General features: G+C 67.5%; 53 protein-coding genes, 1 pseudogene and 1 riboswitch (2 of these 55 running past the window's edge). Of the genes and pseudogenes, 46 read left to right on the forward strand and 8 right to left on the reverse strand.

The annotated features are described in order from the left end of the window. Together GQ674_RS01445 and GQ674_RS01450 are read left to right on the forward strand one after the other, a co-directional pair. A protein-coding gene (locus GQ674_RS01445) for a fimbria/pilus outer membrane usher protein (RefSeq protein WP_159499168.1) crosses the window boundary here: on the forward strand, nucleotides 1-2537 show its 3' portion. 28 nt of this gene lie to the left of the window's left edge; 2537 of the gene's 2565 nt are visible here — the last part of the coding sequence; the start codon falls outside the window, past its left edge; its stop codon occupies nucleotides 2535-2537. Further along, nucleotides 2528-3562, forward strand: coding sequence for a fimbrial protein (locus GQ674_RS01450; RefSeq protein WP_159495707.1), 1035 nt, complete (start codon nucleotides 2528-2530; stop codon nucleotides 3560-3562). The genes GQ674_RS01445 and GQ674_RS01450 overlap by 10 nt, the downstream gene beginning before the upstream one ends. Nucleotides 3563-3587: 25 nt before the next feature. Here the strand turns inward: GQ674_RS01450 and GQ674_RS01455 are convergent, their stop codons facing one another. Beyond that, entirely contained in the window at nucleotides 3588-4904 is a 1317-nt protein-coding gene (locus tag GQ674_RS01455; RefSeq protein WP_159495708.1) for an NCS2 family permease, read from the reverse strand. Between the two features lie 152 nt (nucleotides 4905-5056). Then, nucleotides 5057-6721, reverse strand: a complete 1665-nt coding sequence (gene ettA, locus GQ674_RS01460) for an energy-dependent translational throttle protein EttA (protein WP_128096664.1) — start codon at nucleotides 6719-6721, stop codon at nucleotides 5057-5059. A 236-nt stretch (nucleotides 6722-6957) separates the two neighbouring features. On the opposite strand from ettA, the gene GQ674_RS01465 reads away from it, so the two are divergent. The 6 genes from GQ674_RS01465 to ribD all read left to right on the forward strand — a co-directional run bounded on the left by GQ674_RS01465 (nucleotide 6958) and on the right by ribD (nucleotide 11655). After that, nucleotides 6958-7422 (forward strand): RcnB family protein, encoded by a 465-nt coding sequence (locus tag GQ674_RS01465; protein WP_159495709.1) that lies wholly within the window; start codon nucleotides 6958-6960, stop codon nucleotides 7420-7422. Between the two features lie 153 nt (nucleotides 7423-7575). Next, a complete protein-coding gene (glyA, locus tag GQ674_RS01470; protein WP_159495710.1) occupies nucleotides 7576-8829 on the forward strand; it encodes a serine hydroxymethyltransferase in 1254 nt (417 codons plus the stop codon). A 2-nt stretch (nucleotides 8830-8831) separates the two neighbouring features. Next, nucleotides 8832-9275, forward strand: coding sequence for a hypothetical protein (locus tag GQ674_RS01475; RefSeq protein ID WP_159495711.1), 444 nt, complete (start codon nucleotides 8832-8834; stop codon nucleotides 9273-9275). Between the two features lie 166 nt (nucleotides 9276-9441). Next, nucleotides 9442-9885 (forward strand): hypothetical protein, encoded by a 444-nt coding sequence (locus GQ674_RS01480; protein WP_159495712.1) that lies wholly within the window; start codon nucleotides 9442-9444, stop codon nucleotides 9883-9885. 89 nt (nucleotides 9886-9974) lie between these two features. Then, a complete protein-coding gene (gene nrdR, locus GQ674_RS01485; protein ID WP_159495713.1) occupies nucleotides 9975-10496 on the forward strand; it encodes a transcriptional regulator NrdR in 522 nt (173 codons plus the stop codon). 73 nt (nucleotides 10497-10569) lie between these two features. Further along, nucleotides 10570-11655, forward strand: coding sequence for a bifunctional diaminohydroxyphosphoribosylaminopyrimidine deaminase/5-amino-6-(5-phosphoribosylamino)uracil reductase RibD (gene ribD / locus GQ674_RS01490; RefSeq protein WP_159495714.1), 1086 nt, complete (start codon nucleotides 10570-10572; stop codon nucleotides 11653-11655). Nucleotides 11656-11682: 27 nt separating this feature from the next. On the opposite strand, the gene GQ674_RS01495 is transcribed toward ribD, so the two are convergent. Both GQ674_RS01495 and GQ674_RS01500 read right to left on the reverse strand, forming a co-directional pair. Continuing rightward, a complete protein-coding gene (locus GQ674_RS01495; RefSeq protein WP_159495715.1) occupies nucleotides 11683-12567 on the reverse strand; it encodes a hypothetical protein in 885 nt (294 codons plus the stop codon). A gap of 474 nt (nucleotides 12568-13041) precedes the next feature. Beyond that, a complete protein-coding gene (locus GQ674_RS01500; RefSeq protein WP_159495716.1) occupies nucleotides 13042-13680 on the reverse strand; it encodes an outer membrane beta-barrel protein in 639 nt (212 codons plus the stop codon). A gap of 160 nt (nucleotides 13681-13840) precedes the next feature. After that, a riboswitch (FMN riboswitch) is annotated at nucleotides 13841-13987 on the forward strand. Nucleotides 13988-14062: 75 nt separating this feature from the next. Between GQ674_RS01500 and GQ674_RS01505 the strand changes: the two genes are divergently transcribed. From GQ674_RS01505 to thiL, 5 genes are all read left to right on the forward strand, one after another. Continuing rightward, nucleotides 14063-14689 (forward strand): riboflavin synthase, encoded by a 627-nt coding sequence (locus GQ674_RS01505; RefSeq protein WP_159495717.1) that lies wholly within the window; start codon nucleotides 14063-14065, stop codon nucleotides 14687-14689. Beyond that, nucleotides 14686-15783: a 3,4-dihydroxy-2-butanone-4-phosphate synthase gene (gene ribB, locus GQ674_RS01510; RefSeq protein ID WP_159495718.1), complete on the forward strand. Its 1098-nt coding sequence runs from the start codon at nucleotides 14686-14688 to the stop codon at nucleotides 15781-15783. Before GQ674_RS01505 ends, ribB begins: the two co-directional genes overlap by 4 nt. Before the next feature lie 197 nt (nucleotides 15784-15980). Continuing rightward, a complete protein-coding gene (gene ribH / locus GQ674_RS01515; protein WP_038690522.1) occupies nucleotides 15981-16448 on the forward strand; it encodes a 6,7-dimethyl-8-ribityllumazine synthase in 468 nt (155 codons plus the stop codon). After that, the gene (gene nusB, locus GQ674_RS01520; RefSeq protein ID WP_038690521.1) at nucleotides 16445-16924 is read left to right on the forward strand and encodes a transcription antitermination factor NusB; all 480 of its coding nucleotides are present in this window, start codon (nucleotides 16445-16447) and stop codon (nucleotides 16922-16924) included. Before ribH ends, nusB begins: the two co-directional genes overlap by 4 nt. Nucleotides 16925-17125: 201 nt before the next feature. After that, a complete protein-coding gene (gene thiL / locus GQ674_RS01525) occupies nucleotides 17126-18091 on the forward strand; it encodes a thiamine-phosphate kinase (RefSeq protein ID WP_159495719.1) in 966 nt (321 codons plus the stop codon). Nucleotides 18092-18101: 10 nt separating this feature from the next. Here thiL and GQ674_RS01530 read toward each other — a convergent pair whose 3' ends face one another. Continuing rightward, complete coding sequence (locus GQ674_RS01530) at nucleotides 18102-21095, reverse strand: ATP-binding protein (RefSeq protein ID WP_159495720.1); 2994 nt, start codon at nucleotides 21093-21095, stop codon at nucleotides 18102-18104. A 237-nt stretch (nucleotides 21096-21332) separates the two neighbouring features. Here GQ674_RS01530 and GQ674_RS01535 point away from each other — a divergent pair, with 237 nt between their 5' ends. From GQ674_RS01535 to GQ674_RS01680, 30 genes and pseudogenes are all read left to right on the forward strand, one after another. After that, a complete protein-coding gene (locus GQ674_RS01535) occupies nucleotides 21333-22709 on the forward strand; it encodes a hypothetical protein (protein ID WP_159495721.1) in 1377 nt (458 codons plus the stop codon). A 200-nt stretch (nucleotides 22710-22909) separates the two neighbouring features. Next, complete coding sequence (locus GQ674_RS01540; protein WP_159495722.1) at nucleotides 22910-23221, forward strand: hypothetical protein; 312 nt, start codon at nucleotides 22910-22912, stop codon at nucleotides 23219-23221. Between the two features lie 77 nt (nucleotides 23222-23298). Then, nucleotides 23299-24048: a helix-turn-helix domain-containing protein gene (locus tag GQ674_RS01545; RefSeq protein ID WP_159495723.1), complete on the forward strand. Its 750-nt coding sequence runs from the start codon at nucleotides 23299-23301 to the stop codon at nucleotides 24046-24048. Next, the gene (gene sctC / locus GQ674_RS01550; protein WP_159495724.1) at nucleotides 24045-25733 is read left to right on the forward strand and encodes a type III secretion system outer membrane ring subunit SctC; all 1689 of its coding nucleotides are present in this window, start codon (nucleotides 24045-24047) and stop codon (nucleotides 25731-25733) included. The genes GQ674_RS01545 and sctC overlap by 4 nt, the downstream gene beginning before the upstream one ends. Then, nucleotides 25720-26838: a type III secretion system gatekeeper subunit SctW gene (sctW, locus tag GQ674_RS01555; protein ID WP_159495725.1), complete on the forward strand. Its 1119-nt coding sequence runs from the start codon at nucleotides 25720-25722 to the stop codon at nucleotides 26836-26838. Before sctC ends, sctW begins: the two co-directional genes overlap by 14 nt. Continuing rightward, the gene (locus GQ674_RS01560; RefSeq protein ID WP_159495726.1) at nucleotides 26838-28895 is read left to right on the forward strand and encodes an EscV/YscV/HrcV family type III secretion system export apparatus protein; all 2058 of its coding nucleotides are present in this window, start codon (nucleotides 26838-26840) and stop codon (nucleotides 28893-28895) included. The genes sctW and GQ674_RS01560 overlap by 1 nt, the downstream gene beginning before the upstream one ends. Next, nucleotides 28892-29275, forward strand: coding sequence for a hypothetical protein (locus tag GQ674_RS01565; RefSeq protein ID WP_159495727.1), 384 nt, complete (start codon nucleotides 28892-28894; stop codon nucleotides 29273-29275). Before GQ674_RS01560 ends, GQ674_RS01565 begins: the two co-directional genes overlap by 4 nt. Next, entirely contained in the window at nucleotides 29272-30564 is a 1293-nt protein-coding gene (locus GQ674_RS01570) for a FliI/YscN family ATPase (protein WP_159495728.1), read from the forward strand. The genes GQ674_RS01565 and GQ674_RS01570 overlap by 4 nt, the downstream gene beginning before the upstream one ends. Further along, the gene (locus tag GQ674_RS01575; protein ID WP_159495729.1) at nucleotides 30548-31015 is read left to right on the forward strand and encodes a hypothetical protein; all 468 of its coding nucleotides are present in this window, start codon (nucleotides 30548-30550) and stop codon (nucleotides 31013-31015) included. Before GQ674_RS01570 ends, GQ674_RS01575 begins: the two co-directional genes overlap by 17 nt. After that, nucleotides 30991-32469 carry a hypothetical protein gene (locus GQ674_RS01580; protein ID WP_159495730.1) on the forward strand — a complete coding sequence of 493 codons (1479 nt, stop codon included), beginning with the start codon at nucleotides 30991-30993 and terminating at the stop codon, nucleotides 32467-32469. The genes GQ674_RS01575 and GQ674_RS01580 overlap by 25 nt, the downstream gene beginning before the upstream one ends. Then, on the forward strand, nucleotides 32466-33392 hold the full coding sequence (sctQ, locus tag GQ674_RS01585) for a type III secretion system cytoplasmic ring protein SctQ (RefSeq protein WP_159495731.1): 927 nt from the start codon (nucleotides 32466-32468) through the stop codon (nucleotides 33390-33392). Before GQ674_RS01580 ends, sctQ begins: the two co-directional genes overlap by 4 nt. Beyond that, the gene (locus GQ674_RS01590; RefSeq protein ID WP_159495732.1) at nucleotides 33389-34069 is read left to right on the forward strand and encodes an EscR/YscR/HrcR family type III secretion system export apparatus protein; all 681 of its coding nucleotides are present in this window, start codon (nucleotides 33389-33391) and stop codon (nucleotides 34067-34069) included. The genes sctQ and GQ674_RS01590 overlap by 4 nt, the downstream gene beginning before the upstream one ends. After that, on the forward strand, nucleotides 34066-34323 hold the full coding sequence (sctS, locus tag GQ674_RS01595) for a type III secretion system export apparatus subunit SctS (RefSeq protein ID WP_159495733.1): 258 nt from the start codon (nucleotides 34066-34068) through the stop codon (nucleotides 34321-34323). Before GQ674_RS01590 ends, sctS begins: the two co-directional genes overlap by 4 nt. Before the next feature lies 1 nt (nucleotide 34324). Next, complete coding sequence (sctT, locus tag GQ674_RS01600; protein ID WP_159495734.1) at nucleotides 34325-35125, forward strand: type III secretion system export apparatus subunit SctT; 801 nt, start codon at nucleotides 34325-34327, stop codon at nucleotides 35123-35125. Next, entirely contained in the window at nucleotides 35122-36213 is a 1092-nt protein-coding gene (locus GQ674_RS01605) for an EscU/YscU/HrcU family type III secretion system export apparatus switch protein (protein WP_159495735.1), read from the forward strand. The genes sctT and GQ674_RS01605 overlap by 4 nt, the downstream gene beginning before the upstream one ends. 31 nt (nucleotides 36214-36244) lie before the next feature. Further along, the gene (locus tag GQ674_RS01610) at nucleotides 36245-36769 is read left to right on the forward strand and encodes a SycD/LcrH family type III secretion system chaperone (RefSeq protein ID WP_159495736.1); all 525 of its coding nucleotides are present in this window, start codon (nucleotides 36245-36247) and stop codon (nucleotides 36767-36769) included. 152 nt (nucleotides 36770-36921) lie between these two features. Next, nucleotides 36922-38592 (forward strand): type III secretion system translocon subunit SctE, encoded by a 1671-nt coding sequence (gene sctE, locus GQ674_RS01615; RefSeq protein ID WP_159495737.1) that lies wholly within the window; start codon nucleotides 36922-36924, stop codon nucleotides 38590-38592. A gap of 52 nt (nucleotides 38593-38644) precedes the next feature. Further along, nucleotides 38645-39979 carry a hypothetical protein gene (locus GQ674_RS01620; protein ID WP_159495738.1) on the forward strand — a complete coding sequence of 445 codons (1335 nt, stop codon included), beginning with the start codon at nucleotides 38645-38647 and terminating at the stop codon, nucleotides 39977-39979. Between the two features lie 67 nt (nucleotides 39980-40046). Next, nucleotides 40047-41525, forward strand: coding sequence for an IpaD/SipD/SspD family type III secretion system needle tip protein (locus GQ674_RS01625; protein ID WP_159495739.1), 1479 nt, complete (start codon nucleotides 40047-40049; stop codon nucleotides 41523-41525). Nucleotides 41526-41736: 211 nt separating this feature from the next. Then, nucleotides 41737-43647, forward strand: coding sequence for a hypothetical protein (locus GQ674_RS21485; RefSeq protein WP_236546166.1), 1911 nt, complete (start codon nucleotides 41737-41739; stop codon nucleotides 43645-43647). A gap of 283 nt (nucleotides 43648-43930) precedes the next feature. Beyond that, nucleotides 43931-44341 carry a hypothetical protein gene (locus tag GQ674_RS01635; RefSeq protein WP_159495740.1) on the forward strand — a complete coding sequence of 137 codons (411 nt, stop codon included), beginning with the start codon at nucleotides 43931-43933 and terminating at the stop codon, nucleotides 44339-44341. 132 nt (nucleotides 44342-44473) lie between these two features. Continuing rightward, nucleotides 44474-44722: a hypothetical protein gene (locus GQ674_RS01640; protein WP_159495741.1), complete on the forward strand. Its 249-nt coding sequence runs from the start codon at nucleotides 44474-44476 to the stop codon at nucleotides 44720-44722. A 224-nt stretch (nucleotides 44723-44946) separates the two neighbouring features. Beyond that, nucleotides 44947-45306 (forward strand): annotated as a pseudogene (locus tag GQ674_RS01645) (lytic transglycosylase domain-containing protein); the annotation flags it as partial. 51 nt (nucleotides 45307-45357) lie between these two features. Continuing rightward, nucleotides 45358-46575, forward strand: a complete 1218-nt coding sequence (locus GQ674_RS01650) for a PrgH/EprH family type III secretion apparatus protein (protein ID WP_159495743.1) — start codon at nucleotides 45358-45360, stop codon at nucleotides 46573-46575. A 21-nt stretch (nucleotides 46576-46596) separates the two neighbouring features. Beyond that, the gene (locus GQ674_RS01655) at nucleotides 46597-46920 is read left to right on the forward strand and encodes an EscF/YscF/HrpA family type III secretion system needle major subunit (RefSeq protein WP_201290206.1); all 324 of its coding nucleotides are present in this window, start codon (nucleotides 46597-46599) and stop codon (nucleotides 46918-46920) included. A gap of 52 nt (nucleotides 46921-46972) precedes the next feature. Continuing rightward, the gene (sctI, locus tag GQ674_RS01660) at nucleotides 46973-47260 is read left to right on the forward strand and encodes a type III secretion system inner rod subunit SctI (protein ID WP_159495744.1); all 288 of its coding nucleotides are present in this window, start codon (nucleotides 46973-46975) and stop codon (nucleotides 47258-47260) included. A 6-nt stretch (nucleotides 47261-47266) separates the two neighbouring features. Then, a complete protein-coding gene (gene sctJ, locus GQ674_RS01665; protein ID WP_159495745.1) occupies nucleotides 47267-48061 on the forward strand; it encodes a type III secretion inner membrane ring lipoprotein SctJ in 795 nt (264 codons plus the stop codon). Continuing rightward, nucleotides 48045-48605 (forward strand): hypothetical protein, encoded by a 561-nt coding sequence (locus tag GQ674_RS01670; protein WP_159495746.1) that lies wholly within the window; start codon nucleotides 48045-48047, stop codon nucleotides 48603-48605. Before sctJ ends, GQ674_RS01670 begins: the two co-directional genes overlap by 17 nt. Continuing rightward, nucleotides 48586-49284: a hypothetical protein gene (locus tag GQ674_RS01675; protein WP_159495747.1), complete on the forward strand. Its 699-nt coding sequence runs from the start codon at nucleotides 48586-48588 to the stop codon at nucleotides 49282-49284. Before GQ674_RS01670 ends, GQ674_RS01675 begins: the two co-directional genes overlap by 20 nt. Then, entirely contained in the window at nucleotides 49274-49549 is a 276-nt protein-coding gene (locus tag GQ674_RS01680; protein WP_159495748.1) for a hypothetical protein, read from the forward strand. The genes GQ674_RS01675 and GQ674_RS01680 overlap by 11 nt, the downstream gene beginning before the upstream one ends. A gap of 33 nt (nucleotides 49550-49582) precedes the next feature. Here GQ674_RS01680 and GQ674_RS01685 read toward each other — a convergent pair whose 3' ends face one another. Together GQ674_RS01685 and GQ674_RS01690 are read right to left on the reverse strand one after the other, a co-directional pair. Beyond that, a complete protein-coding gene (locus GQ674_RS01685; RefSeq protein ID WP_159495749.1) occupies nucleotides 49583-50317 on the reverse strand; it encodes a molecular chaperone in 735 nt (244 codons plus the stop codon). Nucleotides 50318-50378: 61 nt separating this feature from the next. Continuing rightward, entirely contained in the window at nucleotides 50379-50891 is a 513-nt protein-coding gene (locus GQ674_RS01690; RefSeq protein ID WP_159495750.1) for a fimbrial protein, read from the reverse strand. A gap of 204 nt (nucleotides 50892-51095) precedes the next feature. Here GQ674_RS01690 and GQ674_RS21560 point away from each other — a divergent pair, with 204 nt between their 5' ends. The 3 genes from GQ674_RS21560 (at nucleotide 51096) to GQ674_RS01705 (ending at nucleotide 55321) form a co-directional block, all read left to right on the forward strand. Then, nucleotides 51096-52091 carry a fimbrial protein gene (locus tag GQ674_RS21560; RefSeq protein WP_236546167.1) on the forward strand — a complete coding sequence of 332 codons (996 nt, stop codon included), beginning with the start codon at nucleotides 51096-51098 and terminating at the stop codon, nucleotides 52089-52091. Nucleotides 52092-52327: 236 nt separating this feature from the next. Then, a complete protein-coding gene (locus GQ674_RS01700) occupies nucleotides 52328-54778 on the forward strand; it encodes a fimbria/pilus outer membrane usher protein (protein WP_159499176.1) in 2451 nt (816 codons plus the stop codon). A gap of 39 nt (nucleotides 54779-54817) precedes the next feature. Then, nucleotides 54818-55321 carry a fimbrial protein gene (locus GQ674_RS01705; protein WP_236546168.1) on the forward strand — a complete coding sequence of 168 codons (504 nt, stop codon included), beginning with the start codon at nucleotides 54818-54820 and terminating at the stop codon, nucleotides 55319-55321. A gap of 269 nt (nucleotides 55322-55590) precedes the next feature. Here GQ674_RS01705 and GQ674_RS01710 read toward each other — a convergent pair whose 3' ends face one another. Next, a protein-coding gene (locus GQ674_RS01710) for an autotransporter outer membrane beta-barrel domain-containing protein (protein WP_159495751.1) crosses the window boundary here: on the reverse strand, nucleotides 55591-56209 show its 3' portion. 1781 nt of this gene lie beyond the right edge of the window; 619 of the gene's 2400 nt are visible here — the last part of the coding sequence; its start codon lies off the right edge, out of view — the gene reads right to left on this strand; its stop codon occupies nucleotides 55591-55593.

Below are 56209 nucleotides of genomic sequence, written 5' to 3' on the forward strand. Positions count from 1 at the left end.
TGGTCGCCGGCGTGGCCTGCCCAGGATGGGCGGCGGCCGCGTCTGACACGCCCGGCCAGCCCCCAGTGGCGGCGCAGCACGCCCCCGGGCAGGCGCAGGCGCCCGAGCAGGCGCAGTTCAATTCGAGCTTCCTGTCCGGGCAGGCCCGCCAGGTCGACCTGGGGGCGTTCACCAACGGCAACCCGATGGTGGCCGGGAGCTACCGCGTCGATGTGTACATCAACGGCGCCTGGCAGGGCCGGCGCGACCTGCAGTTCAAGGCCGGTGCCGACGGACGCGTGGATGCCTGCATGGACCTGCCCCTGCTCGAAGAGCTGGGCGTGGACAGTGCCGCGGTGATCGCCCAGCAACGCGCAGGCGCGGCAACCGACAGCGCCGCCTGCCTGCCCGTGCAGCAGCAGATGGCCGGTGCGTACGGCACCTTCGACAGTGGCAACCTGCGGTACGACCTGAGCATTCCGCAGGCGTTCCTGCGCCGCGAGGCGCGGGGCTACGTGAATCCGCAGCTGTGGGATCGCGGCATCACCGCCGGCTTTGTCGGCTACAGCTTCAACACCATCGACAGCGACAGCCGCGTCGAAGGCGGCACGCGCAACCGCAGTGCCTACCTGGGCCTCAACGCAGGCGTGAACGTGGGGGGCTGGCAGTTCCGCCACGATTCCAACCTGACCTGGAGCGAAGGCGACGGCCGCCACTGGCAGAGCATCGCCACCTACGCACAACGCGGCATTCCGCAGGTGCGCGGCCTGTTGACCCTGGGCGAGGCGTACACCAGCGGCGAACTGTTTGATTCCATCGGTTATCGCGGTGCCAGCCTGGCCAGCGACGACCGCATGCTGCCCGACTCGCTGCGCGGCTACGCGCCGGTGGTGCGCGGCATCGCCGAAACCAACGCGCGCGTCGAAGTGCGGCAGAACCAGCAGTTGATCTACTCGGCCTCCGTCGCGCCGGGCAGCTTCGTCATCGACGACCTTTACCCCACCGGCTACGGCGGCGACCTGGACGTGAGCGTGGTGGAGGCCGATGGTCGGCGCCGTGACTTCAAGGTGCCGTTCGGCTCGGTGCCGCAGATGCTGCGCCAGGGCGTATCGCGGTACGCGATCACCGCCGGCCAGGTACGCAACGACCTGCTGCGCGACGCGCCGTGGCTGCTGCAGGGCACCTACCAGCGCGGTATCGGCAACCAGCTCACCCTCTACGGCGGCAGTGCGCTGAGCGAGGGCTACCTGTCGATGCTGTATGGCATCGGCCTTTCCACGCCGGTGGGCGCGTTCGCCGCGGACGTCACCCACGCACGCACTGCTTTCGCGCATGCCGGCGACAGTACCGGCGCCAGTGTGCGGTTGAGCTACAGCAACATGATCGGCGAGACGGGGACCAACCTCACGCTGGCCGCCTACCGCTATTCCACCGAAGGCTTCTACAGCCTGCAGGACGCGCTGTATGCCCGCGATGCCGATGATCGCGGCGTCGATCCGACCACGCGCGGCCGCCAGCGCAGCCAGTTCCAGCTCACCCTGAACCAGCCGCTGGGGCGGCGCTGGGGCGCGCTGTATGTCACCGGTTCGGTGCGCGACTTCTACGACCGCCCGGGTACCGCCAAGCAGTACCAGGTGGGCTACAACAACGCCTGGCGCGCGATGAACTATGGTTTCTCCGCGCTGCGCACCGAAGAAGGCACGCTCGGCCGTGCCGATACCCAGTACCTGCTGTCGATGAGTGTTCCGCTTGGTCGTGGCACCCGCCCGATGTCGTTCAGTGCCGACCTCGGCGCGCGTGAGCACGGTGGCTACGACAACAGCCGCGTCGGGATCACCGGTGCCGTGGGCGCGGACAACAACATCAGCTACGGCGTGGCGCTGTCCGATACCCGCGACGGTGGCACCACCGCGTTGGGCAACGCCGAGTACCGCAGCCGTTACACCGCCCTGAACGCAACCTACGGGCATGCGCGCGATTTCCGCCAGGCCTCGTTCGGCGCCAACGGCAGCCTGGTCGTGCATGCCGGCGGTGTCACCCTCACCCCGCAGCGCGGCGACACCATGGTGCTGGTGGAAGCGCCCGGCGCGCGCGATGCACGCGTGGCCAATGCGCCCGGCCTGCGCATCGACGGACGCGGCTATGCCGTGGTGCCGTACGTATCGCCGTACCGGCTCAACACGGTCACCCTGGATCCGGAAGGCATGTCGCATGACGTCGAGCTGGAAAGCAGCAGCCAGTCGGTGGCCCCGTTCGCCGGTGCGATCAGTTACCTGCGCTTCGATACCCGCAAGGGCAGGGCGCTGCTGATCCAGGTGCGCAACGGCGATGGGCGCGTGCTGCCCTTCGGCGCGCAGGTCAAGGACGCGCAGGGCCAACCGGTGGGCATGGTCGGCCAGGGCGGCCGCCTGTACGTGCGCAGCGAGCTCGACCAGGGTCAGCTGCAGGTGGCTTGGGGCGCCGGCACGGGCCAGCAATGCACGCTCCACTACCAGGTGCCGGCCGACGCCGATGCCGCGACGACCGGATTCATTTCGCTGGAGGCCGCATGCCGATGATCGTTTCCCGTGGCCGCAGGGTGTTGCCTGCCGTCGTCGTGCTGGGTGGGCTGCTGGTGGCCCAGCAGGCCATCGCCTCGTGCAGCCTTTCGTCCGCCAGCTTCGTCGCCCAGGACGTGCAGATGGACATGGGGCAGATCGTGATCCTGCCCGGCACGCCGGTGGGGGGCGTGATCAAGCAGCTCAGCGTGCCGATCAACGGGCGCGACAGTGTCGCCCGCTGCGACCGGTTCGGCGGGCGCTCGGTCGGCGAGTACGTCAACGCGGCGCAGCGCCGCGCGGTGCCGGGCTTTGCCGATGTCTACGAAACCGGCGTGGCCGGCGTGGGCATCCGCCTGTACCGCGATTCCGGCACCATCCAGACCTACTACCCGCATTCGATCACCTTCGCCGGCAACGCCACCATCAGCCTGACCGGCGGCATGTTCCGCATCGAACTGATCAAGACCGCGGCGCAGACCGGTTCCGGCACGATCGCGCCGAACGGCCGCTTCAGCACGTATTACTTCGACGGCAACGGATCCGGCCGTCCCGTGCTGACCTCGACGTTCAAGGGGTCGGGCACCACCGTGGTCAGCCCCACCTGCGAAGTGCAGGCCGGCAGCCGCAACATTCCGGTCGACTTCGGCAGCGTGCCCAACACCGCCTTCACCGGGGTGGGCTCGCGGGCCGTCAACCGCGACTTCGAGATCCGCCTGGACTGCCAGGGCAGCAATCTGGCCCAGTACCAGAGCAAGGTGGGGATTCGCCTGGACGCCGACCCGGACAGTGCCAACCTGCCCGGCGTGCTCAAGCTCAGCGCGGTGGCCAACAGTGCCAGCCGGATCGGCATTGAAGTGGTGCGCCGCGATGGCAGCAGCGAGCGCGAGGTGCGCTTCGGCCAGAGCATCACCCTCGGGTCCACCACGCCCGGCAGCAGCACCTTGACCCTGCCCCTGCGCGCCCGCTACGTGCAGACGCTGGCCGGTACCGTGGGCGCAGGCGTGGCCAACGGGCAGGCCACCTTCACCCTCCAGTACGACTGACCCGGCCGCTGACGGCGCGGCGTGCTTACTCCAGCGCGTAGCGCAGCACGAACAGGCCGGCCACCAGCCACACCGCCGGGTGCACCTCGCGCCAGCGCCCGGTGCCGGCCTTGAGCACCGCATAGGCGATGAAGCCGAAGGCCAGGCCGTTGGCAATGGAATAGGTGAACGGCATCGCCAGCGCACACAACGCGGCCGGCACCGATTCGGTCAGGTCGCTCCAGTCCACGTCCACCAGCTCGCGCAGCATCAGCCCGGCCACGAACAGCAGGGCAGGGGCGGTGGCGTACCCGGGCACCATCGCCGCCAGCGGCGAGAACAGCAGCGCGGCCAGGAACAGGGCCGCCACCACCAGCGCGGTCAGGCCGGTGCGGCCACCGGCCTGCACACCAGACGCGCTTTCGGCAAACGCGGTGGTGCTGCTGGTGCCCAGCAACGAGCCGGCGACGATGGCGGTGCTGTCGGCCAGCAGCGCACGGCCGAAGCGCTTCTGCGCGCCGGGCAGTTCAAGCAGGCCCGCACGCCCCACTACGCCGTACAGCGTGCCGGTGGCATCGAACACTTCCACCAGCACGAACACCAGCACCACCTGCAGCAGCACCGCGATCGGCGCGCCGCCGTTGTGGTGCAGCAGCCCGGGCAGGTCCAGCTGCAGGAAGGTGGGGGCCAGGCTGGGCGGCAGCGAGATCAGGCCGTGGAACTGCACGTCACCAAGCAGCCATGCCGCCCCGGTCACCGCCAGGATGCCGATCAGGATCGCGCCGCGCACCTTGCGTGCTTCCAGGATCGCGATCAGCAGGAAGCCGGCCAGCGCCAGCAGCGGCGGTGCGGTATTGAGCGGGCCCAGCGCCACAAGGGTGTCGGTGTTGGCGATGATCACGCCGGATTTCTGCAGCGCGATGATGGCCAGGAACAGGCCGATACCGGCCACGATCGACGCGCGCAGCGACGGCGGAATGCCGGCCACCAGCCAGGCACGCACGCCGGTCAGCGACAGCGCCAGGAACACCAGCCCGGAAATGAACACCGCCGCCAGCGCCTGCTGCCAGGGCAGGCCGGCGGCGCCGACCACGGTGAAGGCGAAGAAGGCGTTCAGACCCATGCCCGGCGCCATGCCGACCGGGAAATTGGCCGCGAACGCCATCACCAGCGACCCCAGTGCCGCGGCGAGGCAGGTGGCCACGAACACCGCGCCCGGGTCCATGCCGGTAGTGGCCAGGATGTCGGGGTTGACGAAGACGATGTAGGACATCGTCAGGAAGGTGGTCAGCCCGGCCAGCAGTTCGGTGCGCACGGTGGTGCCGTGCTGCTGGAGCTGGAACAGGCGCTCGGGGAGGGACATGGTGGAATCTCGTGACGATGTGGTGCCGCGACCAACGGTCGTGGACCTACCGGAATGCAGAACGGCTGCGCGGTGCGCGCCTGTGTCATGACCAACGGTCATGACCTACCCAAATGCAAACGGCCGCGCAGAGCGCGGCCGTTTTTCCTTTCTTACTTCAGCGCCTTGAAGCGCAGGCGCTTCGGCGCGGCGTCGTCGCCCATGCGACGGCGCTTGTCTTCTTCGTACTCGCGGTAGTTGCCCTGGAAGAACTCCACATGCGAGTCGCCTTCGAACGCCAGGATGTGGGTCGCGATGCGATCCAGGAACCAGCGGTCATGCGAGATGACGAAGGTGTTGCCCGGGAACTCCAGCAGCGCATCTTCCAGCGCACGCAGGGTTTCGATGTCCAGATCGTTGGACGGTTCATCGAGCAGCAGCACGTTGCCACCCTGCAGCAGGGTCTTGGCCATGTGCAGGCGGCCACGCTCACCACCGGACAGCGACCCCACCAGCTTCTGCTGGTCCTGGCCCTTGAAGTTGAAGCGGCCGATGTAGGCGCGCGACTGGATCTCCACGCCGTTGATGTTGAGGATGTCCAGGCCGCCGGCGATTTCCTGGAAGACGTTGTGGTTGCCTTCCAGCGCGTCGCGGCTCTGGTCCACGTAGGACAGCTTGACCGTCGGGCCGACCACGATCTCGCCCGTATCGGGCTTTTCCTGGCCGGTGATCATCTTGAACAGGGTCGACTTACCGGCACCGTTGGGGCCGATGATGCCCACGATCGCGCCACCGGGCACCAGGAAGTTCAGGTCGTCGAACAGCAGGCGGTCGCCGAACTTCTTGGAGACGTTCTTGAACTCCATCACCGCATTGCCCAGGCGCTCGCCCGGCGGAATGAAGATTTCGTTGGTCTCGTTGCGCTTCTGGTAATCCACCGACTGCAGTTCTTCCAGGCGGGCCAGACGCGCCTTGCCCTTGGTACGGCCGCCCTTGGCGTTCTGCCGGGACCACTCCAGTTCCTTCTGGATCGCCTTCTGGCGGGACTTTTCCTGGTTGTCTTCCTGACGCAGGCGATCGTCCTTCTGGGTCAGCCAGTCGGTGTAGTTGCCCTTCCACGGAATGCCGCGGCCGCGATCCAGTTCCAGGATCCACTCGGCGGCGTTGTCCAGGAAGTAGCGGTCATGGGTAACGGCCACCACGGTCCCGGTGTAGCGCGCCAGGAACTGTTCCAGCCATTCCACGGACTCGGCGTCCAGGTGGTTGGTCGGTTCGTCGAGCAGCAGCATGTCCGGCTTCTGCAGCAGCAGGCGGCACAGCGCCACGCGGCGCTTTTCACCACCGGACAGGGTGCCCACAATGGCCTCCCACGGCGGCAGGCGCAGCGCATCGGCGGCCACGTCTAGCTGGTTTTCCAGGGTGTGCGCGTCGCCGGCGGCCAGGATCGCCTCCAGGCGCTCCTGTTCCTTGGCCAGCTTGTCGAAGTCGGCGCCTTCCTCGGCATAGGCCAGGTACACCGCGTCCAGCGCGGCCTGGGCCTGCAGCACTTCGCCCACGCCTTCCTCGACCGACTCGCGCACGGTCTTGGTCGGGTCCAGCTCCGGTTCCTGGGCCAGGTAGCCGACCTTGATGCCGGCCTGCGGGCGGGCTTCGCCCTCGAAGTCGGTATCCACGCCGGCCATGATCTTGAGCACCGTCGACTTGCCGGAGCCGTTCAGGCCCAGCAGGCCGATCTTGGCACCCGGGAAGAACGACAGCGAGATGTCCTTGATGATCTGCCGCTTGGGCGGGACCACCTTGCTGACGCGGTTCATGGTGTAGATGTATTGCGAGGACATGAGGTCTCCGAAGGCGCAACCCTGCGCCCGTTCCAGGCGGAACAGGAACAGATGAATAAAGGGGTACCCCCGATTATAGCCGGAAGCGATGACAGACGCCGGTCTGCCCACGGGCCGGGGCTTGCCGGGGCCTGAATGGGCCGTCAAAGCCGTTGAGATGGAAACCGTTTCCAGCCGGAAACCGTTCAGATGCCGTCCGCATGATGGAGCCATCAACCCACCAAGCGAGGCCAATCATGCGCATGAATCGATTTGTGGTCGGGGCCGTTGCCTCGCTGCTGGCCTTGGGCACGGTGGCACCGGCCTTCGCCGACAACGACCATCGCGGGCGTGGGCACGACCGCCATGACGACCGCCATGACCGTCGCCACGACCGGCATGATCGCCGCGACTGGCGCGACGACCGCCGCGAGGCCCGCCACGACCGTCGCTACTACGACAACCGCGGCTATTACCGCCCGGCACCGCCGCCGCGCGTGGTCTATCGCCCGGCCCCGGGCTACGGCTCCTACGGCTGGGCGCGCGGCCACCGTTACCGTGAGTATTACGGCGGCCCGGTGTACGTGGTCAACGATTACAGCCGCTACTCGGTGCGCCGCCCGCCGCGTGACCACCACTGGATCCGCGACGACCGCGGCAACCTGCTGCTGGTCGCCATCGCCACCGGCATCATTGCCGACTACGTGATCAACAACCGGTAAGCCCGGCGGCAGGCAGGCTGCCCGGCCTGGACGGCGCCCTTCGGGGCGCCGTTCTGCGTTCCGGGGGGCGCACGCCTGGATTGGTCACCCCGCGCCGCGGGGACTACAATCCAGAGCTCGCGCTGTACCCCCTCTGCCTGCCTGGAGTAACCGATGTTCCCGCGTGACGTCCGCATCGAAACCTACGATCCCGAACTGGCCAAGGCCATCGCCGCCGAAACCCAGCGCCAGGAAGACCACGTCGAGCTGATCGCCAGCGAGAACTACACCAGCCCGGCGGTGATGGAAGCCCAGGGCAGCCAGCTGACCAACAAGTACGCCGAAGGCTACCCGGGCAAGCGCTACTACGGTGGCTGCGAATACGTGGACATCGCCGAACAGCTGGCCATCGACCGCCTCAAGCAGCTGTTCGATGCCGACTACGCCAACGTGCAGCCGCACAGCGGTTCGCAGGCCAACCAGGCCGTGTACTTCGCGCTGCTGCAGCCGGGCGACACCATCCTGGGCATGAGCCTGGCCCATGGCGGCCACCTGACCCACGGCGCCAAGGTCAACGCATCGGGCAAGCTGTTCAATGCGGTGCAGTACGGCGTGGACGAAGCCGGCCTGATCGACTATGACGAAGTGGAACGCCTGGCCGTCGAGCACAAGCCGAAGATGGTCGTCGCCGGGTTCTCGGCGTATTCGCAGGTGGTGGACTGGGCGCGCTTCCGCGCCATCGCCGACAAGGTCGGTGCCTACCTGTTCGTGGACATGGCGCACGTGGCCGGCCTGGTCGCCGCCGGCGTCTACCCGAGCCCGCTGCCGCACGCCCACGTGGTCACCTCGACCACCCACAAGACCCTGCGCGGCCCGCGCGGCGGCATCATCATCGCCAAGGGCGCTGACGAAGACCTGGTCAAGAAGCTGCAGTCGATCGTGTTCCCGGGCATCCAGGGCGGTCCGCTGATGCACGTCATCGCCGGCAAGGCCGTGGCCTTCAAGGAAGCGCTGGAACCGGCCTTCAAGACCTACCAGCAGCAAGTGGTCAAGAACGCCCAGGCGATGGCCAACACGCTCATCGCGCGCGGCTACAAGATCGTCTCCGGCGGTACCCAGAACCACCTGATGCTGGTCGACATGATCGGCAAGGATGTGTCGGGCAAGGACGCCGAAGCCGCGCTCGGCAAGGCCCACATCACCGTCAACAAGAACTCGGTCCCCAACGACCCGCGTTCGCCGTTCGTGACCTCCGGCCTGCGCCTGGGTACCCCGGCCGTCACCACCCGTGGTTACCTGGAGCAGGACTGCGTGGACCTGGCCAACTGGATCGCCGACGTGCTCGACGCCCCGGCTGACGAGGCCGTGATCGCCCGCGTGCGCGAGGCGGTGAGCGCCCAGTGCGCGAAGTACCCGGTCTACGGCTGAGGATGGACGACCGCCGCCAGCGTCGTCGATACGCGCTGGTGGCGGGCGTGCTGGGCATTCCCGGTGCCGTCTGTGGCGGGGCCGGTGCAACGCTGATGCTCGGTGGGGCCTGGGAGGGCGCATTCTGGCCGGCGCTGGTGGGACTGATCTGCTGGCTGGCCCTGATCGCCTGGGTCGTGCTGAGCTGGCGCTACCTGCGGCACGGCCGCCAGGGTCTGCGCGCGGGTCGCTGGCCCGTCCTGGACCGGGTGCTGTGGGGGCTGCTGACCCTGGGCCTGGTGGCTGCCGGCTGCGTGCTGGCCGTGTCGGGCCTGATGATGCTCGGGGCCCTGATGCAGCTGCAGCTGTTCATGCTCGGCGGCGCGGCGATGCTGTTGTTGTTCGGCCCGGCGCTGCTGTGGCCGGGGTTCCTGCTGGTTTCCCACCGGCACGCCCCTTCGGAGTGACCGGGCCTGGCCGGCGCCGGGGTCTCTCCCTTGGTTCGGCCGGTTGTTCCTGGTTCCCCCGCGCAGCTGCTCCGGCGGCATGCGCGGCAAAGGCCTGTGCGTGGCAAGGTTGACCCCGGTCCACATGTCGCCGCGCAGGGTGATTGCTTCTCGCCTGGACACCTTCATGGACGACACCACGCAACGCCGTTTGTACTTCATCCAGGCCCTGGTGCTGGGCATCCCGGCCGTGGCCGCCGGCGGCACGCTGGCCGTGATCGCGGTGATGGTGTTCTTCTCGCGTAACAACTACGTGAGTGGACTGCAATCGGTCACGCTGCTGGCGTGGGGCCTGTCGGGCATCGTCGGTCTGCTGGCCTGGGCATGGCTGAGCATCGTCTACCTGCGCGGCGGGCGCGACGGCCTGCGCCGCACCGGCCCGCTGGGATGGATCGGCATGGCAGTCGGCAGCCTGGGGGCGCTGGTCGTGGTGGTCTTCGTGGCCCGGCTGGTCCTGCAAGGGGGCTGGGCGCCGCTGGGCTACCTGGCGGCCGGGCCGCTGCTGCTGATCCCGAGCGCCCAGTTAGTGTGGTTGCGGTGGGCGCGCGGTGCTGAGCACGGCGCCACGTAACGTTGCTATTTGTGTGGACAGGTCTTCTCAGGTACCGTTGCGACGCTGCCGTGACCACGGCATGACGTTTTCCTGATGCAAGGCGTTCCATGTACTGTCCGTTCTGCCAGCATGCCGATACCCGTGTGATCGACTCGCGCGTCTCTGAAGACGGGGCGACGATCCGGCGTCGGCGTGAGTGCGAGGCCTGCAACGAACGCTTCAGCACGTTGGAAACCATCGAGTTGAAACTGCCGGCGATCGTCAAGAGTGACGGCAGCCGCGAAGCCTTCGACGCGCGCAAGGTGCGCAGCGGCTTCGATCGCGCGCTGCAGAAGCGCCCGGTGCCCGAAGACGAGATCGAACTGGCGGTGCGTGCGGTGATGCAGCAGGCACGCGTCTGCGGCGAACGCGAAATCCCCTCCATCAAGATCGGCGAGTTCGTGATGAATGAACTGCGCAAGCTCGACCATGTGGGCTATGTGCGCTTCGCCTCGGTGTACCGCAGCTTCGGCGACGTGGCAGATTTCCGCGAGGAAATCGAAAAACTCGAACGCGACCTGCCGGCCAGCACCGAGCAACTGCAGCTGCTGGGCGGTGTGATTCCGCTGGACAAGAAAAAGAAGGGCTGATGCCGGCCGCCTCGCGGCGACCCCGGCTGGGCTACCATCGGCGCTGCACGCCTGCCGCCGACTGATCATTGCCATGACTGCTGAATTTTCCGCGCTCGACCACCTGCACATGGCCCAGGCGCTGCGCCTGGCCGAACGGGCGGCGTACACCGCGCGGCCCAATCCCATGGTGGGCTGTGTGATCGCCCACGGCAGCGAGGTGGTAGGGCAGGGTTGGCACCAGCGCACCGGTGGCCCGCACGCCGAAGTCTTTGCGCTGCGCGAGGCCGGCGACCGCGCGCGGGGTGCCACTGCCTACGTCACCCTGGAACCTTGCGCGCACCACGGTCGCACGCCGCCCTGCGCGTCGGCGCTGATCGAAGCAGGCATCACCCGCGTGGTGGCGGCGATGCGCGACCCGTTTCCGAAGGTCGATGGCGGTGGCTTCGTGCTGCTACGCGCAGCCGGTATCGAGGTTGCCGAAGGACTCATGGCCGCGCACGCGCGCGAACTCAACCGTGGGTTCCTGTCGCGCATCGAGCGCGGCCGACCGTGGCTGCGGGTCAAGCTGGCCGCCAGCCTGGATGGCCGCACTGCGATGGCCGACGGCACATCGAAGTGGATTACCGGTGCGGCTGCGCGCGAGGACGTGCAGCACTGGCGTGCGCGTGCGGGTGCGATCCTGACCGGTGCCGACACCGTGCTGACCGACGACCCGATGTTGACCGTGCGCCTGGCCGACACCGACGTGCTGCCGCCGCTGCGCGTGGTGCTTGATTCACGCCTGCGCTCGCTGGAATGCGCGCGCGTGCGCGAAGGCGGGGCGCCCACGCTGTACCTGCACGATGCCGCGGTGAGTGCGCCGGATGCAGCCGATGCGGCCTTTGCCAGCGTGGCCTGTCGCGAGGGCCGCCTGGACCTGGATGAGGTGCTGGCACTGCTCGCCGAACGCGGCGTCAACGAAGTGCACACCGAAGCCGGTGCAACGCTGGCCGGTGCGTTGCTGGCCGGCGGTTGGGTCGATGAGCTGCTGCTCTACCAGGCGCCCACGTTGCTGGGCGAACACGGGTTGCCGCTGCTGTCCGGGCTGGGTATCCATGCCATGGACCAGCAGCGTCGGATGCGCGTGGTGGACCAGCGCCAGGTGGGCGAGGACCTGCGGCTGCTGCTGCGGCCCTGATCCGGGGATCAGGGCCCGGCGTCCACCTCAACGGCAGGCGTCGGTCCACATCATTTCGGCGATCGGGCGCAGCGCCTTGCACTCCTGCACCATGGCCTCCACCGATTGGATCTGGGCCTTGTCCTTCAACTCTTCCGCCATCGCGTCCACGCCATTGAGCTGTTCCGGCGCGATCTTCGCCACGCACTGGCGGTGCTGCTGCAACAACAGATCGCAGCTGGCCACGCCGGTCACCGTCGGCGCGTCCTTCGCGGCGGCGTCCTGCTGCCACGCATCGAACGGCAGCAGCGCCTCCACCACCGGCGCCACCAGCGCGTCCAGGTTGCCGCTGTACCAATAGCCGTTGTCCTTGCCCGGGTACAGATCCACGCTGCCGCGTACCTCACGGCGCGGACCGGTGCTGAGTGCGGCGACGTAGGCGTCGGTGAAGCGCTTCAACCCGGCCGGGGTGTTGTCGGCCACGCTGGCGTCGAACAGCGGGCGCAGGCCATCCAGTGCGGTTACCTGGCAGGTGAAGTCGACCGCGGCGACCTTCGCACCGTCCACAGCGTCGTTGTCGCGCAGGGTACTGCCCTGCGCGCGGCACCGGGTCTTGCCCAGGTTGGCCGTCACCACGGCGGGCATCGCCTCGATACGCGCGTTATCGCTGCCTGCTGCCGCAAGCAGGCCCTGCAGTGGCGCGGCGAGCGCACCGGCGAAGGCGCCCTTGTTGAATTCAAGCGAGTCCTGGCCATCGAAGGCCGGGCGCAGCGCGTCGTTGAGCGTGCGCGCCGCCGCGGCGTCGTCTTCCAGCATCACCCGTGCGTACAGGTCGAAGGTCTGTTCCGGTGTCAGCGGCGTCGGTGCGGCGGCAGCGGCCAGCAGCGGCATGCACAGCAACAGCGAGGTGGCCAGTACGTGGGGGGTTTTCATGGTGGTCAGCGTCCAATGCAGGGCGCGGAAGCCTAGCGCATTTCACCCCTGCATCGATGGCGCGCCGAAGAAGAACAAGAGAGACTCTCCTCCCATCTGAGGGGCGGCGTCTTGTTGCGAGGGCCGTCGCAGAGTGAGCACGACCCTATGCCCGTGGCCGGGTGTGCATGCGCCGTTTGAGTCGGCTTGCGGTACAAGCGGGGCGAGGTGCATCTGACTTCCGTTGGTGGGTCGGGTGCTGGGGTCCCCTGCCCTTGGAGGCGAAATAAAGGAGGAGGGGGCGGCCGCAGGCCGACGCCGGGGGACATTCGCCGGAAAGGGCAGGGGACCCCAGCGCCCGACCCACCAACAGCCGCGTCTGAAAAGGGCCAAGCACGCTTCTGCTTGCCCCGCCTATGTGCGAAGAACCAAAAAAAACGGGCCCCTTTCGGGACCCGTTCGATCACAGCGCAGCGGCGAACCGCCGCAGCCCGATCAGAAACTCGCGCGGACGCCCACCGAATACTGGGTGACTTCGTCGTACGCCTGCACTTCGCCCACCAGACCCCAGGTCGGGGTGAAGTTGACCTGGCCACCGAGGGTGCCGGTCCAGGTGCCGTCCATGTCGCTGCCGTCGATGTAGCCGGCCTTCAACCAGGCTTCGGTACGCGGCGAGGGCTTGCCACGCACGCCCAGGGTGGCGCGGGCGGCGTTGGTGTGTTCCTTGAAGCGCTCGGTGTCGAAGCCGTCGGCTTCGTACTTGGCTTCATTGTTGATGCGCAGCCAGGCGATGTCGGTGGTGAAGTCGACGCGGTCGCTCATCGGCATGTGGTAGCCGATGCCCAGCTCCGGCTGCTTCAGCTCCTGCTTGACGCGCACGTCATAGGCGCCCAGATCGTAGGTGTTGGTCTTGGACACGGTGCTGTAGGCACCGAAGACGTGCACCTGTTCGGCAATGGCGAACGAACCACGGATGTAACCGCCGTCCAGCTTCGGCTTGGAGGGGGCGCCGTTGCGGTCCAGCTGCAGCTGGGTCCAGCCACCTTCCACGTAGGTGTAGCTCAGGCCTTCGGCCGCGACGGCGGAAAGCGGGGCGGCGGCCAGCAGGGCGGCGGCCAGGAGAATCTTGCGCATGCAGGTTCCTTGGTGGGTGTTGAGGTCCATTTCAGCCGGCCCTTCACTGGGCGGCAGGAGCGGCGATCACTGCCGCGCGAGCGGATTTTAACCAGAATTTCACAAAAAGCGAGCAGTCAGCTTGCCCTGTTACAATGGCCCGGCCGGTTCGCCGGTACACAAACGTCTTCAGGGCGGGGTGCGATTCCCCACCGGCGGTAGGTGCGCAAGCACGAGCCCGCGAGCGCTTCCGGCCCCCTGTCGGAAGGTCAGCAGATCCGGTCCGATGCCGGAGCCGACGGTATAGTCCGGATGAAAGAAGACGGTGCAACCGGGCCCTGGGCTCGGTGTGCGCCTATATGCCTTGCGGCGTTTTTCGCTCACTTTTCGCGGAGAACGTTCCTTGTTTACTGGAATCATCGAAGGCGTCGGCCGTCTGGCCGCACGCGACACCCTCGGCGGCGACGTACGCTTTACCTTCCACGTAGGCACCCTGCCGTTCGACAACGTGCAGATGGGCGAGAGCATCGCCATCAATGGTGTCTGTCTGACTGTCATCGCCCACGACGCCACGTCCTTCCAGGCCGACGCGTCCACCGAGACCCTGGGCCTGACCACGCTGGGCCAGCTGGCCGACGGCGCGGTGATCAACCTCGAACGCGCCATGCGCCCGACCGACCGGCTCGGCGGCCACCTGGTCAGCGGCCATGTCGACGGCCTGGGCCAGGTGCTGTCCATCCATGACGACGCCCGCGCCCAGCGCTGGCGCTTCGCCGCACCGGCTGCGCTGCTGCGCTACATCGCAAAGAAGGGTTCGATCTGCGTCGACGGCGTCAGCCTGACCGTCAACGAAGTGGACGAGCAGGGCTTCGAGGTCGCGCTGATCCCGCATACCGTGGCCAATACTGCCTTCGCCGCCACCGGCGTGGGCAGCGCGGTCAACCTGGAAATCGATCTGGTGGCCCGCTATGTGGAACGGTTGATCAGCGTGCCGGCCACCGGTGCGCATCCACAAGGAGATGCGGCATGAACTTCGCCCCCATTCCGGACATCCTGGAAGACATCCGCCTTGGCCGCATGGTGGTCATCGTCGATGACGAAGACCGCGAGAACGAAGGCGACCTGATCATGGCCGCCGAGCTGGTCAAGCCGTCGGACATCAACTTCATGGTCACCCACGGCCGTGGCCTGGTGTGCCTGCCGCTCACCCGCGAGCGCGCCGCCGACCTGGGCCTGGCACCAATGGTCCAGGCCAACACCGCGCAGTTCCAGACCAACTTCACGGTCAGCATCGAGGCGGCCGAGGGCGTCACCACCGGCATCTCGGCCTACGACCGCGCGCACACCATCCGCACGGCGGTGAAGCCGGATGCCAAGCCGGCCGACCTGCACCAGCCGGGCCACATCTTCCCGCTGATCGCCCAGCCGGGCGGCGTGCTCACCCGCGCCGGGCATACCGAAGCGGGCGTGGACCTGGCCATGCTGGCCGGGCTGGAGCCGGCCGGCGTGCTGGTGGAGATCCTCAACCCCGACGGCAGCATGGCGCGCCGCCCGGAGCTGGAGGTGTTCGCCCGTGAGCACGGCCTGAAGATGGGCTCGATCGCCGACCTGATCGCCTACCGCCTGGCCACCGAGAAGACGGTCGAGCGCGTGGACGAGCGTGAGATCGACACCGAGTTCGGCCCCTTCAAGCTGGTCACCTACCGCGACCGTATCGCCCACGACCTGCATTTCGCCCTGGTCCGCGGCACCCCGGACACCGAGCCCACCCTGGTCCGTGTGCAGGTGGAAAACCCGCTGGCCGACCTGCTGCACTGGCGCCGCGACGACTTCGGCGTGGCCTCCACCGACGCCCTGCGGGCCATCGCCGCCGCCGAGCGTGGCGTGATGGTGGTGTTGTCGGCCCCGCGCGACACCAACAGCCTGCTGGCCCGCCTGCGCCAGCAGCCGGCCCCGGTGACCCCGGGCAAGGACAAGGATGTGGGCCAGTGGCGCCGCAACGGCGCCGGTGCGCAGATCCTGTCCGACCTCGGCCTGGGCAAGCTGCGCGTGCTGGGCACCCCCCGCCGCCAGATTGGCCTGGCCGGGTACGGCCTGGAAGTAGTGGAAACGGTCACCCCCTGACCGCTCGGCCGTAGAGCCGGGCTCTGCCCGGCTGGCCCCATTCCGTAGAGCCGGGCTCTGCCCGGCTGCTTTCGGCGCACGGCCAGCAACGCAGCCGGGCAGAGCCCGGCGCTACGCGGCCATGGCCGCCGGCCCGTGTCCGGCGTAACCGGCCCGCCCGCGTTAAACTAGTCAACCTTTTGGACCCCACGCCGAACATGAGCCACTACGAAGGCGACCTCCGTACTCCGGAAAAGGCCCGTTTTGCCATCCTTGCCAGCCGCTGGAATGCCCGCATCACCGACGTCCTGGTCGCTGGCGCGCGGCAGAGCCTGGCCGGCAACGGCATCGACGAAGCTGCCATCGACGTGATCCGCGTGCCCGGCGCATGGGAACTGCCGCTGGTGGCCGCCCGCCTGGCCGCCGCGCATGAACATGCCGCGATCATCGCCCTGGGCTGTGTGATCCGCGGCGACACCCGCCACTACGAGCACGTGGCCGATGGCTGTGCCGAAGGCCTGATGCGCGTGCAGCTGGATTTCGGCGTGCCGGTGCTCAATGGCGTGCTCGCCGTGGAACGCGCCGAGGATGCCGAGGCCCGCGCCGGTGGCAGCCATGGCAACAAGGGTGAGGAAGCCGCACTGACGGCGTTGGAAATGGTCAATCTTCTGGAGCAGTTGCCGTGAACAAGTCGAACCCGGGCAAGCCCTCCGGTAAACCCGTCCGCCGTGATGGCATCGACCCCGTGCTGCGCTCGCGCGCGCGCCGTCGGGCCTTGCAGGCGATCTATGCGTGGCAGATTTCCGGTGGCAACGCGCAGACCGTGATTGCCCAGTTCGCGCACGAGCAGGCGCGTGAAATCGCCGACCTGGCCTATTTTGAAGCGCTGATCCACGGCGTGCTCGACAACCGCAAGGACCTGGACGAGGCGCTGACCCCGTACCTGGACCGCAGCATCGACGAAGTGGATGCCATCGAACGCGCCGCGCTGCGCGTGGCCGCCTTTGAAATGCGCTACCGCCTGGACGTGCCGTACCGCGTGGTGATCAACGAAGCCATCGAGTCGGCCAAGCGCTTCGGCTCCGAGCATGGCCACACCTACGTCAACGGCGTGCTGGATCGTGCCGCCGTGGAATGGCGTAAGGTCGAATCGGGTCACTGACCCGCTGCGTCCCGCATCGTTCATTGAACGACGCGGGAACCTGCTTCGGTAGAGTCGACTGTCAGTCGACTGCTTTTCGATCAGCAGTCGTGGTGCCGGAGGGGAGAGCAGTCGACTGACAGTCGACTCTACCCCTCAGCCGGTTCCACCTGGTCGGCATCCGCGCCCGCCGCCCATCCATGCAACCCGCGGGAGCACCCCATGTCCCTGGCCGAATTCACCCTCATCGACCGTATCCGCGCCCGCACCGTCGAGCGCGATGACATCGTGCTCGGCATCGGCGATGACGCTGCACTGCTGCAGCCGCGCCCGAACGAACAGCTTGTGGTCACCGCCGACACGCTCAACAGCGGCGTGCATTTCCCGGCCGAAACCCCGGCGTTCGACATCGGCTGGAAGACGCTGGCCGTCAACCTGTCCGACCTCGCCGCGATGGGCGCGCGCCCGGCGTGGTGCACGCTGGCGCTGTCACTGCCCGAGGCCAGCGAAGACTGGATCGAGGCCTTCGCCGATGGTTTCTTCGCACTGGCCGACCAGCACGACATCGCCCTTATTGGTGGCGACACTACGCGTGGCCCGCTGTCGCTGTCGGTCACCGCGATGGGGCAGGTGTCACGTGGCCAAGCGCTGCGTCGTGATCGCGCACAGATTGGCGATGACATCTGGGTCAGCGGCACCCTCGGCGATGCCGCCGGTGCGCTGCGGCTGTGGCAGCAGGGCGCGTTGAACGTCACCGCTGCCACGCTGCTGGCCGACTACGAAACCCTGCGCCTGCGCCTGCTGCGTCCCACCCCGCGCGTCACCCTCGGCCTGCGCCTGCGTGCATTCGCGCATGCGGCCGTGGATATCTCCGATGGGTTGCTGGCCGACCTTGGCCACATCGCGGCACGCAGCGGCGTGCGCGCCGAAGTCGATGCCGACGCGTTGCCGGTGTCGGCGGCGCTGCGCGACCTGCTGGGCCGCGATGCTGCCCGTGAGTGCGCGTTGCGCGGCGGCGACGATTACGAACTGTGCTTCACCGCCGCCGCCGACCAGCGCGATGCGCTGCACTTCGTTGCCGAATCGCTGGATCTGCCGATCACCCGCATCGGCCGCATCATGGAAGGGCAGGGCGTGCACACCGAAGGCCACGACGGCCCGAGCGGGTACGAGCACTTCGCCGGCTGAGCGCGCGGAGTCATGCCTGCTGCTGCGCGGCAACCTGGCGTTCGATGCTTGCCGCAATCAACGCGACAGCCTCAATGACTGTCGCCTTCGACATCGCATCTGTCTCACCCGTACTGCGCAGGGCCTGCTCGGCCTGTTGGCAGCTGCGCGCCGCCCGGGTTTCTCCCAGGAATGCCAACGCGCCGGCAAAGCTGTGCAGCAGATCGATCATGGCCGGTGCATCGCCGCTGTCCAGCGCTTGGGTCAGTGTCGTGTAATCACGATGCGCGGTCTCCAGGAACGCCTCGCGCATCTGCCGCTGAACCGCCTCGCTCACCACCGGAGGTAACGGTGGCCGGGCCGAGCGATCGAGGTCGAGTCCATGCAACGCGGCCTCCAGCGACGGCAGGTCGAGCGGCTTCAGCAGCAGCGTGGACATGCCCGCCTCGCGTACGCGCTGCCCGTCCTCGGGCATTGCATTGGCGGTGAGCGCCACGATGGGAATGGAAGGGTTGTCCGCACGCAGCTTCCGGGCAAGCCCGTATCCGTCCAGGCCCGGCATGTTCAGATCGGTCAATACGATGTCGAACCGACCCTCGCGCCAGCGCTGCCACGCCTCATCGCCGTCGGCCGCGAGGGTGACCTGCCAACCGAGTGCGTGCAGCTGCCCCAGCGTCACGTCACGGCTGATCACGCTGTCATCCACCAGCAATGCGTGACCGCGCGAGGCATGCATGTGCTCGACAGGCGCCGGCCGTGGCGGCGCGTCTGCCACGGTCGTGGTCCGGCGTGCCGGAATGTCCAGGTGGAAAATGCTGCCGGTCCCCGGCGTGCTGCGTACGCCGAGGGTCCCGCCCAGCAGTTCGGCAAAGCGCTGGCACAAGGCCAGCCCCAGGCCGCTGCCGCCGTGCTGCCGTGCCGAGCCGGCACCGACCTGCACGAACGGCTTGAACAGCTTGTCCTGCGCCTCGGCATCGATGCCCGGGCCCGTATCGCGCACCTCCACGTGCAGCCATTCCCTGCCATCAGGCCGCACCGAGGCATCAACGCTGACCGCCACCATTCCCGATGCCGTGAACTTCACCGCGTTGCCCACCAGGTTGTTGATCACCTGCGCCAAGCGGCCTGCGTCGGTCACGTAGGCCGGTCCCAGCGCCTCGCCCGTGTGCAGCTCCAGGCGCAGCCCCTTCGCGTTGGCCTGTGGTTCGAACAGTGTCGCCGTCTGCTGCAGCAGCGCACGCGGATCGAAAGGCGCCTGCTCCAGCGTCATCAGCCCCGCTTCGATGCGGGAGAGGTCCAGGGTGTCGTTCACCAGCCCCTGCAGCACATCGGCCGCGCTGCGCGCACGCGTGACATGCGTGTGCAATGCCGCCGGCATGGTCTGGTGCGCAAGCAGTTCAAGATGGCCGAGCACGCCGCTCAAGGGGGTGCGGATTTCATGGCTGATCATCGCCACGAAGGCGGTCTTGGCCTGGTCCGCAGCCTCGGCATCGTGCTGGGCCTGTTCGGCATGCCGCCGTGCATCCAGCAGCCGCTGCTGGGTTTCCTTCTGTGCGGTCACATCGGTCACCGCGCAGACCCAGATCGCCCGCCGCTGATAGCGCGAGGCGGCCACGATGGGCTGCAGGTAGCGCGCGGGACCCTGCTCGTCCGAGGAGGGTACCGCGAACAGCTGGCCGTGTACCTGGCCGTCAACGCGTTGCACCAGGCGGCCGACCAGCACGTCCATCAGGTTGCCGGCGGTGTCGCCAATCAGCTGCTCCAGTGCCTGGTTGTGCAGGATCACCTGCCCGCTCTGCTGGTCGAGCAGGCACAGGCCCACCGGCGACGTTTCGATCAGTGTGCGGCTCAGTGCTTCGCTTTCATGGACCCGTGCGGCTTCCTCCAGTGCCGGCCGCAGTACCCGCCGGTCCACCAGCAGCAACAGCGTCCACAGCGCGGCCAGCAACGCTGCCAGGGCCAGCCCACCGCCGAGCAGATAGATCCGCTGCGCCGCCCAGATGTCGCTCCAGCGGTAGAGCCGCAGCAGCGTCCAGTCGATGCCATGCAATGGCGTGGACACCACGAAGGCACGGCCGTCAGGCAGTGCCAGCATCGTAGGCCGGGGCGATGGCACGGCGCGCAGCGCAGGTCCGGAAATCGCAGCGTCCACCGCGCTGCGCAGAACATCGTTCTGCTGGCGGTCCAACACCACCCAAGTGCCCGGGCTGGCCTCCTCCAACCGCTCGCGCAGGCCTTGAAGAGGTTCAAACGTCAGCCGGTTGATGAAGGGGGTACCGTTGCTGCGCAGGCGCATCTGGGTCACCAGTGCATCCTCGCCGGTGAAAGGATTGCGGCCGAAGTAGGCGCGCAGCCGGCCGCTGGCCAGTTGAAGCTCGGAGTCCGCCCCCGCCGCCCGCCAGCCCGCATCGGCGGTCTGCGCCAGCGCGGCCAGCGCCTGTTCACGGGTCTGCACTTTCATGAGCTGTAGCAGCTGCGCTTCATCATGCAGCCCGGCAATCGCGAACAGGCGCCCTTCCGGTTCGAAAGCGAAGGAGATCAAGGAGGTGGGCGAATCCTGCGCCGCTACGGTTGCGGCCATGTACGCCGAATAGGTCTGCACCATGCCCAGGTACGCCGCCTCCGCCTGGTGCGGAAGACGACCCCGGCGCGGGGCCAGCGCCAGCCAGGGTACCGACAGCGCGCCAGGCGCCATGACGCCTGCGGCGCCCTCCTGTGCCGAAAAGCGCTCACTGATGGACATCCCGCCAGCCACCAGCGCGGGCTGCTGGGTCGCCCACAACGTGGCGTTCGTGTTCAAGCTGGCCACGTAGGCCCGCCTGCGCTCGCCGATGTAGCGATCCACCGTCTGCTGGCCGCGCCGCAGGGCCTCGCGCTCGTTGAGATGCACGGTTTCCAGCCGCAGCCACAGCGCCGCGCTGCCTGCAGCCAGAAGCAGCAGGGTCAGGATGGCGCCGCCACCGAACAGCAGTCGGCGCTGCAGTCGTTGCAGAGTTGCAAGCACGGAGCGCGAGGATGGCGCCATGGGGCGGCCTGCTGATCGATGCCAGGCCACAGAGTGCAGGGCGCAGCGCACACGTGCAAGCACCCGCCCACGCAGCCAGCCACCGACGGGTGTCTGCCTTGGCTCCCGCAGCGGTTGCGTGGGTTGCGCAGCAGCTGCTGCTGCATGCGTAGCGCGCTACCGTCTGCAACTAATTGCATGGTTTCCTTTGAACGAATTTTCTAGAGTGGGCGGCCCTTCTCACGCTGGAACGTGGTCATGTCTGGTCCTGGAACCGTTGGTGTCGCCGTGTCGCCTCAGATAGCGAGGTATCAGGCCGCCATCGAAAAGCGCAACGCCTTTGATCAGCGTGCCGGCGCGGCCGAGCAGGCATTCAGTACGTCGCTTCATCAGATCCGCAACACCTGCGACAGTTACATTGACAGAATCGACCGCTGCCCAGCAAAAGAGCGTGTCAGGGATCTCGGCCCCTATCTGAAGCAGGTCCGCAGCCTGAAACCCGGCGAGCTGCGCCTGACCCCGGACGGTCGCATCAAGCCGCTGAAGAGTACAAGCAGTGTCAAGAATTTCTTCGGTATCGGTCGCAGCGACCGCCAAGCGCAAAGCGAAGCGCTCAAAGAAATGTTTGGCATGAAGAGCGCGCAGCAGTCAGACCTGAAGACAGCACTGGTCAGTACCACGGCGCGGGACAGGTGGATGAGCGCGACGCAGCAACTCGTCGATGCGCAGCACGCGAACAAGGTAGCCGCGTCAGTTCTTGAACGGCATGGCATCGCCATTCCTTTCGAGCCATCCGAAGGCAGGCACGCCATCGTGACGATGAAGCGCGACGCGGGAACTGCGATCGACGACGCGAAGCAGACGCATCGCAGAGACACCGTGATCCAGCGTTCGGTGATCACCAAAGAAGTCCGTGAGGCGTACATGGCGTTGGGTCCGGAGGCACCGGCGGCCATCGAGGCGCTCAGGCCTCCCCGCGCCGACCTGCCGGATGCGAAGGAGCGTCAGGGCCTGTTGCTGTTCTGGCAAACCAGCGTCGGTGCAGCGTTCATCAATGGGCATGCCCGCCACCTGAGCGACACGCGGGTGGGTGCGCCCGGCGTATTGAGCAGGCGCGTCATCGCCGAGGCCAGGAACGCGCTGGGAAAGGCAAACAGCGACCGTGCTGTCGTCCTGGACGCGAAGGATAGAGGGCCCGCTTTCACGAAGGCCGTGGCGTATCTCCAGCGGCTGGGCAATGACTCCGGCAAGATCGTGGCCGGAATGAAGGCCGCGGTGACGGAGAGGCCGAAATGCAAGGTGCAGACGCTGTACCGGGGAACGCGCATGGAGCTGAGCGATGTCCAGGCGCTGAGGGAGCGCCTGTCGACGGGGCAGAGCTGGCCAGCACCCCAGTTCATGTCGTTTTCCACGTCGGAAAGCGAGGCGCGTACGTTCTATAAAAACAGCGACGAGGGTGTGCCGGTGCTGATCACCGCGGAATGGCCGGGCGCGAGAGACGTCAAGGGGCTCACGGAGCTGGAGTATCTCCTGGTTCCAGGCGCGAAGCTGAAAAAGCTCGGCGAGAGTTTTTTCACGTTCAAAAGCCGGGCATTCGGACGTGATGTGCACCATTTCCATCTAATTGGCGCATAGTCCGGAAAGTACCGCCGCAGGGCGCCCATCGTCGATGTACGTGCTTTTGCAGATTCCGCTCATGCGCGTGCAGCCACCTTGCTCTTGCGGCCGCAGGTGATACGGTGGTCGCACTCCCTCATGTGCTTGTCTCACCGTCGTGGTCGTGCATCGCCGGTGACCGGCAGGCGAGGGCCCATGGAAGATGAGGAGAGGCTTGGATGTCCCGTATCGATGCCGGGTTCCCGTTACCGTCGCGACCGCGGGCCGAGGATCGCGCCGCCGGTGTTACCGAGACCACCGGGGTCGCCGCCGGCATCGAGCAGCTGAGCAACGCCAAGAGCGGGTTGCAACCCGGCGCGCCTCGCAGGCGGGCGCGCGTCGTGCCCATGCCTCATCCCGGACCCGTACTCGCCGATGTGATCAGCGCGTCGCTGCTTGCCGTCGGCGTGGCCGTCACCACGTTGCCGCGGCAGGGGCGCACGGCCCGCCTACCGCGTAAACGTGCGCAGGATCCTGGCCCTGGCGACTGACAGTTCGTCGTGCCGCGCCGAAAAAATTGCAACTAGTTTCATAGTCACGGCGGCTTCACGCGATCACGCTATGTCGCATGAAACTGGAGCCCCTGTCCCCTCTCTCGGCACCGCCCGAACAGGTCGAACGCATCGCGCGTGACCACGGTGCGCTGCTGTGGACGGATGGGCGGGCGCCGGTGCTGCTGGCCGCGCGGCGCTGGGTGCTGCCACTGCCTGCCATCGACCTGCGTCCCGGCACCGCACTGCTGGCACTGACCGCAAACACAGCGCTGGATGCACGCAGCGCGGCGCTCGAACGCAGGCCTGTCCCCGACGTATTGCCACGGATGCTGGCCTTCCACGACCACGCACTGGGCATCCAGCGCCCGCAGCCGGAAGACCTTCGCCGGCCGGCCCTGTTGGTGGTGCCGCAGGTGTCGTGGGATGAACAGAGCTGCCGCAGCTGGCTCGTCCAGGCGCTCATCGCCGACCACGCCGACTTCAACCGGTGCACCTTGCTCTGGGCACGCAGCGAGAGCTATCAGGTCGTGCGCTTCGTGCTGTCCCATGCCGAGCTCTCCGTACAGGCGCTTGCCGCGCGCTACGGCTTGTCCTGCGCGCAGTTCCGTCGTCTCTGCCTGCGGGCGTTCGGTCGGCCGCTGAAGGAACAGTTGCGCCTGATCCGGGCCACGCGGGCGCTGCAGTTGCATGCCGATACCGGTATCAGCTTCACCCAGGTGGCCACTGAAACCGGCTTCTCCTCGCCTTCGCACTTTTGCTGCGAAATCAAATCGCTGCTGGGCAGGTCGCCGCGCGATATTTTTGGACGCTCCCGACGCTCGTGAAACGTATTCCTTTGATCCTGCTGGCCCTGGTGCTGGCGTCCGTTGCGCTGCCCTGGAGCGCTGTTGCCCAGCAGAGCGATGACACCCCACTTGAGGGCACCGCCATCACCCGGCGCGGCGCGCCTGCCGATGGCAGCCGTTTCGTTGCCCGTGGCGACGGCGTGTCGGCACTGCTCAATGCGCTGGCCGCGCAGATGGACCTGCCGGTCGTGGTCAGCAGCAAGGCGCAGAAGAAGCGGGTGGAGGGCACCTTTGGCCTGGGCGATCCGCGTGCGGTGCTCAACCAGCTCACCCGCGATCTGGGCCTGATCTGGTACAGCGACGCACAGACGCTGTATGTCTACGACGCCAGCGAAACCCGCAACGCGGTCGGTCATCTGCAGTACGCCTCGATTGCGGTCCTGAACGACTTCCTGCGACGCACCCGGCTGGCCGACCGCCGCTATCCGGTGCGCGGCAACGGTGCCGAAGGCACCTTCTATCTCACCGGGCCGCCGGTCTATGTGGAGATCGTGCTCAACGCGGCGCGCTACCTCGACGAGCTGTATCGCGACGCGGATGCCAAAGCCGAGCACGTGGAGGTGATCCCGCTGCACAACAGCTTCGTGGAAGGACGCCGCTATGGCATGCGCGACTGGCAGACCACGCTGCCCGGCATGGCCCGCATCCTGGCAACCATGCTGGGCGATGCGGGCGCATCCATCGTGGTGCGCCAGCCCGAGCCAGTGTCCGTGCACGGTGATGCCGGCGTGTCGGCGCCCACCGCGTTGCCGACGCGTTCGCCAGCCGCACAGCCGCCGGATCGCCCGAGCGGCTCGGCGGCGCCACAGACCATCGTTATCGCCTATCCGGAAACCAACAGCCTGCTGGTACGCGGCACCCTGTCCGGTATCCAGCAGGTCAAGCGGCTGGTAGCCGAACTGGACCTGCCGCGCCGCCAGGTTGAACTGTCGCTGTGGATCATCGACATCCAGAAGAAGGAGCTTGATGCACTGGGCGTCAACTGGAAGGGCGACGTGGGCGTGGCCGGCCGCCTGGGCATCAGCTTCAACCTCAATGGGGCCAGCAGCACCCTGGATGGCCAGCGCTTCCTGGCCTCGATCATGGCGCTCTCCGAACGGGGCAGCGCCAGTATCGTCTCGCGTCCGGTGCTGCTCACCCAGGAAAACGTGCTGGCCCACTTCGACAGCAACAGCACCTTCTACGCACGGCTGGAAGCCGAGCGCGCCGCATCGCTGGAAGCGGTCACCTACGGCACGCTGGTCAGCGTGCTGCCGCGCGTGTCCGAGGCCGGTGAAGTGGAAATGCAACTGAAGATCGAGGACGGCACCGACAGTGGCAGCAACGTCGAGGGCCTGCCGATCATCACCCGTACCTCCATCGATACGGTCGCGCGGGTGCCGCATGCGCTGAGCCTGCTGGTGGGGGGCTACACGCGCCAGGAATCCAGCCGGACACGGCAGGCCGTGCCGGGGTTGGGGCGCATTCCCTTCATCGGCGGGGCGTTCCGCAACCGCGATACCCGCGAGCAGGAACAGGTACGCGTCTTCCTCATCCAGCCCCGCGTGCTGACCGGCACCAGCACCGACGTGGATATCTACGCCCCCGCCCAGGGCAGCACGCTGGGCGATCAGTACCAGCAGCTGCGCGAGCGCATGACCGGGGATGCCGATGGCCGTCATTAACACCCACATCGCCCGCCCGCTGCCGGTCGTACCGCGTCCTGCGGCGCCGCCCAAGGGCGCTGATCCAGCCGCCGAGGAGCGCGAGGCCGACCGTTCGCGCGGCCCTGCGCTGCGCAAAAGCGGCCTGATGCAGATGCTGGACATGCACGACGACCTGGCTGGCCTGGTCTCCAGCATGCGCCGCACACGTTCGACCGACGCCGGCGTCGACGATATCCGCGGCCAGGCGTGGCTGGATCACGTGCTCGACGAGCAGGGGCCGCAGAAGCTCGACCAGATCCGCCAGCAGCTGCGCGAGGCCGGTACACCGGACCTGGCCACGCTACGCGCGCTGCTGGCCACCGCCTTTCCCGACCCCAGCGATCTGCTGGCCATCGTGCGCACGCTGTTGGCCGAGGCCGAGATGGAAGAGCTGCGCCGGACGCTGGCGGAACTGCACGCCGAACTATCCGGCGATGACGCCGCGCGCAGTACCCGTGGCGGGCTCAACGTCGCGCTCAAGGCACGGCTGCAGGCACCACGACTGCGCGCCACTGCCCGCCAGTTGCGCCGCTCCTACCAGGATTTCCTGGGCGGCGGCGACCCGATCGATACCTATGAACTGTGGATCGACCTCTACGGTTTCGAGCGCCGTGGCAGCGTGCTGGACTTCATCGAGCAGGCGCTGGCGGCGGACATGTACGCGCTCGATCCCAGCTGCTCGCGGCTGGAGTTCGGTCGCCTGCTGCAGGTCGTACGCCAGCTCACCACGCTGCGCTCGGCCGACCACCTGCTGCACCAGCATTGCTGGCATGCCGAGTTGATGGCCCGGCTGGGCGTGGGCCAGCGTCAGCTGCTGGGTGCACTGCTGCGCATGGTGCGCGTTGGCGGCGGCCTGGCCGAGCTGTTCCAGGGCCTGCTGGCCGGCGTTGCCTACGCCATGTCCGTGGAAGAAAAGGCGCGCCTGCTGCAGGGCATGCGCCGCTTCCTGAAGGCGCTGCCCCACGGGCTGTGGGCCGACATCGGCCTGCAGCTGCAGGCGCTGGATGAGGTGGAGGCACTGCTCGATCTGGCGCTTGCCCGCGAGCGCATGCAGCGTGGCCACATGCATCGGGTGGAGGCGTGATGAACGCACTGTCGCCGTCCTCCACCGGACTGGGCCAGGTGGCCCGCACCCTGCTGCGCCCGGAGCTGGCCCTGGTGGTGCTCATGGCCGTGGTCATCGGCATGCTGATCGTGCCGTTGCCTACCTTGCTGGTGGATCTGCTGATCGGCGTGAACCTGATGATCGCCATCGTGATCTTCCTCAGTTCGTTCTACGTCGAACGCATCCTCAACTTCTCCACGTTTCCCTCGGTGCTGCTGTTCACCACCATCATGCGGCTGGCGCTGTCGGTCAGTACCAGCCGCCTGATCCTGGTCGATGCGGACGCCGGCCACATCGTGTCGGCGTTCGGCGAGTTCGTGGTGGCCGACAACCTGGTGGTGGGGTTTGTCATCTTCGCCATCGTCACGGTCGTGCAGTTCATCGTCATCACCAAGGGGTCCGAGCGCATCGGCGAAGTCGTTGCCCGCTTCTCGCTCGATGGCATGCCCGGCAAGCAGATGGGCATCGATGCCGACCTGCGCGCGGAATCCATCACGGCCGATCAGGCGCAGAAGCGCCGCCGCGAGGTCGAGAAGGAGAGCCAGTTGTATGGCTCTTACGACGGCGCGATGAAGTTCGTCAAAGGCGATGCGATTGCCGGCATCGTCATCGTCTTCGTCAACCTGTTCGGCGGCATCGCCGTGGGCATGCTGCAGCATGGCATGGCGTTCTCCGAGGCGTTGCAGGTGTTCACCCTGCTGACCATCGGCGACGGCCTGGTCGCACAGATTCCCGCGCTGCTCATCTGCATCAGCGCAGGGTTCGTGGTGACCCGGGTCAGTGGCGACGACGGCAACCTGGGCGAAGGCATCATTCGCGAACTGTTCAGCAGTCAGAAGGTGCTGGTGATCTCCAGCGTGCTGGTGCTGCTGCTGGGCATGTTGCCGGGCTTTCCGCTGCTGGTGTTTGCGTTGATCGCCGCCGGCCTGCTCGGGCTGTCGCTGTGGCGCTCGCGCAGTGAATCGGTGGCAGCCAGCGATGGCAGCACACCGCAGGGTACTGCCTCGGCGGAGACCGGCAAGCAGGTGGACAGTGACGGCAAGCCGGTCAACGAGACCGTGCCGCTGCTGTTGCTGGTGCCGCCGGCACATCATCGGGCGTGGGTGGCGCAGGGTATCGAGGGCCAGCTGCGCGATCAGCTGCATCTGCGCGCCGGCATGCGCCTGCCGCACCTTGTAATGCGTGAGAGCGCCGACGCCACACACCAGGTCGTGGTGATGATCAACGAGATCGTCGCCACCCGCGATGACATCGTCCTGGATCACGTTCGCGTACTGGCCGACAGCGATGAGCTGGCCGTGCTGGACAAAGGCATCGCCCTGGGTGGCACCACCGGCCCCGCACGACGCTGGCTGCCCGGTGACATGCAGGGGCAACTGCAGGCCATGGGCCTGCGCAGCGAGTCCGACCGGCAGGTCCTGCAGGCGCTGGTGCATGAGGCATTGATGCGGAACATCAACGAGGTCTTCGGCATCCAGGAGACCAAGCAGCTGCTGGACGACACCGAAAAGCGCTTCCCGGAGCTTCTCAAAGAAGTGCATCGCCATGTCCCGGTGCAGCGCGTGGCTGAAGTGCTGCAACGCCTGCAGCGCGAGGGGGTGTCCATCCGCAACATGCGCATCATCCTGGAAGTGCTGGCCCAGTGGGGTCAGCGCGAGAAGGACGTGATCCTGCTGGTGGAACACGTGCGTGGCGGGCTGGCGCGCTACATCTCCAACCAGCATGCGCGCGATGGCCGCATCGGTGCGGTGCTGTTTGCGCCTGCCACCGAGGAAACCGTTCGCGCCGGCATTCGCCAGAGCCAGGGCGCGGCGTTCCTCAACCTGGAGCCGGCCACCGCCGACCAGTTGCTGGACCGCATCCACGTGACCTTCGACGCGCTCGCGGCTACCCGGCCGGACGTGGTGCTGCTGGTCGCCCCGGACGTGCGCCGCTTCGTCAAGCGCTTCATCGAGAACCGCCTGCCGACGCTGGTCGTGCTGTCGTTCTCCGAGATCTCCGATACCGTCAACCTTGATGTGGTGAAATCCCTGTGACCCTGAAAGAAACCCTGATTGCCGCGCTGGAAACCCTCGGCGCCGATGCTGCCCGCTTCCAGTTCGATGACCACTCGACCATCGCCATGGCGTTCAACGACGTGGGCGAGATCTTCCTGGACCCACAGCCCAATGAACGCGTCTGGCTCTGGGGCATGATGGAGCCGGCCAGTCCGGACGTGCGCCATGCGCTGGCCGCGCCGCTGCTGGAAGAGATCCTGCGGCCGGTGGAGCATTGGGAATCCGGTGCCCTGACCGTGTGCGACAACGGCCGCGTCGGTGGCTTGCTGCACCCGGACTGCGTGGCCGATCCGGAGCAGTTGGCCGCGGCGCTGCAGGACTTCCACCAGTGCCTGGCGCGCGTGCAGAGCATCAAGTGAGCGCGCGGCGGTCTCCCTGGCGCGTCGCCGCGCATCCCACGGCCATCGCCGGTTCAGTGCTGCGCGTGCCGTTGGCCGAGGTGGCCATCGGCGAACGCTGCAGCCTGCAGGCCAGTGCGGCCGACGACACCTGCATTGGCGAGGGCGTGGTGATCGCGCTTGACCATGGCATGGCGTCCATCGGTCTGCTGCAGGACAGTGCGGGTCTGTCGCTGCACTGCGTGGTTGCCGCCAGCGGTGCACCGCCCTCCATCGCGGCCTCCACCGCGCTGCTGGGCGCGGTCCTGGATGGCGCAGGCCGTGAGGTCGATCGCCTGGCGCCGGCTGTTGCCGGCCCCACCGTCACCCGGTCACTGGCCGGACACGGTACCGATTACCGTCGGCGGCGACCGGTCGACACCGTGCTGGCCACCGGCGTCCGCGCCATCGATGCGCTGCTGACCTGTGGTGAAGGCCAGCGGATCGGCATCTTCGCCGGCGCGGGCGCGGGCAAGACCACGCTGGCCGAGATGCTGCTGGACAATACCGACGTCGATATCGCCATCGTTGCCCTGGTAGGTGAGCGCGGCCGCGAAGTGGCCACGCTGGTGGACCGCTTGCGCGCGTCTCCGCGCGCCGGGCGATGCATCGTCGTGCAGGCCACATCCGACACCGCGCCGGCAGTTCGTTGCAATGCGGCACTGTTGGCCGCCACCCTGGCCGAGCATTTCCGCGATGAAGGCCGGCGCGTGCTGCTGGTCGTCGATTCGATCACCCGCTACGCCCGGGCGCTGCGCGAACTGGCGTTGGGGGCAGGCGAGCTGCCGGCCCGGCGCGGGTATCCGGCATCGGTGTTCGAGGCCTTGCCGCGCCTGCTGGAGCGTGCAGGGCAGGGCGAACACGGCAGCATCACCGCCTTCCACACCGTGCTGCTGGAGGACGAGCAGGACGCCGACCCGGTGGGCGAGGAAGTCAAATCGCTGCTCGACGGTCACCTGTACCTGTCCAGCCGGCTGGCCGGTCGCGGCCACTTTCCGGCGCTGGACGTGCTGCGCAGTGGCAGCCGGCTGTTTACCCAGCTGGCCGACCCGGCGCAGCAGTCCAATGCGGCACAGGTGCGCGCGTTGCTCGGCACGCTGGATGAGCTGCAGTTGATGCGCGAGCTGGGCGAATACAAGCCGGGGGTGAGCCCGCACTACGACAGGGCCGTGGCCATTGAACCGGCGCTCGATGCGTTCCTGCGGCAAGCGCCACAGGAGGTGAGTACGTTGCCCCGCACCCGGGAGGCACTGCATGCGCTCGTCCACTGACCGCAACGCATCCCGCCTGCTCGAACTGAAGGTCGCGCAGGTCCGCATGGCCCGCGCGGCCGCCATCGAGCAGGAGCGGCAGGGCGCGCACCGCCGCCGCCAGGCCGATGCCCTGCGCCGGCAGGCGCTTGAGACCGTGGAGCGGGCCATCCCGCTACCGGAGCAGGGCCTGACACGCACCACGCTGTACGACCGCCTGCGCACCCTGGCCGTCGCCCGCGCCCATGCCTTGGAACTGCAGCAGACCGCCGGCGAGCTGGAGGGCGAGGCGAGTGCCTACACCGAGCAGGCGCAGGACCTGACGCGTCAGGCGCGGGACCACCAGCGCAAGCAATCGAAACTCGAACACTGGCAGCAGCGCGAGCGTCAGGCCCAGGCCCGGCAACGCCAGCAACGCCAGTACCAGCACCAACTTGAGGATGTGTCATGTCGACCCCGACATCCGCAGTGACCGCGCCGGCCCCGGTGCCCGCGCTGTTCACTGGCGCAAAGACCAGTACGTCGCTGCGCGACCGCCTGGCGGCGCAGACGCTTGCAGATGGGCGCCGCCCCACCGACGCGGCACGCCCCTGCGCAGACGACGGTCGTCCCCCGCTCGCAGCGCCGCCGCACCTCGCCGACACCCCGGTGGCAGCGCACGCCGGCCTGCCAGACGAGCGCCCCGTCAACGCCGCGTCAGGCGATGAGAACGAGCATGAGGCAATTGCAGATGGGCAACGCCCCACCGATGCGGCACGCCCCTGTGCCGACGACGGTCGTCCCCCGCTCGCCGCGCCGCCGCACCTCGCCGACACCCCGATGGCAGCGCACGTCGGCCCGCCAGACGAGCGCCCCGTCAACGCCGCGTCAGGCGATGAGAACGAGCACGAGGCAATGGGCCAAGCGCTGTTCTGTGCACTTTCGGTTCTTCCGACCCCGACACCGCCGAGGCAGTCGGCACCGCTCGGGCGGGTCGGGCTGGTGAACGCTGCCACGGCATCTCCCGATCGGCCGCATCCGGTACCCAACGCTGTCCATGACACGGTCACCGAGCGTTCGCCCGTGCTGCAGGCGGCCATGCGCAGGCCGTCAAGGTCGACCGTGTCGTGGTTGCCATCGGTAGTGGCCGAGCCGATGGCGCACCGCGGCGGTGCCGATGCCGGCCTGCGCGGCAGCCACCGCGTCGTTGCCACCGTGTCGAGCATTCCGACGCCGCACGTGCATGGGGCCGAGGTGGCGCACGTGGCACCGATGAGCGCATTGCACGGCCAGGTTGCGTGTGCGATTGCCCGCGCCGAGCCAATGCCCGCTTCGGTGCCAGCGGCACCTGTCACAACAACCGCTGTGCCAGTGGCACCTGTCACAACGACGGCTGTGCCAGCGGCACTCGACACACCAACGCCTGTGCCAGCGGCACCCGCCACGGCAAAGCCCGCAGCGCAGGCCGCAACGCTTCCCCCTGGGCCCGCGCATCCGGGCGGACCCGCAGCGGCCGCCGGCCGACCGCCTGCGCCGCGTCGCTTCGAGCCCGCTGACGTGCAGCCGTATACGGCATCCCATCGGGCAGCGGCGTCCACGCGTACAACGGCCCCGGCAGCGACGGCGCAGCAGCACAACGAACAGACGACCGCACGGACCACCGAGCGCGCCTTGCCGGCCGCCGCGGTGGATACCAGCACGCGCATCACCGTGCCGTTCACCAGTTACGGTCCCGGTCACCAGGTGACCGCGCAATGGGGCGGCGGCACAGTGGGCCTGCGCCTGCACAGCAGCAGCGAACGCAGTCATCGCGCCGTGGTGGTCGCCGTCGAGCAGAGCGGCGTGCCGGGTCACGAGGGCCTGCAGGTGGAGGCTACCCGGAGCATGGACGATGACACTCCGTCGCCGCGGCGGCAGCACCTTCTGCCGCATGAGGAAGAGGCATGAGCAACCCGTTCCCCCTCTTGCGGCGGCTCTGCCCCGAGCGGCTGCGGGTGCAGCGGCAGTACCAGTGGCTGCGCCGCCAGCGCGTGGACGCGCGCCTGCAGCCCTTGCCGGGCCTGCCATGCCTGCGCTTCCAGCTGCAGGGCGCCAGTGGGTCGCTCGCCTGCCGGGTGCAGGCGCACGACTGGGCGGCCCATCACCTGCCGGGGTTGCAGGGGCTGGACTGGTCGCAGATGGACCATGCGCAGCTGTCCGGCCTGTGCGAGATGCCGACGCCGGTGCCGTGGGACATCCCCGCGCTGGAGTACCACGACGCTCGTTTTCTTGGGCTGGTCACGGCCCCTGACGATGCGCCGGCCCACCCGCAGGTGCAGAGCTGGCTGGGTCCGGCCTGGATCGAGCAGATCGATGGGCAGTGGCACGAGCACGGTGCGGCCATCGAAGTGACCGGCTTCGAACGCCTGCCCATCGCGCTGCGCATCGGCCGCATCCAGAGCAGCCCGCGACGGCTGCGACGCCTGCGCCAGGGCGACATTCTGCTGCTGCCCCACGCCCATCCCCAGGCATGGCGGGCCGACCGCTGCCTGTTCGACTTCCTCCTCCAATCGGACACCCTGCTTGTGACCACCCTGCATCCCACCGAGGCCGACCAGCCGCATCACGCCCATGAGACGGCCGAGTCGCTCCCGTATCCCCGCCTGGACCTGTCCAGCCTGCCGTTGACCCTGGAAGTGGTACTGGCCACGGTGCAGATGAGCCTGGCCGAACTGGCCGATCTGTGCGAAGGCACCACCCTGCCGTTGCCCGACCAGGCCCACTGCCAGGTGCGCATCGAACACAACGGCCACTGCGTGGCCCGCGGCGAACTGGTGCAGGTGGGGACTACCCTCGGTGTGCAGCTGGCGCAGACGCCGCAACTGAAATGAACGTGGTCACCGTCAACAACGACGTCTCGCTGATCGTCGTCCTCGCGCTGGCCTCGGTACTGCCGTTCCTGATCGCGGTGGGCACCTGCTACATCAAGTTCACCGTGGTGTTCACCCTCATCCGCAACGCGCTGGGCCTGCAGCAGGTGCCGTCCAACATGGTCATCAACGCCCTGGCGTTGATCCTGGCGTTCTACGTCATGCACCCGATCATCAACGGTATCTACAGCGCCTACCTCGAACTGCCCGAACCGTTGACCACCGTGCAGTCGGTGGTGGCTTTCCTGGACGCCAGCCTGGGCGACTACAAGGTGTACCTGGCCCGGCACGCCGATCCCGAGCTGCTGCGCTTCTTTGAACGCGCACAGGTCATCGACGGCGCCGACGTGCCGCCGCCGGGGGCGCTGGCCGAAGACCGGTCGCTGTTCGCGCTGCTGCCCGCCTACGCCCTGAGCGAGCTCAAGGACGCCTTCCTGATGGGCTTCTACCTGTACCTGCCATTCGTGGTGGTGGACCTGATCGTGTCGGCCATCCTGCTCGCACTGGGCATGATGATGATGAGCCCGGTGACCATCTCCGCGCCCATCAAGCTGATCCTGTTCGTGGTGATGGATGGCTGGGCGCTGCTGTCGCAGGGCCTGGTGATGCAGTACCTGGATGTGCCCGTACCGCTATGAACGAGATCATCAACATCGGCAACAAGACGCTCTGGCTGGTCCTGATGCTGTCGGCAGCGCCTGTGCTCGTGGCCACCCTGGTCGGCCTGCTGGTAGGTCTGTTCCAGACGGTCACCCAGCTGCAGGAGCAGACCCTGCCGTTCGGTGTGAAGATGCTGGCGGTGGTGCTGACCGTGCTCGCACTGATGGGCTGGTACGCGCAGACGTTGTTGAACTTCGCGCAACTGGTGCTGGCCAGCGCGCTGGCGGTCTGACATGTCAGTTACGCTGACACCGCTGGATGCCGCCCTCATCAACGCGCTTGGCGACCACGCAGTGCCGGCCGCGCTGGGCATCGCCCGCCTGTTGCCGTGCATTGCCTGGCTGCCCTATCTGGGGGCCGGTGCGCTGCCATCGCGCACCGTCCGGGTGCTGCTGGTGCTGGTGGTGCTGGTGGGCATGTGGCCGGTCACGGCCGACCTGCAACGACCGCAGGGACTGCCGGCGCTCGCGCTGGCGGCGATGACCGAGGCCATCATCGGCACCGTGCTGGGGTTGATGCTGGCGCTGCCTTACCACGCCTTCCACGCCGTCGGTTCGATCATCGACACCCAACGCGGCGCGGGTGTCGGCGCGCTGCTCGACCCGCTCACCGGCGTGGAGGCCACCGAAACGGCGAACCTGCTGCAGACGTTCAGCGCAGTGGTGTTCCTGGTGGCCGGTGGCCTGGTGCCATTGATGGAAGCCATCCACGGCAGCTACACGCTGGTGCCCATGGGCGGCGCGTTCCTGCCGGACCTGCCCAGCCTGCACGGCTTCATGGACATCGTGTTCTCCGCGGCCGCGCGCATGGCCGCACCGGTGCTGGTGCTGCTGTTCCTGGTGGAAGTGGTGCTGGGCGTGTTGTCGCGCTTTGCCCAGCAGCTCAACGCGTTCTCGGTGTCGCTCGCGCTGAAATCGTTTCTGGCGCTGCTGGCGATGCTGTTCTACTTCATGCAGGTGATGGCCGACCAGGTGCCGGCGCTGTGGCGCCTGCACCCCCCGCTGCGCGCGCTGCTGCCCGGGATGCCCGCATGAGCAGCGGTGCCAGCGAGAAAACCGAAAAACCCACACCCAAGCGCCTGCAGAAGGAAGCGCAGAAGGGCAAAAGCTACAACAGCCGCGACCTGCTCGCGGCGGCCGTGTTGTGGGCCGGCGGCCTGGCCATGGCCACCGTCACCGGCCTGCAGTCGGTACGTGCGCTGTACACCGACCTGGTGGGCGGCCAGTTCAGTGTTCCACCGGCAGCGGCGGCCGTGGCCGCGCTCAAGGCATTTGCGTGGTCGGTGGTGCCGGTCCTGGCCGCCACCGTGGTCGCCAGCGCGGTGGTCTCGCTGCTCATGAGCCGGGGCATCATCGCCAGCGAAGCCATCCGGCTCGATCTGAACCGGGTCAACCCGGTCAATGGCTTCAAGAACCTGTTCTCGTTGAAGGTGCTCAAGGACCTGGGCAGGGCGGTGCTCTACCTGCTGTGCGCCGGCCTGTTCTGCTGGCTGGCCTTCACCCTGTGGGCGCCGGACGTGTTCGGCATCGTCCACGCCACCGATGCCCAGTTGGCCGCTGCCTGGGGCAAGCTGGCCAGCGCGGTGGGGGCGGGCCTGCTGTTGGCCCTCGCGCCGGTGTACCTGCTGGTGGGCTGGCTGGACCATCTGCTGCACATCCGCGAATTGAAGATGGAAAAGCACGAGGTCAAGCGCGAGCGCAAGGACAACGAAATCAGCGAGCAGGTCAAGCACCGGCGCCGCGAAATCAGCGACGAACTGTCTGCGCAGGTGCAGGCGGATACGGCCGGTTCAACCGTGGTGCTGGCCAACCCTACCCATATCGCCATCGGCATCTTCCTGATGGATGACGACATGCCCATGCCGTTCGTGTCGGTGCGCGAGAAGGGGGCACGCGCCCGCAAGGTGATCGCCCTGGCCGAGCGCAGCGGCGTGCCGGTGGTGCGCGATATCCGCCTGGCCCGTGCCGTGTTCGCCAAGAGCCGCCGCTACCGCTTCGTGCATGACGATGACATCGACGGCGTGATGCAGGTCGTGCGCTGGCTGCGCGACGTCGAGCGCGCTGCCCAACCGGTGGATACCGATACCCGCGACGACGGTGATACGCCGCCGACGCTGCAGTGAACCCTTCTTTTCCCCGCCACAGGTGATCCCCATGAATGAAACCCCCACCGGCCAGAGCGCCGACCAGGACAGCGCCGAACAGACCCGGCTGATCCTCGATGGCCTGCGCAATGGCGCCACCCTCAAAGACCTCAAGGGCATCAGCGGCGACATGCTGGAAGGCGTCTACGCGCTGGCCTACGACTTCTTCCGCAACGGCCAGTTGGACGATGCCGAACACTTCTTCCGCTTCCTGTCGCTGTATGACTTCTACAACGCCGATTACGCGATGGGCCTGGCCGCGGTGCTGCAGATGAAAAAGCAGTACGACAAGGCCATCTCCCACTACGCCTTGGCGCAGATGCTCGATACCCGCTCGGACAAGCCGATGTTCCACATGGCCCAATGCCACCTGGCACTGGGCAAGCTGACGCTGGCGCAGGAGTGCTTTGAAGGGGTGGCCAAGCGTGCCGGCGGCAGTGAGCTGGGCGTGCGCGCGCAGGCCTATATCGACGCCATCGGCGCAGCAGATGACGACACGCCCGGCGACACCGACGTACCCCCGTCACAGGCGTGATGGTGCGGCAGCCGCGCCTCGGCCCGCGCCGGATGCGCAGAACTTGAAAGCGCCGCACCGGCGCGGCGGGGAAGATGGCGGCACAGGATGCGCTGCCCCGGCCAGTACGCCGGGCGGCGCGCTTCTTTCCCTCCGCAGACAGGCACGATGCCATGACGACCATTTCTCCCAGCCTACCGCTTGCGTTGCGCCCCGGCAGCCACGGCCAGGCCGCCCGCGCCGCCCAGGGTTTCGGCGCCGCCGACCTTGGCGCGATCGAACGGGTCCAGGCGCGGTTCGTGCAACTGGTGGACAAGCTGCAGGCGCAGGGCCACACCGGGCCCCGCGCCGCCACCACCCACAACAACGGCGCACCGGAACTGCGTGCGCCTGACCCGCAGCGGCTGGGCCGTGCCTTCGAGGCCGCCGGCCTGCCGAAGGCATCCGAGCGCCTGTCGCCGCAAGCGGCATTGCTGGCCCTGGTGGGCACCCTGGGCAAAATGCTCGGTGCCAGCTCGCTGGCCAATCTGGTGGCCGCCAGCAAGGCGCGCGCCGAGGCGCTGGTCAGCCGCAGTGCCCAGGCCCAACAACTGGCCGCCGCGCTGGATGCGGCCCTGGCTGCCGAAGCCGCCGCAGCGGATGTGGCTGATGCCGCCGGCGCCGACGCGGCGCAGGCCCAGGCCGCCGCCGAGGCCGCCCGGGCCGAGGTGGATCGGTTGCAGCAGGCGCTGGAAGGCCTGGATCCGGCCGACCCGGACTACGAAACCCTGCGTGCCGCACTGGAAACCGACCTGGCCGGTGCACGGCAGGCAGCCACCACCGCCGCGCAGGGCGCCGAGCAGGCGGGTGCCCGGCTTGCCGCGGCCAGCGAACAGTACCTGGCGGCCGTGGACGTCTCCAACAAGGTGCGTGCGCAGGTGGACGCGTTCAACCGCGAGGACCCCACCGGTCTGCGCCCGCCCGAGGTGGACCTGGGCAGCCGCAGTGCGCGCATGCAGGCGTTGATCGGCCTGCTCAGCCAGATCATGTCCGACGCATCGCTGGAGAAACTCAAGACCGACAGCGAAGCCACGATCAAACGGCTGGAAGCCTCGCAGAAGGAACAGCTGAAGCTCGCCGAGGAACAGGAGGCCGAACTGGAGCGTGCCCGCGAGGCCGAGAGCAAGTCCGGCTGCTTCGGCAAGGTGTTCGGCTGGGTCAGCAAGGCCCTGGCAGTGGTGGGCAGCATCGCTGCCATCGCCGTGGGCACGCTGACCGCCAATCCGCTGCTGGTGGTGGCCGGCACGGTCGGGTTGATCATGACCGTGGACAGCATCCAGGCCGAATTCACTGGATTCTCGGTGATGGGCAAGGTCACCGATGCCATCGGCAAGGCGGTCACCGAAGCACTGGTGGCCTTCGGCGTGGACCGCGCCATCGCCGAGCAGATCGGCGCCGTCGTCGCCGTCATCGTCATCATGGTGGCCATCATTGCCGCCACCATCGCAGCCGGCAACTTCAGCGGTGCGGCCACCGAAGCGGGCAAGATCGCCGCCCTGGTCAAGCAGGCCGTGGAAGTGGTGCAGACGCTGGCGCAGCTGGCCTCGGTCGCCTCGTCGGTGGCCACCGGCGTGGGCAACTTCATCGTTGCCGGCATCCAGGTCGACATTGCCAAGCTGCTTGAGCAGCTGGAGAAGTACCTGTTCGGCGACGACGTCATCCGCAGCCTGCTGCAGATGGTGCAGGACGCTGTCGCACAGCTCAGCCGCACCGGGCTGGACCTGATGACCCAGGCCAGCGACATCCTGGCCGAGGAAGCCTCTGCCTCCCGCGCCATCCTGGCCCATATCCGCACCTCGGCCTGAGCCGCTTACGCATTTCCTGGGGCGACGCGCTCCCTTCGCAAGGAACACTCTGATGACTATCTCAATCTTCACCTCCTCCCTTCCCGCACAGCTGCGCACCACCACCGACACGGCGCGTTCCCTGCAAGGGGCAAAAGCGATCGACGCCAGCGCGATGGACAAGATCGCCAGCGAGCTGCTGGCCCAGATGGCGGTTGCCGGTGCGGCACTCGGCGCCGTGCTTGGCACGCTGCGGCTTCCCACGCGCGAGGCCCTTTCCGCAGGCGAGGCGCGCAAAGTGATCGATGGCCTGCCTGCGGGCAGCCTGATCGGACCGATCAGCGCGCAGCGGCAGCAGTTGATGGAGCGTGCCGCCACGCTGACCGAAACCGGCGTGCGTCAGGCCATTGCCAACGGGGCCAACGAGTCACCGGAACGCCTGAAGGCCGGTACTGAACACGCCATGCTCAAGACGCTGGCCGAGGCAAAGAATGAAGCGGAAGCCAATGGCCATTTCCGCGCCGCATTCGAAAGCATCGCCAGCGGTACACACAGGATTGCCGTGCCCGATTCGGGCGCATTGGAAGCCCTGCGCGACAGTGGCCTGCTGGAGGACAGCGCTGTGCTCTCCTCCCAGCTGGACGCACTGATTGCCATGCACCCGGACGAACGCGTCGAGAAGAGTCGCACCGATGCCGTGTTCGCGATGATGGTGCTGCTGATGACCCTGCTCATGGCACTGTCGGAGACCGACCGCAAGCAGGGCGCGGCCTCGCTGATCAAGGCCGAGGCGTTCGTCAAGGCTGCCGGTGAACGACTGGTGGCCAGTGCAGAGGAGCACAAGAAGGGGGCGGCAATCGCGTTGGGCACCACGGTGGCCATCGCCGGCGCCGGCCTCGGCGTGATGGCGTATGGAACCTCCAAGAACGTCAAGAGCATTGATCGCAACGAGCTTAACGCGGTCGGCCACAGCCAGAAGGCCAACAAGCAGGCGCTCGATCTGGCCAGCGGTGAGGCCAAGGCTGGTGGCGGCGCCATGAGCGCCGGTCAGAAGGGTGTGCTGACTGGCGGTGGCAGCCGCACCGCCGCAGCCACCAACCATGCTCAGCACGCCCGGAACACCGCGCAGAACTCGATGCCGATCGCGGCGGGCCAGTCGACAACTCAAATGGGCAACGCCGCAGGCAATGTGGCCCAGGCCGATGGCGATGCCAAGGCGGCCGAGGAAAGCCGCATCAAGGAGAACCTCACCCAGGCTGCCGAAGTCAGCCGCAAAACGTCCGAGAATCAGCAGCAGGAGGCAGTCAAGGCGCGCGAATCCACCGACGAGGTCCGCCGCCAGCTGGCCGCGCTTGGCGATACCCAGGCCGCTACCCGCGACGCCATTACCCGCAACATCGGCGCCTGATCCCCTGCCTTTTCATTCCGTGCCGCCCGGCGTCCCCGCCGGCGGTACGCAAAGACCGTGAGTTCCCATGATCCTACCCACCGCGTTCACCCCCTTGCGCACGACAGGCCAGCCGCCGGCACCGTCGCCGGCTGCCAGCGCCGGCCTGCAGGAGCAGCGCATCGCGCGCCCGTCGCTCGACCGCGCCGGCTTGATCGAGACAGGTGCCCGGCTGCATGCCGAGCAGGGTCGGCGCGCTGGCCTGCGCCTGCAGTTGCAGCAGGCTGCGCAGCTACAGCGGCAGGTCCAGGCGCTGCTGGAGGAGGGCGAACACGTCGCGCCCCCCGCGCAGGCGCAGGACGGCGCTGCCTATGCGGAGGACACCAAGAACACGCGTGAGTGGCGCGCACGTGCGGCCATGGCATTGACCGCCAAGGCCCAAGCGGCCGGTCTGCTGACCGGCGCGCAGGCGTCCTCGTCAACCGACGACACCGGCGCCGTGCTGTCTGCCCTGCAGGCGAACCTGGCACAGGCCGAGCGCGGCCTGCGCCATGCCTGGGCGCAGAACGAGGCCACGGGCTTGTTTGTGCTGCCCGGCGAAGACGGCGACCTGGCCGTGCTGGATCGCTGCACCCTGCAGTGGGCCGACATGGCGCGTCGCGATACGCTCATTGCCGACATGCGGGTCGCGCTGGATTCCGTCCTTGGCGCACACGCCAACGTGGACCCAACCCAGGCCGCGCAGATCAGGCAGGCGATCGCCGACGCCGGGCGCAGCCAGCTGATGGTCAGCGTGCAGGCGCTGGCAGACGATCCGGGCATCGACGCCACGGTGAAGGCCAGCCTTGCCGTGCAGCTGCAGCCACTGTTCGCCCACCACGAGGCGGCGGCCGATGCGGCCGCGCAGGACCACGGCTCGCACTACGACTTCTTCGACGAGCTGTTCAAATTGCTGGAAGGGCTGCAGGGCGACTGGCTGGACCGCAACCAGGAGATTCTGGAAAGGTACATCGCCTTCTTCGAGAAGCTGACCGAAGTGATGGCGCTGTTTGCTTCCGCCTTCAACGGGTTCCAGAACGATGGCACCCAGAACATGAACTTCGACAGGCTTTGGGTTGCACTGGAGGACTTGAAGAACAGCGACGCCATGAACCTGGGGGGCAGCTTCGCCACCGAAGCAGAGGCGCAGGAGCATCTGAAAAAGCTGGGTCTGGAAGGCGTCACCGTGGTCCGCGACGGGAACGGCTACCAGCTGAGAATGGACACCTCCACGATCAGCAACCTGCAGGGAACGCTGTCGCTCAAGAATGGTCGCCCGCCGAATCCGCGGCCCGGTGAACCCGGCTATGACACGGGGGGGCGAAACGTATTCCTCACGCCGGCCAAAGTGAATGCCATCACGTCGGCCAAGGACGCCCTGATGGAGCGTTTCAATCACATCAGTAAGGTGATGACCGAAAACTATCAGCGCACGCTGCAGCTGTGGGATACCTTGGTGAAGACCCTCAGCGGCACCATCGATGCGATCACCGAAGCCGATCGCGTCTTCGTCAGCAACTTGACGTGATCACGATCTTGCCCTTCTTCGATCAGGAATGACCTCGATGCCTAACCCAAGCGTCAGTGCGACGTCCCACATGCTTCCGCCGCGTTCATACCAGCCGCCGGTGCAACGAGAATGCCTGCCCGTCGACAGTCTCAAAAATGGGTCGCTGCCAACGTCCACGCGCACCTCAGCCTCAACCTCCACCTCCGCGTCCCAGCAGTCACGCGGACCGATGGCGCAGTCTGCTGCCGGTAAACAGCTATCCATGATCGGCAATGCGGGCAGCAAGACCTTGGAGATGTGGGACACGTTCCACAGTACCAACGCGTCGGTGGCGGAAAACCTGGTGGTGCAGAACGCAGCATCTGGCAGAAGCTCCCCAATCGATGCCAGCCATATATTCGGCAAGGAGCGGATCAACGCCTCGCTCGACCATCGCGCGCTGGCCACCCAAAACGTGCTTGCCAACCTCAACGGTGTGCAGGTAAACGGTGCGATCGTCCAGGAGATCATCCATGGGGATCACGACGCCATGGGGCGCGAGGCGGTGGTCAGCGCCTGCGTGCAGTTGGCGGTCACCGACGTGGACCGGTTCGGTATCGAGCACGCCGGGCTGGCGCCCCTGCCGCATGTGCCGACAGCCGAGGTTGAGGCATTGACCAAGGCCCTCTCCACCTACATTGAGACCGTAGTCAAGGAGGGCGTGAGCAGGAAAGGCAACAACTGGACCGACTGCGCGCGCAACAGCCTGACCACGGACGCGCGCCGGGCCGCACTGGATGCGCTGCGCAACGCTGCTGGCAAGCTGTCAGCCGCGGTTGACCTGACCTCCACCACCCCGGCCAACAAGACCATGGGCCGTCTGGCGCAACTGATGATGCCCGGGCTGGATCATATTGCCTGCCAGAAGCAGGGCATCTGCCTGAGCGAGGCGGTGCAGCCTGGCGCGCTGGAAAACTTCATCAACGCCAAGGCCGGTGCTGCCTGGACCACGGTGATGAATCAATGGCAAGCGGCCGACACGGTCGGCCTGTTCACCTTCGCGGGCAAGCTGCTGCATCTGCTGGACGAGGCGGAGCGCGGCACGCCGGCAGCACCCACGCCGCGCACGCCTGCCGCAGACACGCCGCCGCCGGCACGGGATCGCCGCATGTCCGAGCCGATGGCAGGGCCGGTGTTCAACAACAGCAACCGCATGGGCGATATGCACACCACCGTGAACGCCCCCGACCTGAGCTGGATACCGGCGCTGATGCAGCCGATGCACGAGTTCAACAAGGAAGTGCTGCCCCAGGTGCTGCAGCTGTTGCGGGAGCAGGGTGTTGGCAGGCCGGGTCCAGATGGAAAGCCGGGCCCCGACGGCAATCAAGGTCCGGATGGCAATCGAGGGCCGGACGGCAATCAAGGTCCGGATGGCAATCGAGGTCCGGACGGCAATCAAGGTCCGGATGGCAATCGAGGTCCGGACGGCAATCAAGGTCCGGATGGCAATCGAGGTCCGGATGGTAATCGGGGTCCGGATGGTAATCAGGGTCCGGATGGTAATCGGGGTCCGGATGGTAATCAGGGTCCGGATGGTAATCGGGGTCCGGATGGTAATCAGGGTCCGGATGGTAACCAAGGCCCAGATGGAAGGCCGATCGTCCATGACGTGGTCAAAACAATCCGGATGCCGGAACCGATGAACCCACCCGTAGCCCGGGTCTTCATTCAGCCCACCAAGTCGGACAAGAAGTGGTTGCCCACCTTCCTGGGTGCGCCCAATCCGGGCTTGCGCCATGGCAACGTTTTCCAAGGTGGCTCGCAATACTTGATGAACTACACAGCATTGCGCCACAACAACCAGAGCAGGACGGTGCAGGTGGCAGTGAAGGGAGGAGCCGTACGTGAAGTGGATACGGTCCGAAGTGACCTGGATACCCCTGAGGTCGTTCCTGCGATATCGGCGGCGCGGATCCGCCAAGACGTGAATCACCGCGGCAAAGCCAGCGAAATTCTGCGCGTGACGGTGCAGCCGGAGACCGTGAAGCAGGCCGCCGAGGAGAGGGCGGCAGCGGCTCGGCAGCGGCGTGCAGCGACGCCGGATCCGGGCCTGCTTGACACCGATCAGCCATGGGTCTCAGCCCGCGGGACCACCGTCTGACGCTGGTATCCCATTTCAACACTCCGGTTTGCGCTTCGGCTACACGCTTCCAATAGGCTGCCCAGCCAAGGCTGGGCGCACGCCACCCATACGAACTCCCATCACCATGCCAGTCCCCACCTGCATCTGTACTTCCCTTGGCCTACCAGCAGTCAGCCGCTTCGTTGGCGCGGCCGCCAGAGCGTCCCACGCGCCGGACACCCGCGCCGGTATCGCGCTCACCGCCCTGCGCAACGCACCGGGCGAACACGTCAACGACCTCATCCGCCGAAGTGGTGAATTCGTGCGCCTGTCCGAGCTTCACCAGGCGTGTCGCCATCTGTCTGCATCGGCGGCGTTGCGGATGACCGAAACCGGTGAGATCCGCAAGGCCTCGCCCGGCGTCTTCAGCCGCATTGCGCACACCAAGCCGAAGACCCACTACGCGGCACAGGTCACGTTGCTCTCCGAAGAGGTCAACAGCATCACCAATGGCTCGCTCAGCGCCGTGCGCGGCTGCCACCTGGCCCAGTTTGCAGAGTCCGCTGCGCGCAGGCTGGAGTCGGTGACTCGCACTGCATTCCCCAGCTTCTATCAGGCGGTAGCCGCCAACACCCCGTCAGGCGCACCGGTGGCCGACGCCATCATCGATGTGCTCGTTGCGGTAAATGCCAACGCGCCTGATGGCCTCCATCGGATCGAAAAGATGATCTGATCCGCGCACACGGCACCTGTTTTACAAGTTGTTGCATGGTGGGTGCCGCGGCAATCACGCACCATGGCGCCCGGCCCGCCCGCCGCGTCATTGCAGGCGTCACGCGGGCCGGCCCATCGCCCCTGGATGTACATGACCGTCGTACCCCCCCTGTCGATTGCTACGCTTGTCGCTCACGCCAGTGGGCGCTGCCCACTGCACGTTGCCGCCGGTGACCGGCTGGTCGAAGACCTGCGCCTGGACTCGATGGACGTGGCCGGTCTCTTCATCGACATCGAGAATGTGCACGGCGTCATCCTGGCGCCGGAGGTGGTACGGTCCATCCGCACTGTCGCCGATCTGGACGCCGCCGTGATCGCACAGGGGCGCCGGCAGCCATGATCCGCGTCACCCTATGCGCGCTGCTGCTGGCATTTACCTCCCCGGCCAACGCGGCCATCCATGCCAGGCTTGGTGCGGATGGCCACGTCCACGTCAGTGAGACGCCTGCGCCGGGCACGCAGCCGTTCAATCCACTGCAACCGCGCCCATCGCGTCCCAGGGTGCAGACGCGCACGGCTGCGGCACCCACGCCACCGCGCGGCAGCGCATGGGCACACCCGCTGATTGATGCGGCCGGGCAACAGGCGGGGGTGGACGCGGCGCTGCTGCATGCCGTGGTACAGGTGGAATCGGCCTACAACCCGCGCGCAGTGTCACGCGCGGGCGCGGCTGGCCTGATGCAGTTGATGCCGGCCACCGCCAAACGCTTCGGTGTGCGTGATCGCTTCGATGCCGCGCAGAACCTCAGCGGCGGCGCAGCCTATCTGGCGTGGCTCATCAAACAGTTCGACGGTGACCTGGAGCTGGTGCTGGCCGCCTACAACGCCGGCGAAGGCGCGGTGCGCCGGCATGGCAACACCGTTCCCCCCTATGCCGAAACCCGTGCGTACGTACGCCGCGTGCTTGCGCTGTACGCGCGTTGAGCACGTGATGCCCTCCCTTTCTTCCCTTTTGATTCCTGGTCCAGCCTTGCCATGTCCTACCAGCTGAAGCTTCTCTCCGGCACGCTGAACGGCGTGGAATACACGTTGAACCGCGGCGACACCGTGTTCCATATCGGCGCCCGTCAGGATCTGCTGGATGGCCGCGCCGCACAGTTGCTGCAGGGGGCAGAGAATGCGTATTTCCTGCCCGAAGACCTGCCGCCCGCCGCCTTCCTGGTGCAGTGTCCGGCCACTGCCGACGCCACCACCGGGCTGCAGCTGGGCGAGCGCGAGGCCGCCGACCAGCCCTGGCAGTATCGGCCCCTGTCAGCGCAGACCGTGGTTCAGTGCTGCGGGGTGTACTTCGCGGTGCGCACCACGGCCGAGCCCTGGGTGCCGGAGGTGCTTGCCTTCGTGCCCCCGCACCAGGCCGTGGCCGCGCTGGTACCTGGCCGGCGCCCGGCCGCCGACGCCGCGCCGCCCCGCGCGCCTGGTCGCGGCGGCGTTCTTCGCTGGGCGGCGCTGGCGGTTGTAGTGGTGGCCGTGGCGTCGGCATGGTTCTACTGGCAGTACACGCCACAGGTCCGTGTGAATGGTCTGGCGACGGTGCTGCGCAACGCACCGGGCGACTACCAGATCGTGGCCGGCACCGACGGCAAGCTGTATGCCTTCACCGACGACCGCGACGGCGCGGCGTGGGGCGAGTGCGCCAGCCGTCGCCTGCAGCGCAGCGATGACATCTACCTGCTGCGCCGCCAGGAGGCCGAGCGGCTGGAGCAGGGCCTGCTGCAGGCCGGGCTGCCGGTGGTGATCGTCCGCCTGGAGCAGCCCGCCCAGCCACACATCGTGTTGCTGGGGCCGATCACTCCCGTGCAGCGTGAGCAGGCCCAAGCCTTCATCCGTGGCCATGCGGCCTATGCCAGCGGCCCGGTGCAGGTGAGCACCACCAGCGATGCCACGCTGGTGGCACTGGCCCAGGCGCAGTTGCGCGGTCTGGGCATCAGCAGCCGCGCCGAGCCCTATGGCACCCGGGTGAGCGTCATCAACGATGTCTTCCTCGACGACGCCAGCCTCAATGCCATGGCCGGCATGGCCGGGCACTTCCACCGTGAATGGGGCCAGCGCCGCATCACGGTCCACCTGCAACTGTGGGACGACCTGCTGCAGGGTCGCTCCTATCGCTATTCACCGGGCCAGCTGATGTCAGTGGGCGAAGGCCGGTGGACTTACGCACGTGCCACCCATGGCGCGGCCCCTGCAGCTCCCTGACTTTCCTGGAGACGTACTTCGATGAGCACCTTTGTAACCAACAACACCGGCTCCACCATCAACGCCCATGGCGATTTCGGCGATCCGGGCCTGCCCGGCGGCAGCGCCGCCAAATGGGGCGGCTGGATGAGCGAGCACGCCAAGGCGTTCGATACGGGTGTGAGCGACCTGAAGGCCAAGCTGGACGATGCCTTCTCCGAACTGAAGAAGGACCCGGGCAATCCCATCCTGCTGGGCGCCTATCAGAGCGCGCTGTCCGAATACAACATGTACCGCATGCTGCAGTCCAACTCGACCAAGAGCCTGACCGACCAGAGCAAGTCGGTCATCCGCAACCTGGCGTGAACCCCACCCGCCGTTGGCGCAGGGCCGCGGCGGGTCTTTCAAGGAAATCACCGTGATATCCATTACTACCATCGACACGGCTGTTTCCAGTGGCGCCGCCGACGGCGCGCTGGTGCCCCTGTCGGACCGTTTCAACGAGGCTTTTGCGCGTTACTACGTCCAGGCCGGTCATGAACGCGACGGCATCCTGGCCGCCGCCAACGACCCGATGGTGGCGGCCGATCCGCAGCAGCTGTACCAGTTGCAGCTTCGCCAGGAGGCCTACACCAAGCAGGTCACGCTCACCTCCGCCCTGGTCGGCCATGCCACCAAGGGCATCGAAACCCTGGTCAAGAGCTGACCGATGATGCCGCTTCGATCATCCCGGCCGCTGCTGCTGGCCATGTTGTGTCTGCTGCTGGTGGCCTGCACACGCACACCGCTGCTGCAGGGGCTCGATGAGCGCCAGGCCAACGAGGTGGTGGCCGTGCTGTTGCGCCATAACATCAGCGCGGACAAACATCTCAACGGCAAGGCCGGTTTCAGCGTGACTGTGGGCCAGGGCGATCTGGCCGAGGCGATCGACCTGGTGCAGGCGCACAACCTGCCTTCGGCGCCGCGCACGCAGATCGCCAGCCAGTTCCCGTCCGATGCGATGGTCAGCACGCCATTGGGCGAGCGGGCCCGGCTGCTGTCGGCCATCGAACAGCGCCTGGAGGAATCGCTGGCCACCCTCGACGGTGTGCACACCGCGCGCGTTCATGTGAGCTACGACGCCGGCCCGGTGGAGGGCAGCCTGCAGCAGCGCAAGCCGCCGGCCATGCACGTGGCGGCGCTGCTGGTGCACGTGCCGGGCGCCGACGAGCAGGCGCTGCTGCAATCGGTCAAGCGCTTCCTGCGCAACGCCTTCGTGGATGTGGCCTACGACAATGTGTCGGTGGTTCTTACCCCGGCACAGGCCACCCGCACGCTGGCGGTAACGCCTGCCGAACACTACGCCGGCCCATGGCGGTCGCTGCTGCTGCCGCTGGCGCTGCTTGCGCTGCTGGGCGGCGCGGTGTGGTTGCTCCGCCGCAGCGGACGCACCCTGTCGCAGGGGCTGGCTGCCCTGCGCGGTCGCCTGCGCCCTCGCGAGCGAGCTGCCGATGCCCGCACGTCCTGACCTGCTGCGGGTGCTGCATGACCCGCTGCAGTACTACGCCCCCTGGCACCAGGCCGGTGCGAAGCTGCAGCCGGCGCAGCGCAGCGCTCTCAACGCCGTGCTGATACAGCGCTTCGCGCTGCCGGCCTACCAGCGGCCGCCCCCCCACCAGCAGTTGCTGACCGAGCGCCTGGTCGCGGGCTGGTCGCGGCTGCCCGGTGCGGCCTACCTGGTGGCCTGTGCCAAGCATCGCCATCGGCTGATGGGCAGCCGCGCGTTCGTCGGGTTGCCGCGGCCGGTGCACGCCTTTCTCCGGTTGCCTTTCGCCACCTGTGGCCCGACCGCGGTCGACGTGGAGGATGCCGACAGCCTGCGCGCCTGGGGCGCGGCCTACCTGCTGGCAGGGCTGCAGGAGCAGATGCCGCCTTGGCTGCGGGCGCGCGCCCAGCTGTGCCTGGCCGGCCCGGCACAGCCGGCGCCAGCGCGTGGCAGCGCCGAGTTTGCCGGGCCTTTCGACATCACCTGTTTCTGGAGTGCGTGGAACCATGCTGCGAACGTATCCTGAGGACCTGCTCGACTACGCCGTGGACGGTGTTGTGCAGGCGGTCAGCGTCGGCCAGGCGGCCGATCATCGTCGATTGCTGGCCGCCGCACGCGCGCGCGCGCAGCAGGACCGGAAGCACGTGCAGGCACAGGCGCAGGCACTGCGCGCAGACGCCCTGGCGGCCGGCTACCAGCAGGGCATGCTGCAGGCGATCACCCAGCTGCTGCCGCTGATCGAGGCGCTGCAGTGCGAGCAGCAGCGCCTGATCGACGCCGTGCGCCAGCAGCTGCACGCGCGGCTGCAGGCCATGACGGTGGATCCGGACGTGCTGGTACCGCAGTGGTCTGCCGCCTGCGAACGCTGGGTGGCGGGTATCGCCAACGCGGCGGTGCTGCACGTGCCCGAGGACCAGCCCGCGTTGCTGCAGGCCCTGACCACGGCGCTGGCCGAGACCCACGTCACCGTGCAACCCGCGCCGCGACAGACCCCGGCCCTGCATGTGGGCGAGCTGGTCTACAGCCTGGACATGCAGACCCCGTTGAAGGACACCGTGGAACAGACGCTGCAGCGCCAGTTGCCGCACCTGCAGCCACGCCTTGCCGCCCTGGCCAACGCGTACTGCGATGCGCTGCAGGCCAGCCTGGCCCATACCCACCATCGTCGCCGCTTTGCGGCATTGGACACCCCGCATGACCATTGATCCAACCCCACGCGCAGACAGTCTGCTACCCGCAGTGCCCGCCGTCGGCACCGTGGTCCCCCTGCACCAGCGCATGCAGGAACAGGCGCAGCACGCTGAAGAGAGTGAACCGGTGCCCTTGCCCGAGCCGGGTCCGGAGCCGCACCCCATGCCCGTTCCCGTGGAAGACCCGGTGCGCGTGTGGGCGCAGCGGATCTTCATGGAAACGATGCTCTATGGAGAAGAAGAAGAGAACGGCATTCCGCCGTTGTCGATCGAACTCTGAGGCGCGTGCGGGCCGTCCGATGACGGCCCGGGCTCAGGGGGTAACCGCGGCCTGCTGCTCGCGCGGTGTGCCGTAGTCATCCAGCCACTGGAACGTCACCTGCGTGGGCGTCGTGGCACCGGCCGGCAGGGGCAGCGCCACCTGCGCACCTGGCGCGATCATGTCCACGTCCAGCGTGCGGCCATCGGCCAGGGTCAGCGTGCTCAGGGTTACGTGGTAAGCGCTGGGATTGCGCACCTGCAGCGCACCGCCGGTGGCTGTCCACTGCAACGCCGCTGCCGCATCGCGCGCGGCACCGGGCAGCCCGGCGGGGCGATAGAACAGCTTGATGCGCGTGCGCACCGCAAACTGCAGCAGGTTCTTGCCGGCCGCATCACTGGGCTTGGGCGGAATATCCAACAGGTTGAAATAGAACAGCGACTCGCGGTCGCCCGGCAGCGGCGCCTCGGACGGGCGCGGTGCGTAGGTGATGCGATACGCCTGGCCCTGCTTGGGTTGCAACAGACGCGGCTCGGCCGGGGTCAGCCGGAATGGCACCACCACATGCTCGGGGCGGGCGCGGCTGTCGCCATCGTCGATCCACACCTGGGTCATGGCCACCGCGTCGCCACTGTTGGTGGCTTTCACCGTGGTGTCGCGGCCTTGGCTGGCGTCGTGGATCACGCGCGTGCCCTGGAGGGTGACGGCCGCCGAAGCGGGTGCGGCGCACAGCGTCGCGGCCAGCGCGAGCGCCAACGGCGACGCCCATGTCGATGCACGGGAAGTCATGGAACACCTCTGGAAGAATAGGTGGGCCGCGGCAGTGCGCCGCGGCCTGCGCGGAAGGTACTTACTTGTAGAGCACCACGAAATCGCCGGATGCATTGGCGGTGCCGGCCTGGGCGTTCTTGCCCGGCGAGGCGTACCACGCGCTGTAGTCCAGCTGGCCGCTGCCGCCGGCAGCGATGGTCACCCACACGGTGGGATCTTCACCGATCTTCTGCTGGTTACCGGCGGCGTCGTACAGGGCCACGCCCACGTTGCTGGCGGTGGAGGTGGCAGTCAGCGCCAAGTTGCCGGTGCTGCCATCGGGGGTGCCGCCGAAGCGCACCCCCACGTCCTGCGCCGAGCCCGAACCGGTGCAGTCCAGTGCGATGGCGAAGTTCTTCTGGCCGGCGCGCACGTCGGCATTGACCGAGGCCAGGTCGACCTTGCCCATCGGCACGGTGATGGCACCGCCGGTGGACTGCACGGCGCAGGTGGAGTTGAGCAGCTCACCGGTGATTTCCAGCTTTTCGGCAAACGCCGACGGGGCGGCAGCGGTGAGCAGGGCGAGGGACAGCAGGCGGATCTTGGTGGTCATGGTGGGTTCCCGGAAGTTGTGACAGGACAGTGCCCGGCGCAATCGGCACGGACAGTGGCGCCAGTTTGCGGAGGCGATAACGTAGGGGGAATGCAATAACTTGCAAATCAGGCAGGTCTTGTCGTGTTTGCAACTAGTTGCATGGGAGAAGCCGGGCGCGCTGCGTAGACTGCGCACCCGTGACCTGCTTATGGAGGAATCGCCATGCGATGCCTGATCCCCCCGCGCCGACGTGTCGCCATCGTCCTCAGCGCCGTCGCTGCGGTGGCGCTGGGCGTGGGCAGCGCCAACGCGTGCACACGCCTTGACTTGACTGACAAGGATGACGAAATCGTCAGGAACATGCCCAACCTGGACCGGCCCGACACGCACTACGCAGGCACGGGCGGGACACGGCCGGACACCTACGAATGCCCGCCCGGGCAGACGGCCTTCCTGATCAACATGCACCTTGCCGGGCTCACCTACGAGCGTGATATCGCCTACGCGGGCATGATGGTTCCGGCCTACAGCTTGGGGCCGCGTTCGCCGTTGGTGATTTTCCTGCATGGCGTGCGACAGACAGGAGCAGGTGTCGATGTGTCCGTCATTCCCATCCGCAACGGTCAGCTGAACCGCAACCCTGGCGTGGTCCTGGCGTCAACGTCGGGGATGGAGCACTACGTGCAGATGCGGGTGTTCTTCCGCGGTGGGGCGATGGAAAGCGTGCCACGCACCTTTCTGGGCACCGTGGAACTCTGGCCGGAGGGCAGTGCCGCCAATCCGTTCCGCCACTCCTTCACGCTGGAGTTGACCATTCCCCCGGTCACCTGCACCCTCGCCAATGCCACCCACACGCTCGACGATGTAGTGGCCAATGACCTGGCCGTGGCCGACAGCACCGCCAAGCCGTCCACCTTCGATGTGGCCATGAACTGCTCGATGGCCAATGTGGATGTCACCCTTACCCTGACCGACGCCAACCAGCCGGGCAATACCGGCAGCGATCTGGCACCCGGCGCGGGTTCCACCGCTGGCGGCGTGCAGGTGCAGCTACTGCGTGGCGGCCTGCCGCTGCAGCTGGGCCAGGCGTGGTCGTACGGGTTTTCCGCCAAGGGCCAGCAGGCCATTCCGTTCCAGGCGCGCTACCACCGCACGGCCGGCCCGCTGGTAACTGGCGTGATCACCGGCGAAGCGGTGCTCGTCGCCGACTACAGATAACCGCCCTGCATGGGCGGCGCGTTGCTGAAGCGCAACTAACCCGCAATGCAGACATCGCAGTGCTGCACTGCAATCTGCAAGTTATTGCATGGGGTGTAGTTCCATTCGTTCCTACCATGCTCACCCCTCTCCTATCAATCGTCCCCCCCACGGCGATTGCACGCATCGTGTCCCCCACTTCAGCCCACGCCAACGTCGCAACGTCCGCGCTCTCCCGAGGCATCACCACCGCGTTGATGCTCTCCCTCGGCGCATTCGCCCGCGCGGCGCCCACGCCAGCGGTCGAGTTCAGTGAAGGTTTCCTGATCGGCGGTGACGCCATCGACATGCGCCGCTACGCCAACGGCAACCCGCTGCCGCCAGGCGACTACGCGGTGGACGTGAAGGTCAACGGGGTATACCAGTCCAGCCGCGATATCCGCTTCCGGGCCTCGGCAGACCCGCATATCGCCACCCCGTGTCTGCCCGCCGAGCTGATCGGCACGCTGCCGTTGAAGGCGGCGCTGATGGAGGCCGTGGAGGCGGAGGGCGCAGCCTGCGTGGACCTGCCCGCGATGATCGAGGGCGCCACGGTCACCTTCGACAGCGGCGCGCTGGAGCTGGACATCGGCCTGCCGCAGGCGGCCTTGGCCAGCGTGGCGCGCGGCTACGTGGCACCGGCACAACGCGACGATGGCATCACCGCCGCCTTCATCGACTACAGCGCCAACCACCAGCGCGGCCAAGGCCGCGACAGCAGCTACCTGGGGCTGCGTACCGGCATCAACATCGGCCCGTGGCGCTTGCGGCACCGCGCCTCGTTCACCAGCGGCAGCCAGGGCACCCATCACGAAGTGATCAGCAGCCACGTGCAGCGCGACATTGCCGCGTGGAACAGCCAGCTGCTGCTGGGCCAGGGCAACACCGGCGGCGAGCTGTTCGAGAGCGTGGCCTTTACCGGCGTGCGACTGGCCAGCGACGAGCGCATGCTACCCGACTCGCTGCGCGGCTATGCGCCGGTGGTGCGTGGCATCGCCGAGGGTAATGCGGTGGTCGCGATCCGCCAGAACGGCAACCTCATCCACGAGAGCAACGTGGCGCCTGGGCCGTTCGCGATCGAGGACCTGTACCCGACCAACTTCGGCGGCGACCTGGACGTGACCGTCACCGAGCCCGATGGCCGCGTGCAGCGCTTCACCGTGAACTTCTCGGCGGTGCCGCAGGCGCTGCGCGCCGGGGCCTCGCGGTTTGCGTTCACCGCCGGCGCGGTGCGCGACAGCAGCGGCCGGCTCGACCCGGTGCGCTTCGGCGAGGCCACCTATGTGCGCGGCCTGAGCAACCGGCTCACCGTGCTGGGCGGCGCCCAGCTGGGGCAGGACTACCAGGCCGTGCTGGCCGGTGCGGCGATCAACACCGCCGTAGGCGCATTCGGCGCAGACATCACCCATTCGCAGGCGCGCCTGCAGGATCGCGACCGTGTCACCGGCAACAGCTTGCGGCTCAACTACCAGCGCTACGTGGCCAGCACCGGCACCAATGTCGGCCTGGCCGCCTACCGCTACAGCACGCGCGGCTACCTCAGCCTGGGCGATGTGGCGCGCGCCCGCAGCGACGGCTGGGGCTACACGCACCGCGCCCGCCAGCGCTACCAGCTCAACTTCTCCCAGCGCGTGGGCGAACGCAGCAATCTGTACCTCAGCGGCGGCCACGTGGCCTACTGGGACAGCACGCGCGGCCAGAACGATGTGCAGGTGGGGTTCCAGAGCAGCTTCCGGCGCGCCAACTACGGGCTGTCCGCGCTGCGCTACCGCACCGGCGATGGCCGCCAGGACACCCGCTACGCCTTCACCCTGAGCGTGCCGCTGGGGCGCAGCAGCAATGCACCGCGCGCCAGCACCCAGCTCAGCCAGAGCCACCGCGGGCAACAGCTGCAGGCCGGCCTGAGCGGCAGCGTGGGCGAGCAGCGTGCGCTGAGCTACAGCCTGTCGGCCAGCCAGGGCGACGACGGTGCGCGCAGCAGTAACGCCTATGCGGCCTGGCAGGGCAGCCAGCTCAACGCCAACCTGGGCTACAGCCGCGCGGGCAACTACCGCAGCGTCACCGCTGGTGCCTCGGGCAGCGTGGTGCTGCATGGCGGCGGCATCAACTTCGGTCCGCCGGTGGGCGAGGGCTTCGCGCTGGTACAGGCGCCCGGCGCACAGGGCGCGCGCGTAGGCAGTGGCGCGGCCATCAAGGTGGCCGGCAACGGCTACGCGCTGCTGCCGCATATCAGCCCCTACCGCTGGAACAGCATCGACCTGGACCCCAGCGGCCTGCCGCTGGAGGTGGAGCTGCTGCGCACCTCGCAGCGTGTGGCGCCCACCGCCGGTGGCATCGTGCGTGTGCCGTTCGAGGTGCGCCGCGAGCGCACCCTGTTCATCGATGCCACCGACGCACTCGGCCAGCCGCTGCCGTTTGCCGCGGTGGTGCAGACCGAGGACGGCACACCCGCCGGCGCGGTCGGGCAGGGCGGTGTCATCCAGCTGCGCGGCGCGCAGGACAGTGGCAGTTTGATCGTCGACCCCGATGGCAAGCGACGCTGCCGCATCGATTACCGCATGCCCGATGCGCCTGACGCCTACGGGCTGTCGTGGAGCCAGGCCGTGTGCGTGCCGCAGCCGCTGCCGCCGGTAATCGCGCCGATGCCAACGGGCAATCGCGCCCCCTGATTGTGTTTTCCCGTTCGATTCCCCCTCAAGGAGTTCCCCATGTCGCGATCCTTTCTGCTGCTGGCCGCAACCGCCACGATGTGCCTGGCCGTATCCACGGCCTCGGCCGCTACCCTGACCATCTCCGGGCGCGTGCTGCCGGGCACCTGCACCCTCACTGCGCCAGTCATCGCGCTGGACCCGGTCAAGGCCGATGAGATGGCCCAGGGCGACAACAAGCTCAAGGCCGGCACGTTGAACTTCACCGGTTGCGTGGGCGTCACCAAGGCCACCCTGTCCTTTGCCGGTACCGCCGCCGACGGCGATGCCGAGCGCTGGAAGAACACCGCCACCGCCGACGCCGCCGTGGGGGTGTCGGTGGCCTTGCTGAAAGGCGCCACCGGCACCGACTACATCAAGAACGGGGATGCCGATATCGAGGTGGTGGTCAGCGGTGCGACCGCTAGCTACCCGCTGCGCGCGGGCTACTACCTGCCGGCGGTGGCCGGGGTGAACGCCGGTGCGGTGCAGACGGAAATCGTGGTGACGGCAGATTACGAGTGACGAAAGATGCGCCTCCGTCGATCAGGTACGCGCCCCTTGCAGCGCGCACGCGGTGGAAGGCCGTGCGCCTGCGCATCGGCATGGGTAGGTGCGCAGGTGGGGATGCGCGTGCGCGTGCGTTGGTGAGCGACCGTAGCGCCGCGTCCAGCTCGACGAGCTGTTCGCGGCGCGAGTGCGGCCACGCGCCAAAACGATAGAGCCAGGCATGGCCTGGCTCTATCCGAGTAGAAGGACGGCGCCGAACAACGTCGGCGCCGCTTCATGCACAATCACCAGCGGTAGGACAGGCTCACGTTCGCAGTGGCCTCGCGATACCCATGGTCAGCGCGCATCACACCCAGCCCACCCCAGGCACTCAGCCCCGAGCGGTAATCGATGCGTGCACCGGCATTAAGCTCATAGCGGTTCTTCGGCACGCTGGCCTTCATCACGTCTTCGTCGAAGGCCAGTCCGTTGCTGGCGCCATCGCGATACCAGTTGGCCACCAGATACGGGCTGACCGAGGCACCGACCGTGCTGTTGCCTTCGCCCTGCAGACGCAGGCCCGCGCGACCGGACAGACCGCTGTCAGCCAGGCTGCGCACCACCGTGCCGTTGGCTTCCTGGTGACGGTCGATGTTGGCGTCGGTGTAGACCAGCTGCAGTTCCGGCTGCAGGCTCAGCGCGGTGCTGCCGATGGCACCGATACCGATGCGGTAACCGGCCTCCAGCGAGGACTGCCAGATGTCCGAGTCGTAGCGTTCTTCGGCCAGGCCCTCGCCCTGCACCCGGTTGCGGAACTGGCCGCGCTGCACGCTGGCGTCCAGGTACAGCGCATCACTGACCCAGTTGCCGTACACGCCCAGCGCACCGCCTTCCACCTTGCCGCGTGCGCTGTAGCCGGTCAGC

The sequence above is a fragment of the Stenotrophomonas sp. 364 genome (assembly GCF_009832905.1).
In the GTDB taxonomy this organism is placed as follows: Bacteria; Pseudomonadota; Gammaproteobacteria; order Xanthomonadales; family Xanthomonadaceae; genus Stenotrophomonas; species Stenotrophomonas maltophilia_AP.

What these genes read in the sequence shown, in the direction of transcription:
- GQ674_RS01500 (WP_159495716.1), bottom strand. Translation starts at nt 13,680, where the DNA reads ATGCGCAAGATTCTCCTGGCCGCCGCCCTGCTGGCCGCCGCCCCGCTT.
- ribD (WP_159495714.1), top strand. Translation starts at nt 10,570, where the DNA reads ATGACTGCTGAATTTTCCGCGCTCGACCACCTGCACATGGCCCAGGCG.
- GQ674_RS01590 (WP_159495732.1), top strand. Translation starts at nt 33,389, where the DNA reads ATGAACGTGGTCACCGTCAACAACGACGTCTCGCTGATCGTCGTCCTC.
- GQ674_RS01540 (WP_159495722.1), top strand. Translation starts at nt 22,910, where the DNA reads ATGTCCCGTATCGATGCCGGGTTCCCGTTACCGTCGCGACCGCGGGCC.
- GQ674_RS01580 (WP_159495730.1), top strand. Translation starts at nt 30,991, where the DNA reads ATGTCGACCCCGACATCCGCAGTGACCGCGCCGGCCCCGGTGCCCGCG.
- sctW (WP_159495725.1), top strand. Translation starts at nt 25,720, where the DNA reads ATGGCCGTCATTAACACCCACATCGCCCGCCCGCTGCCGGTCGTACCG.
- sctJ (WP_159495745.1), top strand. Translation starts at nt 47,267, where the DNA reads ATGCCGCTTCGATCATCCCGGCCGCTGCTGCTGGCCATGTTGTGTCTG.
- GQ674_RS01650 (WP_159495743.1), top strand. Translation starts at nt 45,358, where the DNA reads ATGTCCTACCAGCTGAAGCTTCTCTCCGGCACGCTGAACGGCGTGGAA.
- GQ674_RS01495 (WP_159495715.1), bottom strand. Translation starts at nt 12,567, where the DNA reads ATGAAAACCCCCCACGTACTGGCCACCTCGCTGTTGCTGTGCATGCCG.
- GQ674_RS01620 (WP_159495738.1), top strand. Translation starts at nt 38,645, where the DNA reads ATGACTATCTCAATCTTCACCTCCTCCCTTCCCGCACAGCTGCGCACC.
- GQ674_RS01680 (WP_159495748.1), top strand. Translation starts at nt 49,274, where the DNA reads ATGACCATTGATCCAACCCCACGCGCAGACAGTCTGCTACCCGCAGTG.
- GQ674_RS01465 (WP_159495709.1), top strand. Translation starts at nt 6,958, where the DNA reads ATGCGCATGAATCGATTTGTGGTCGGGGCCGTTGCCTCGCTGCTGGCC.
- GQ674_RS01530 (WP_159495720.1), bottom strand. Translation starts at nt 21,095, where the DNA reads ATGGCGCCATCCTCGCGCTCCGTGCTTGCAACTCTGCAACGACTGCAG.
- thiL (WP_159495719.1), top strand. Translation starts at nt 17,126, where the DNA reads ATGTCCCTGGCCGAATTCACCCTCATCGACCGTATCCGCGCCCGCACC.
- ettA (WP_128096664.1), bottom strand. Translation starts at nt 6,721, where the DNA reads ATGTCCTCGCAATACATCTACACCATGAACCGCGTCAGCAAGGTGGTC.
- ribB (WP_159495718.1), top strand. Translation starts at nt 14,686, where the DNA reads ATGAACTTCGCCCCCATTCCGGACATCCTGGAAGACATCCGCCTTGGC.
- GQ674_RS21560 (WP_236546167.1), top strand. Translation starts at nt 51,096, where the DNA reads ATGCGATGCCTGATCCCCCCGCGCCGACGTGTCGCCATCGTCCTCAGC.
- GQ674_RS01575 (WP_159495729.1), top strand. Translation starts at nt 30,548, where the DNA reads ATGCGCTCGTCCACTGACCGCAACGCATCCCGCCTGCTCGAACTGAAG.
- GQ674_RS01480 (WP_159495712.1), top strand. Translation starts at nt 9,442, where the DNA reads ATGGACGACACCACGCAACGCCGTTTGTACTTCATCCAGGCCCTGGTG.
- GQ674_RS01625 (WP_159495739.1), top strand. Translation starts at nt 40,047, where the DNA reads ATGATCCTACCCACCGCGTTCACCCCCTTGCGCACGACAGGCCAGCCG.
- sctS (WP_159495733.1), top strand. Translation starts at nt 34,066, where the DNA reads ATGAACGAGATCATCAACATCGGCAACAAGACGCTCTGGCTGGTCCTG.
- GQ674_RS01690 (WP_159495750.1), bottom strand. Translation starts at nt 50,891, where the DNA reads ATGACCACCAAGATCCGCCTGCTGTCCCTCGCCCTGCTCACCGCTGCC.
- sctE (WP_159495737.1), top strand. Translation starts at nt 36,922, where the DNA reads ATGACGACCATTTCTCCCAGCCTACCGCTTGCGTTGCGCCCCGGCAGC.
- GQ674_RS21485 (WP_236546166.1), top strand. Translation starts at nt 41,737, where the DNA reads ATGGCGCAGTCTGCTGCCGGTAAACAGCTATCCATGATCGGCAATGCG.
- GQ674_RS01455 (WP_159495708.1), bottom strand. Translation starts at nt 4,904, where the DNA reads ATGTCCCTCCCCGAGCGCCTGTTCCAGCTCCAGCAGCACGGCACCACC.
- ribH (WP_038690522.1), top strand. Translation starts at nt 15,981, where the DNA reads ATGAGCCACTACGAAGGCGACCTCCGTACTCCGGAAAAGGCCCGTTTT.
- GQ674_RS01655 (WP_201290206.1), top strand. Translation starts at nt 46,597, where the DNA reads ATGAGCACCTTTGTAACCAACAACACCGGCTCCACCATCAACGCCCAT.
- GQ674_RS01640 (WP_159495741.1), top strand. Translation starts at nt 44,474, where the DNA reads ATGACCGTCGTACCCCCCCTGTCGATTGCTACGCTTGTCGCTCACGCC.
- GQ674_RS01545 (WP_159495723.1), top strand. Translation starts at nt 23,299, where the DNA reads ATGAAACTGGAGCCCCTGTCCCCTCTCTCGGCACCGCCCGAACAGGTC.
- nrdR (WP_159495713.1), top strand. Translation starts at nt 9,975, where the DNA reads ATGTACTGTCCGTTCTGCCAGCATGCCGATACCCGTGTGATCGACTCG.
- GQ674_RS01705 (WP_236546168.1), top strand. Translation starts at nt 54,818, where the DNA reads ATGTCGCGATCCTTTCTGCTGCTGGCCGCAACCGCCACGATGTGCCTG.
- GQ674_RS01675 (WP_159495747.1), top strand. Translation starts at nt 48,586, where the DNA reads ATGCTGCGAACGTATCCTGAGGACCTGCTCGACTACGCCGTGGACGGT.
- GQ674_RS01535 (WP_159495721.1), top strand. Translation starts at nt 21,333, where the DNA reads ATGTCTGGTCCTGGAACCGTTGGTGTCGCCGTGTCGCCTCAGATAGCG.
- sctQ (WP_159495731.1), top strand. Translation starts at nt 32,466, where the DNA reads ATGAGCAACCCGTTCCCCCTCTTGCGGCGGCTCTGCCCCGAGCGGCTG.
- GQ674_RS01610 (WP_159495736.1), top strand. Translation starts at nt 36,245, where the DNA reads ATGAATGAAACCCCCACCGGCCAGAGCGCCGACCAGGACAGCGCCGAA.
- GQ674_RS01670 (WP_159495746.1), top strand. Translation starts at nt 48,045, where the DNA reads ATGCCCGCACGTCCTGACCTGCTGCGGGTGCTGCATGACCCGCTGCAG.
- sctT (WP_159495734.1), top strand. Translation starts at nt 34,325, where the DNA reads ATGTCAGTTACGCTGACACCGCTGGATGCCGCCCTCATCAACGCGCTT.
- GQ674_RS01685 (WP_159495749.1), bottom strand. Translation starts at nt 50,317, where the DNA reads ATGACTTCCCGTGCATCGACATGGGCGTCGCCGTTGGCGCTCGCGCTG.
- GQ674_RS01450 (WP_159495707.1), top strand. Translation starts at nt 2,528, where the DNA reads ATGCCGATGATCGTTTCCCGTGGCCGCAGGGTGTTGCCTGCCGTCGTC.
- GQ674_RS01475 (WP_159495711.1), top strand. Translation starts at nt 8,832, where the DNA reads ATGGACGACCGCCGCCAGCGTCGTCGATACGCGCTGGTGGCGGGCGTG.
- GQ674_RS01605 (WP_159495735.1), top strand. Translation starts at nt 35,122, where the DNA reads ATGAGCAGCGGTGCCAGCGAGAAAACCGAAAAACCCACACCCAAGCGC.
- GQ674_RS01700 (WP_159499176.1), top strand. Translation starts at nt 52,328, where the DNA reads ATGCTCTCCCTCGGCGCATTCGCCCGCGCGGCGCCCACGCCAGCGGTC.
- glyA (WP_159495710.1), top strand. Translation starts at nt 7,576, where the DNA reads ATGTTCCCGCGTGACGTCCGCATCGAAACCTACGATCCCGAACTGGCC.
- GQ674_RS01560 (WP_159495726.1), top strand. Translation starts at nt 26,838, where the DNA reads ATGAACGCACTGTCGCCGTCCTCCACCGGACTGGGCCAGGTGGCCCGC.